Source organism: Arthrobacter sp. 9MFCol3.1 (assembly GCF_000620385.1).
In the GTDB taxonomy this organism is placed as follows: domain Bacteria; phylum Actinomycetota; class Actinomycetes; order Actinomycetales; family Micrococcaceae; genus Arthrobacter.
Genome location: NZ_JIBJ01000009.1, coordinates 113716 through 171098 on the forward strand (window position 1 = coordinate 113716; position 57383 = coordinate 171098).

General features: G+C 68.3%; 53 protein-coding genes and 1 rRNA gene (1 of these 54 running past the window's edge). 40 read left to right on the top strand and 14 right to left on the bottom strand.

The annotated features are described in order from the left end of the window. Nucleotides 1-206, top strand: partial view of a GTPase HflX gene (gene hflX / locus C560_RS0111540; protein ID WP_026538324.1) — the end only. Its footprint begins 1393 nt before the window's first position; the window shows 206 of its 1599 coding nt (coding positions 1394-1599); its start codon lies beyond the left edge, outside the window; the stop codon is at nt 204-206. Next, nucleotides 199-2343 carry an ATP-dependent DNA helicase gene (locus C560_RS0111545; RefSeq protein WP_026538325.1) on the top strand — a complete coding sequence of 715 codons (2145 nt, stop codon included), beginning with the start codon at nt 199-201 and terminating at the stop codon, nt 2341-2343. The genes hflX and C560_RS0111545 overlap by 8 nt, the downstream gene beginning before the upstream one ends. A 107-nt stretch (nt 2344-2450) precedes the next feature. On the opposite strand, the gene lexA is transcribed toward C560_RS0111545, so the two are convergent. Further along, nucleotides 2451-3200 carry a transcriptional repressor LexA gene (lexA, locus tag C560_RS0111550; protein ID WP_026266605.1) on the bottom strand — a complete coding sequence of 250 codons (750 nt, stop codon included), beginning with the start codon at nt 3198-3200 and terminating at the stop codon, nt 2451-2453. 360 nt (nt 3201-3560) lie between these two features. Between lexA and C560_RS24090 the strand changes: the two genes are divergently transcribed. The 8 genes from C560_RS24090 to C560_RS0111590 all read left to right on the top strand — a co-directional run bounded on the left by C560_RS24090 (nt 3561) and on the right by C560_RS0111590 (nt 10107). Next, nucleotides 3561-4166, top strand: a complete 606-nt coding sequence (locus C560_RS24090; RefSeq protein ID WP_442853160.1) for a LysM peptidoglycan-binding domain-containing protein — start codon at nt 3561-3563, stop codon at nt 4164-4166. A 68-nt stretch (nt 4167-4234) separates the two neighbouring features. Continuing rightward, nucleotides 4235-5353 (top strand): histidinol-phosphate transaminase, encoded by a 1119-nt coding sequence (locus tag C560_RS0111560; protein WP_018774447.1) that lies wholly within the window; start codon nt 4235-4237, stop codon nt 5351-5353. 71 nt (nt 5354-5424) lie between these two features. Then, nucleotides 5425-6051 (top strand): imidazoleglycerol-phosphate dehydratase HisB, encoded by a 627-nt coding sequence (hisB, locus tag C560_RS0111565; protein ID WP_026538327.1) that lies wholly within the window; start codon nt 5425-5427, stop codon nt 6049-6051. Then, nucleotides 6048-6815 carry an imidazole glycerol phosphate synthase subunit HisH gene (gene hisH / locus C560_RS0111570; protein WP_026538328.1) on the top strand — a complete coding sequence of 256 codons (768 nt, stop codon included), beginning with the start codon at nt 6048-6050 and terminating at the stop codon, nt 6813-6815. The genes hisB and hisH overlap by 4 nt, the downstream gene beginning before the upstream one ends. Then, on the top strand, nt 6816-6974 hold the full coding sequence (locus tag C560_RS23585) for a hypothetical protein (RefSeq protein ID WP_197026145.1): 159 nt from the start codon (nt 6816-6818) through the stop codon (nt 6972-6974). Nucleotides 6975-7014: 40 nt separating this feature from the next. Continuing rightward, a complete protein-coding gene (priA, locus tag C560_RS0111580; protein ID WP_026538329.1) occupies nt 7015-7761 on the top strand; it encodes a bifunctional 1-(5-phosphoribosyl)-5-((5-phosphoribosylamino)methylideneamino)imidazole-4-carboxamide isomerase/phosphoribosylanthranilate isomerase PriA in 747 nt (248 codons plus the stop codon). Between the two features lie 13 nt (nt 7762-7774). After that, nucleotides 7775-8731 (top strand): SseB family protein, encoded by a 957-nt coding sequence (locus tag C560_RS0111585; protein ID WP_026538330.1) that lies wholly within the window; start codon nt 7775-7777, stop codon nt 8729-8731. A gap of 62 nt (nt 8732-8793) precedes the next feature. Continuing rightward, a complete protein-coding gene (locus C560_RS0111590; RefSeq protein ID WP_026538331.1) occupies nt 8794-10107 on the top strand; it encodes an MFS transporter in 1314 nt (437 codons plus the stop codon). Between the two features lie 139 nt (nt 10108-10246). On the opposite strand, the gene C560_RS0111595 is transcribed toward C560_RS0111590, so the two are convergent. After that, the gene (locus C560_RS0111595; protein ID WP_018774440.1) at nt 10247-10633 is read right to left on the bottom strand and encodes a DUF1844 domain-containing protein; all 387 of its coding nucleotides are present in this window, start codon (nt 10631-10633) and stop codon (nt 10247-10249) included. A 437-nt stretch (nt 10634-11070) separates the two neighbouring features. Between C560_RS0111595 and infC the strand changes: the two genes are divergently transcribed. The 4 genes from infC to C560_RS0111615 all read left to right on the top strand — a co-directional run bounded on the left by infC (nt 11071) and on the right by C560_RS0111615 (nt 14036). Next, a complete protein-coding gene (infC, locus tag C560_RS0111600) occupies nt 11071-12171 on the top strand; it encodes a translation initiation factor IF-3 (RefSeq protein ID WP_026538332.1) in 1101 nt (366 codons plus the stop codon). A 115-nt stretch (nt 12172-12286) separates the two neighbouring features. Then, the gene (gene rpmI, locus C560_RS0111605; RefSeq protein ID WP_003798720.1) at nt 12287-12481 is read left to right on the top strand and encodes a 50S ribosomal protein L35; all 195 of its coding nucleotides are present in this window, start codon (nt 12287-12289) and stop codon (nt 12479-12481) included. A gap of 122 nt (nt 12482-12603) precedes the next feature. After that, complete coding sequence (gene rplT, locus C560_RS0111610) at nt 12604-13074, top strand: 50S ribosomal protein L20 (RefSeq protein ID WP_018774438.1); 471 nt, start codon at nt 12604-12606, stop codon at nt 13072-13074. Between the two features lie 65 nt (nt 13075-13139). Further along, entirely contained in the window at nt 13140-14036 is an 897-nt protein-coding gene (locus tag C560_RS0111615; RefSeq protein ID WP_026538333.1) for a TrmH family RNA methyltransferase, read from the top strand. Between the two features lie 164 nt (nt 14037-14200). Here the strand turns inward: C560_RS0111615 and C560_RS0111620 are convergent, their stop codons facing one another. Continuing rightward, nucleotides 14201-14467 (bottom strand): GlsB/YeaQ/YmgE family stress response membrane protein, encoded by a 267-nt coding sequence (locus tag C560_RS0111620; protein WP_018774436.1) that lies wholly within the window; start codon nt 14465-14467, stop codon nt 14201-14203. Between the two features lie 230 nt (nt 14468-14697). Between C560_RS0111620 and C560_RS0111625 the strand changes: the two genes are divergently transcribed. After that, the gene (locus tag C560_RS0111625; RefSeq protein WP_026538334.1) at nt 14698-15618 is read left to right on the top strand and encodes a cation diffusion facilitator family transporter; all 921 of its coding nucleotides are present in this window, start codon (nt 14698-14700) and stop codon (nt 15616-15618) included. Nucleotides 15619-15855: 237 nt separating this feature from the next. Here C560_RS0111625 and C560_RS0111630 read toward each other — a convergent pair whose 3' ends face one another. Continuing rightward, nucleotides 15856-17064: an MFS transporter gene (locus C560_RS0111630; RefSeq protein WP_018774434.1), complete on the bottom strand. Its 1209-nt coding sequence runs from the start codon at nt 17062-17064 to the stop codon at nt 15856-15858. Between the two features lie 195 nt (nt 17065-17259). Here C560_RS0111630 and C560_RS0111635 point away from each other — a divergent pair, with 195 nt between their 5' ends. The 4 genes from C560_RS0111635 (at nt 17260) to C560_RS0111650 (ending at nt 20708) form a co-directional block, all read left to right on the top strand. Beyond that, entirely contained in the window at nt 17260-17724 is a 465-nt protein-coding gene (locus tag C560_RS0111635) for a (deoxy)nucleoside triphosphate pyrophosphohydrolase (protein ID WP_026538335.1), read from the top strand. Between the two features lie 88 nt (nt 17725-17812). Further along, the gene (locus tag C560_RS0111640; protein WP_026538336.1) at nt 17813-18955 is read left to right on the top strand and encodes an NAD(P) transhydrogenase subunit alpha; all 1143 of its coding nucleotides are present in this window, start codon (nt 17813-17815) and stop codon (nt 18953-18955) included. After that, a complete protein-coding gene (locus C560_RS0111645) occupies nt 18955-19338 on the top strand; it encodes an NAD(P) transhydrogenase subunit alpha (RefSeq protein ID WP_026538337.1) in 384 nt (127 codons plus the stop codon). The genes C560_RS0111640 and C560_RS0111645 overlap by 1 nt, the downstream gene beginning before the upstream one ends. After that, nucleotides 19335-20708 (top strand): NAD(P)(+) transhydrogenase (Re/Si-specific) subunit beta, encoded by a 1374-nt coding sequence (locus C560_RS0111650; RefSeq protein ID WP_026538338.1) that lies wholly within the window; start codon nt 19335-19337, stop codon nt 20706-20708. Before C560_RS0111645 ends, C560_RS0111650 begins: the two co-directional genes overlap by 4 nt. Before the next feature lie 19 nt (nt 20709-20727). Here C560_RS0111650 and C560_RS0111655 read toward each other — a convergent pair whose 3' ends face one another. After that, entirely contained in the window at nt 20728-21897 is a 1170-nt protein-coding gene (locus tag C560_RS0111655) for an Rv2578c family radical SAM protein (protein ID WP_026538339.1), read from the bottom strand. Nucleotides 21898-21994: 97 nt separating this feature from the next. On the opposite strand from C560_RS0111655, the gene pcp reads away from it, so the two are divergent. Then, on the top strand, nt 21995-22636 hold the full coding sequence (pcp, locus tag C560_RS0111660; RefSeq protein WP_026538340.1) for a pyroglutamyl-peptidase I: 642 nt from the start codon (nt 21995-21997) through the stop codon (nt 22634-22636). 82 nt (nt 22637-22718) lie between these two features. Here pcp and C560_RS0111665 read toward each other — a convergent pair whose 3' ends face one another. Then, nucleotides 22719-23357: an SIMPL domain-containing protein gene (locus C560_RS0111665; protein ID WP_026538341.1), complete on the bottom strand. Its 639-nt coding sequence runs from the start codon at nt 23355-23357 to the stop codon at nt 22719-22721. 1 nt (nt 23358) lies between these two features. After that, nucleotides 23359-23820 (bottom strand): hypothetical protein, encoded by a 462-nt coding sequence (locus C560_RS0111670; protein ID WP_026538342.1) that lies wholly within the window; start codon nt 23818-23820, stop codon nt 23359-23361. 260 nt (nt 23821-24080) lie between these two features. Between C560_RS0111670 and pheS the strand changes: the two genes are divergently transcribed. From pheS to C560_RS0111685, 3 genes are read left to right on the top strand one after another with little or no spacing between them, the layout of a single operon-like run. Next, on the top strand, nt 24081-25142 hold the full coding sequence (pheS, locus tag C560_RS0111675; RefSeq protein WP_026538343.1) for a phenylalanine--tRNA ligase subunit alpha: 1062 nt from the start codon (nt 24081-24083) through the stop codon (nt 25140-25142). Nucleotides 25143-25145: 3 nt separating this feature from the next. After that, nucleotides 25146-27689 carry a phenylalanine--tRNA ligase subunit beta gene (gene pheT, locus C560_RS0111680; RefSeq protein WP_026538344.1) on the top strand — a complete coding sequence of 848 codons (2544 nt, stop codon included), beginning with the start codon at nt 25146-25148 and terminating at the stop codon, nt 27687-27689. Between the two features lie 45 nt (nt 27690-27734). Continuing rightward, entirely contained in the window at nt 27735-28475 is a 741-nt protein-coding gene (locus C560_RS0111685; RefSeq protein ID WP_026538345.1) for a 4'-phosphopantetheinyl transferase family protein, read from the top strand. 3 nt (nt 28476-28478) lie between these two features. Here the strand turns inward: C560_RS0111685 and C560_RS0111690 are convergent, their stop codons facing one another. From C560_RS0111690 to C560_RS0111705, 4 genes are all read right to left on the bottom strand, one after another. Beyond that, on the bottom strand, nt 28479-29903 hold the full coding sequence (locus C560_RS0111690) for a M1 family metallopeptidase (RefSeq protein ID WP_018774422.1): 1425 nt from the start codon (nt 29901-29903) through the stop codon (nt 28479-28481). A gap of 49 nt (nt 29904-29952) precedes the next feature. Then, on the bottom strand, nt 29953-33885 hold the full coding sequence (locus C560_RS0111695; RefSeq protein WP_026538346.1) for a Pls/PosA family non-ribosomal peptide synthetase: 3933 nt from the start codon (nt 33883-33885) through the stop codon (nt 29953-29955). 96 nt (nt 33886-33981) lie between these two features. After that, a complete protein-coding gene (locus C560_RS0111700; RefSeq protein WP_026538347.1) occupies nt 33982-34947 on the bottom strand; it encodes a quinone oxidoreductase family protein in 966 nt (321 codons plus the stop codon). Between the two features lie 161 nt (nt 34948-35108). Next, a complete protein-coding gene (locus tag C560_RS0111705; protein ID WP_026538348.1) occupies nt 35109-36212 on the bottom strand; it encodes a fatty acid desaturase family protein in 1104 nt (367 codons plus the stop codon). A 189-nt stretch (nt 36213-36401) separates the two neighbouring features. Here C560_RS0111705 and argC point away from each other — a divergent pair, with 189 nt between their 5' ends. The 11 genes from argC (at nt 36402) to C560_RS0111760 (ending at nt 47968) form a co-directional block, all read left to right on the top strand. Beyond that, nucleotides 36402-37433, top strand: coding sequence for an N-acetyl-gamma-glutamyl-phosphate reductase (gene argC, locus C560_RS0111710; protein WP_026266601.1), 1032 nt, complete (start codon nt 36402-36404; stop codon nt 37431-37433). Beyond that, nucleotides 37430-38596: a bifunctional glutamate N-acetyltransferase/amino-acid acetyltransferase ArgJ gene (gene argJ / locus C560_RS0111715; RefSeq protein ID WP_026538349.1), complete on the top strand. Its 1167-nt coding sequence runs from the start codon at nt 37430-37432 to the stop codon at nt 38594-38596. Before argC ends, argJ begins: the two co-directional genes overlap by 4 nt. Before the next feature lie 45 nt (nt 38597-38641). Then, nucleotides 38642-39574 carry an acetylglutamate kinase gene (gene argB, locus C560_RS0111720; protein ID WP_026538350.1) on the top strand — a complete coding sequence of 311 codons (933 nt, stop codon included), beginning with the start codon at nt 38642-38644 and terminating at the stop codon, nt 39572-39574. A 164-nt stretch (nt 39575-39738) separates the two neighbouring features. Next, nucleotides 39739-40980, top strand: a complete 1242-nt coding sequence (locus C560_RS0111725) for an acetylornithine transaminase (RefSeq protein WP_051533129.1) — start codon at nt 39739-39741, stop codon at nt 40978-40980. After that, on the top strand, nt 40977-41996 hold the full coding sequence (gene argF / locus C560_RS0111730; protein ID WP_197026146.1) for an ornithine carbamoyltransferase: 1020 nt from the start codon (nt 40977-40979) through the stop codon (nt 41994-41996). Before C560_RS0111725 ends, argF begins: the two co-directional genes overlap by 4 nt. Beyond that, nucleotides 41996-42526, top strand: coding sequence for an arginine repressor (locus C560_RS0111735; RefSeq protein WP_026538353.1), 531 nt, complete (start codon nt 41996-41998; stop codon nt 42524-42526). Before argF ends, C560_RS0111735 begins: the two co-directional genes overlap by 1 nt. Before the next feature lie 110 nt (nt 42527-42636). Then, nucleotides 42637-43842, top strand: a complete 1206-nt coding sequence (locus C560_RS0111740) for an argininosuccinate synthase (protein ID WP_026538354.1) — start codon at nt 42637-42639, stop codon at nt 43840-43842. A gap of 5 nt (nt 43843-43847) precedes the next feature. After that, nucleotides 43848-45293, top strand: coding sequence for an argininosuccinate lyase (gene argH / locus C560_RS0111745; RefSeq protein WP_026538355.1), 1446 nt, complete (start codon nt 43848-43850; stop codon nt 45291-45293). Nucleotides 45294-45640: 347 nt separating this feature from the next. Then, the gene (locus tag C560_RS0111750) at nt 45641-46567 is read left to right on the top strand and encodes a hypothetical protein (protein WP_155855773.1); all 927 of its coding nucleotides are present in this window, start codon (nt 45641-45643) and stop codon (nt 46565-46567) included. An 84-nt stretch (nt 46568-46651) separates the two neighbouring features. After that, the gene (locus C560_RS0111755) at nt 46652-47173 is read left to right on the top strand and encodes a pyridoxine/pyridoxamine 5'-phosphate oxidase (RefSeq protein WP_026538357.1); all 522 of its coding nucleotides are present in this window, start codon (nt 46652-46654) and stop codon (nt 47171-47173) included. A 57-nt stretch (nt 47174-47230) separates the two neighbouring features. Beyond that, nucleotides 47231-47968, top strand: coding sequence for a maleylpyruvate isomerase family mycothiol-dependent enzyme (locus C560_RS0111760; protein ID WP_026538358.1), 738 nt, complete (start codon nt 47231-47233; stop codon nt 47966-47968). A 33-nt stretch (nt 47969-48001) separates the two neighbouring features. Here the strand turns inward: C560_RS0111760 and C560_RS0111765 are convergent, their stop codons facing one another. Together C560_RS0111765 and C560_RS0111770 are read right to left on the bottom strand one after the other, a co-directional pair. Next, complete coding sequence (locus C560_RS0111765) at nt 48002-48520, bottom strand: methylated-DNA--[protein]-cysteine S-methyltransferase (RefSeq protein ID WP_026538359.1); 519 nt, start codon at nt 48518-48520, stop codon at nt 48002-48004. Then, nucleotides 48517-50052 carry an AlkA N-terminal domain-containing protein gene (locus C560_RS0111770; RefSeq protein WP_026538360.1) on the bottom strand — a complete coding sequence of 512 codons (1536 nt, stop codon included), beginning with the start codon at nt 50050-50052 and terminating at the stop codon, nt 48517-48519. The genes C560_RS0111765 and C560_RS0111770 overlap by 4 nt, the downstream gene beginning before the upstream one ends. Before the next feature lie 90 nt (nt 50053-50142). Between C560_RS0111770 and C560_RS0111775 the strand changes: the two genes are divergently transcribed. Together C560_RS0111775 and C560_RS0111780 are read left to right on the top strand one after the other, a co-directional pair. Continuing rightward, nucleotides 50143-50868, top strand: coding sequence for a DNA-3-methyladenine glycosylase (locus tag C560_RS0111775; protein ID WP_026538361.1), 726 nt, complete (start codon nt 50143-50145; stop codon nt 50866-50868). A gap of 72 nt (nt 50869-50940) precedes the next feature. Further along, on the top strand, nt 50941-51579 hold the full coding sequence (locus C560_RS0111780; RefSeq protein WP_026538362.1) for a hypothetical protein: 639 nt from the start codon (nt 50941-50943) through the stop codon (nt 51577-51579). Here the strand turns inward: C560_RS0111780 and C560_RS21670 are convergent. Beyond that, nucleotides 51576-52202 carry a GNAT family N-acetyltransferase gene (locus tag C560_RS21670; RefSeq protein ID WP_051533125.1) on the bottom strand — a complete coding sequence of 209 codons (627 nt, stop codon included), beginning with the start codon at nt 52200-52202 and terminating at the stop codon, nt 51576-51578. The genes C560_RS0111780 and C560_RS21670 overlap by 4 nt on opposite strands. 187 nt (nt 52203-52389) lie before the next feature. Between C560_RS21670 and C560_RS0111790 the strand changes: the two genes are divergently transcribed. From C560_RS0111790 to C560_RS0111805, 4 genes are all read left to right on the top strand, one after another. Next, the gene (locus tag C560_RS0111790; protein WP_026538363.1) at nt 52390-52911 is read left to right on the top strand and encodes an adenine phosphoribosyltransferase; all 522 of its coding nucleotides are present in this window, start codon (nt 52390-52392) and stop codon (nt 52909-52911) included. 147 nt (nt 52912-53058) lie between these two features. Continuing rightward, a complete protein-coding gene (locus C560_RS0111795; RefSeq protein ID WP_026538364.1) occupies nt 53059-55287 on the top strand; it encodes a HelD family protein in 2229 nt (742 codons plus the stop codon). A 60-nt stretch (nt 55288-55347) separates the two neighbouring features. Beyond that, nucleotides 55348-56661 (top strand): tyrosine--tRNA ligase, encoded by a 1314-nt coding sequence (gene tyrS / locus C560_RS0111800; protein WP_026538365.1) that lies wholly within the window; start codon nt 55348-55350, stop codon nt 56659-56661. A 533-nt stretch (nt 56662-57194) separates the two neighbouring features. Next, nucleotides 57195-57383 (top strand): 16S ribosomal RNA (locus C560_RS0111805); the annotation flags it as partial.

Here is a 57383-nt window from a genome sequence, read left to right on the forward strand (position 1 = left end):
TCAAGGCCATCAGCGACGCCATTCCGCGGCCCAGCGTGAAGCTTGAACTGCTGATCCCGTACAACCGCGGGGATCTGCTCAGTAAGCTCCACGAGACCGACGCCGAGATCCTCAGCCTCGACCACGAGGAAACCGGGACTCGTGCCGTGGTGATGGTGCGTGAAGGACTCGCCGCCGAACTGGATCCCTTCATCAGCAATGACTGAGGCTGCGGTGACCAGGGCTGACACCGATCCAGCCGACGCTGATCCAGCCGACGCCGAACCGGCGGATGGTGGATCGGCCGAGCCTGATGCCGGTTCGGTTGCCGGCGCGGCCGGCGAGGAATTTGTGGTTAAACTGCTCGACCGTGCCGTGTCCGGCATGGGCGGGCAGAGCCGCGATGGCCAGCACGAAATGGCCCGGCAGGTGGCGCGCGCGATCGACAGCGGCGACCACCTGCTGGTCCAGGCCGGCACCGGCACCGGCAAGTCCCTGGCCTACCTGATTCCGTTGATCGCGCATTCGCTGACCAGCAACAAACCCACCCTGGTCTCCACCGCCACCCTGGCGCTGCAGACCCAGATCGTGGGCCGTGACCTGCCCAGGCTGCTCAAGACCATCACGCCTGCCCTGGAACGGCCCGTCAAGGTCGCCCTGGTCAAGGGCCGGTCCAACTACGTCTGCCGGCACAAACTCGAGGGCGGCTTCCCGTCCGAAGAACCTTCCGAGGGACAGCTGTTTTCCCTTGGCGAGGACACCAGCGTGCCGCATTTCGCCGCCGCACTGGGCGGGCCGTCCTCCCAGCTGGGCAAGGAAGTCGTCCGCCTGCGCGAATGGGCCGAGGAGACCGCGACGGGGGACCGCGACGAGCTCATGCCCGGCGTCACGGACCGGGCCTGGCGCCAGGTCTCGGTCACCTCCATGGAGTGCCTCGGCGCGCAGAAATGCCCGCTCGCGGCCGAATGCTTCAGCGAGCTGGCACGTCAGAACGCCGCCGACGCCGACGTCGTGGTCACCAACCACGCCATGCTCGCCGTCAGCGCCTTCGAAGGCCTGGCGGTGCTGCCCGAATACGACGTCGTGGTGGTGGATGAGGCGCACGAACTCCAGGACCGCGTCACGGGCGCGGTCTCGGGCCAGCTCTCCGTGGCGATGGTGCACGCCGCCGCGTCCGGGGCCCGGAAGCACACGGGCATCACCGTGGATGCGCTGAATAATGCCGCCGCCCACCTGGAGCTGGCCATCGACGGCGTCCCCAGCGGGCTGATGCCCAATGGCCTGAACAGCGAGCAGTTGGACTGCATCGATCAGCTGCGCGACGCGTGCCGCGCCGCCCTGTCCGATTCCAAGGGGGACAGCTCCGCGACGGCCGACGGCGGACGCCAGCTGGCCCGTTCACGCCTCATGGTCATCCTGGAACTCTGTGAACGCCTCCTGGCTGCGCGCGAAAACCGCGAAGTCGTGTGGTTCTCCCGCAACAGCAGCTTCGACCCGGCGCAGGGCTACTCACAGCCGGACGAGAGCGCGCCGGCCTTGATCAATGTTGCCCCGCTGAGCGTCGCAGGACGGTTGCGCGAAGGCCTGTTCGCGGACCACACCGTCATCTTGACCTCGGCCACACTGGCCATCGGCGCTGCCTTCGAACCCGCCGCCGGGGGCCTGGGCCTGGTTGGCAACGGCGCCCCGAGCTGGACCGGCGTCGACGTCGGATCCCCGTTCGACTACCCGAAGCAGGGCATCCTCTACGTCGCCCGGCACCTGCCCAAACCCGGCCGCGGAACGTCCCCGGAGGCTTTGGACGAACTCGAGAAGCTGATCCGCGCGTCCGGCGGCGGTGCGCTGTGCCTGTTCTCCTCGCGGCGTGCGGCCGAGGAAGCAGCCGAGGCCATGCGGCCCCGGCTGGGCCTCAGCATCCTGTGCCAGGGGGAGTCGACCATGACGGCGCTCGTGCGGCAGTTCGCCGACGAGCCCGACACGTGTTTGTTCGGCACCATGTCCCTCTGGCAGGGCGTCGACGTCCCTGGCGTGTCCTGCCGGTTGGTGGTCATCGACCGGATTCCCTTCCCGCGGCCGGACGACCCGCTGATGACGGCACGTTCGCGGGCCGTGGCCCAGGCCGGCGGCAATGGCTTCATGGCCGTCTCTGCCACGCATGCAGCCATCCGCCTCGCGCAGGGCGCCGGACGGCTGATCCGTTCGACCTCGGATAAGGGCGTGGTGGCAGTGCTGGATTCGCGGCTCTCCACGGAGCGCTACGGCGGCTTCCTGCGCGCCGCGCTGCCGCCGTTCTGGCCCACCACCGATTCGTCGATAGCCATGGCGGCCCTGAAGCGCCTGGCGAAAGACTCCGCGAAAGACTAAATCCCAGGCCGGGCCGCCACCCTGCGCCGGAACTCCGCACGGGGTGGCCGCTACTGGCGGCCTGGCCCCGGATGGCTAAGGGGAGCGCAGCTTAGAGGGAACGCGGTTTAGAGGGAGCGCAGTACCGAGACGACCTTGCCCATGATGACGGCGTGGTCGCCGAGGATGGGCTCGTACTGGGTGTTTTGCGGCAGCAGCCAGGTGTGGCCGTCCCGCTGGCGGAATGTCTTGACCGTGGCTTCGTCGTCCAGCAGGGCGGCAACGATGTCGCCGTTCAGGGCATCACCCTGGCGGCGGACAACCACCCAGTCGCCGTCGCAGATGGCGGCGTCGATCATTGAATCGCCAGCGACCTTGAGCATGAAGAGTTCGCCATGGCCCACGAGCTGGCGGGGCAGCGGCATGACGTCCTCCACCACCTGGTCCGCGAGAATCGGCCCGCCGGCGGCGATGCGTCCGACGAACGGCACCATTGCCGTGTCAGTGGCGCTGGCGAGCTCGGTTACCGACAGGCCGCCCACGGCCCGCAAGGGACTGGATTTCTCGATCCCCGATATCGGCGTGGTCCCCTCGTCCAGGGTCAGCGGCATGAGCACTTCCATGGCCCGGGGCCGCTTCGGATCACGCCGCAGGTAGCCAAGCTTCTCAAGCTGGGAGAGCTGGTGGGTCACGCTCGAGAGGCTGGCGAGACCGACGGTGTCGCCGATCTCGCGCATCGACGGCGGGTAGCCCTTGTCCGTGACGGACCGCTGGATGGTCTCCAGGATTTTCTTTTGCCGGACGGTGAGGCTCTTGGGGGCCCGGGCGGGCTGCGGGCTCCGTGGGGTGGCCCTGCCGCCGGTGGCTTGTGCTGCCATGTTCGCCAATGCCTTTCCGTTGCGCCCGGCTGCCGTGGCTGCTGTCACCGGGAACTTCCGGCCTGAAATGTCAGACCCTGCTGATCAACTACGAATGAATTCCCTCAGGGAGTTCAAAGTGGTTGTCCTGTCCCTCAAAAATAGGCCAGCCGCAGACCTTTTTCAAACATTTGTTCTAGCGAGTCTCGACATCGTTCGTTAGTAAGTGCTAAAACAGAACAAGCAAGATTCGAATATGTGTTCGATTTCGCTGATCTGGGTTCGCAAGCGATGTTCGGTTCTATGTTCGAAGGTTCGGCCGGTTGGCGGCGAGTACGTGAGTACGCCGGGCGGCAACTATGGTCCAGGAGGGCTCAGTTCATGTCAGTTTCAAGCGCGTTTCACGGCACTAGCATTCAGGGCATCACGACCGGCCGCCGAGGTGTTGTTCCGGGCGGCGCGGCGGATCGCCGCAGCATCGGACACGGCAGCATCGGACACGGCAGCATCGGACACAGTGGCATCGAACACGGCGACATCAGCCAAAGCGGCATGGGCCAGGACAGTTCCCGTTACGGCAACGTCTACCCGCTCAATGCCAGGCGCCGCACGGCCGCGACGCCGCAGGCGCCCCAAGGGGCCATGGGCGCGGTTTCCGGCGGCCGGCCGAAGCAGCCGCCGCTGCGGCTCACCCGGCGCGGACGCTTCGTCTTTTTCGGTGTCCCCCTGATCCTGCTGGCTGCGTTCATCCTGTCCTTCAGCGGATTCCTCAACGCTCCCGCCAAGGCGGCAGATTCCGCGGACCAGCTCTCGGTGACGCCGACCGTTTCCGTCACAGTGCAGCCGGGGGAGTCCCTTTGGGCCATTGCGGGGTCGGTGGCTCCGGAGCGCGATCCCCGCGACGTCGTGGCCGACATCGTGCAGCTGAACAATCTGGACGCCGCGGGTGTCATGCCGGGCCAGCAGCTGTTCGTCCCGTCCAAGTAACCTCCCCCAGATGCCGTCGCAGGCGTCACAGTTTCAGCGCCCGTCCCGCTACCACTTAAACTGGTCACGTGACTGACCAGCTTGAGCGCCTCAACCGACTGCCCCTCCGAACCAATCTGCGTGGCCTGCGTCCGTATGGCGCGCCGCAGCTGGACGTCCCCATCCTGCTCAACGTCAACGAGAACACCCATGGGGTCCCGGCCGATGTCCGCGCCGCGATCACCGAGGCCGTGAGCGCCGCCGCTGCCGGACTGAACCGCTATCCGGACCGCGAGTTCACCGAATTGCGCGAAGCCCTCGCCGAATACCTTGGCCATGGCCTGGACGCGGAGAACATCTGGGCCGCGAACGGCTCCAACGAAGTCCTGCAGCAAATCCTCCAGGCCTTCGGCGGCCCCGGCCGGACAGCCCTCGGGTTCCCTCCCACGTATTCGATGTATCCGCTGCTGGCCTCCGGCACGGACACGGAATACATCGTCGGGGCCCGCGCCTCGGACTATGGGCTCAGCGCGGAATCGGCGGCACGCCAGGTCCGCGAGCTTCAGCCCAACATCGTCTTCCTCTGCTCCCCGAACAACCCGACCGGCACGGGGCTGGGCCTCGATGTGGTCGAGGCCGTCTATGACGCCGGCGAGGCCAGCCAGACCATCGTGATCGTCGATGAGGCCTACCACGAGTTCGCCCACGACGGCACGCCCAGTGCGCTCACCCTGCTGCCTGGCCGGGAACGGCTCATCGTCTCGCGCACCATGAGCAAGGCCTTCGCCCTCGCCGGCGCGCGCCTTGGCTACATGGCCGCGGCCCCGGAGGTCGCGGACGCCCTGCGGCTGGTCCGTCTCCCGTACCACCTCTCGGCCATCACCCAGGCCGCGGCCCTGGCCGCCCTGCGCCACCGGGAGGCGCTCATGGCGGACGTCGAGGACATCAAGCGCCAGCGCGACCGGATCGTGTCGGAACTGACGCGGCTGGGCCTGACGCCGGCCGCGTCCGATTCGAACTACGTGTTCTTCGGCGGCCTGGAGAACCCCCATGAGGTCTGGCAGGGCATGCTGGACGCCGGTGTCCTCATCCGCGACGTCGGCATTCCGGGGCACCTGCGCGTCACCGCGGGCACTGAGACCGAAACCACAGCCTTCCTGGAGGCCCTTGAACTCATCCTGGCCGGCTCCGCAAAGCCGCAGGCCTAGACTTGGTGGGGAGCCCGATCGTCCCCGCCAGAGTGCCCAACACCCTGCTTTCTTCCAAAGGACACATCTACATGAGCAACACCGGATCCACCACCGCCGAGGGCCGGACCGCACGCATGGAACGGACCACTAGCGAGTCCTCGGTCCTGGTCGAGATCAACCTGGACGGCACCGGCGTGTCAGACATCAGCACGTCGGTCCCGTTCTACGACCACATGCTGACGGCCCTCAGCAAGCACTCCCTGATCGACATGACGGTCAAGGCCACCGGTGATACCCACATCGATGTCCACCACACCGTCGAGGACGTGGCCATCACCTTCGGCGAGGTCCTGCGGACCGCCCTGGGCAACAAAGCCGGGATCCGTCGTTTCGGCGAGGCGACCGTGCCACTGGATGAGGCCCTCGCGCAAGCTGTCGTGGACGTCTCCGGCCGTCCCTACCTGGTCCACGCCGGCGAGCCGGCAGGGCAGGAATACCACTTGATCGGCGGCCACTTTACGGGTTCCCTGACCCGCCACGTCTTCGAGGCAATCACCCTTCACGCCGGGATCTGCCTGCACATGAACGTCACTGCCGGGCGCGACCCCCACCACATCGTCGAGGCCCAGTTCAAGGCCTTTGCCCGTGCCTTGCGCGCCGCCGTCGAACCGGATCCCCGGGTCGAAGGCATCCCGTCGACAAAGGGTGCTTTGTGACCGGCCCGCTGCTCCGCGACGGGGCCATCATCGACCCCGCCGCCGCGGCCAAGCCGGTCTCCCCGCAGGGAAAGCCCACTGTCACGGTGCTGGACTACGGCTCCGGGAACGTCCGGTCCGCCGTCCGCGCCCTCGAGCGGGCCGGCGCCGAAGTCATCCTCAGCGCCAAGCCTGAGGATGTCCTCAACGCCGACGGCCTCGTCGTCCCCGGTGTCGGCGCCTTCGAAACCGTCATGCGCGAACTCAAGGCCGTTGACGCCATCCGCATGATCGGCCGCCGTGTCGCCGGGGGCCGCCCCGTGCTGGCCATCTGCGTCGGGCTCCAAGTGCTGTTCGAGGCTGGCGTCGAGCACGGCACCGAAGCCGAAGGCATGGGGGAGTGGCCCGGCAAGGTGGAACTGCTGCCTGCCGACGTCGTGCCCCACATGGGCTGGAACACCGTCGCCGTCCCCGAAGGGTCCAAGCTCTTCGCCGGGGTTGAGGGCGAGCGCTTCTACTTCGTGCACTCTTACGGTGTCCAGAAGTGGGACTTCGACGTCATCCAGCCGCGGATGGCCGCGCCGCTGGTGACCTGGTCCGACCACGGCGCCCCGTTCATCGCGGCCGTGGAAAACGGCCCGCTGTGTGCCACACAGTTCCACCCGGAGAAGTCCGGCGACGCCGGTGCCCGGTTGCTGCGCAACTGGGTCCAGGGCCTGCGCCCCACATCCCCGGAACAAACCGCATCCCCGGAACGTACCGCGGCCCCGGAAGCGACCGCCTAGATGTGGTCCCTGGTCCTCATGGGCGTCGCCGGCCTGCTGGTCGGCGGCGCGATCTCCTTCCGCCAGCAGAAAAGTCCGCTCTGGGTGCAGATCGTTTTCTACATCCTCGCCGGCATGTCCCTGCTCGCCGCCTACCTCCTGACCCTGCCGGCGTCCTGACCGCCCCTCCCACCACCATCCCCAAGCTGAGGACTCCACGATGACCACCGAAACCCCGCTGCCCGTACTCGAGCTCCTGCCCGCCGTCGACGTCGTCAACGGACAGGCCGTCCGGCTCGTGCAGGGCGAAGCCGGCAGCGAGACGAGCTACGGCACCCCGCTGGAGGCCGCCCTCAACTGGCAGCAGCAGGGGGCTGAGTGGGTGCACCTGGTCGACCTGGACGCCGCGTTCGGGCGCGGCTCCAACGCCGAACTCCTGCGCGAGGTCGTAGGCCGGCTCGATATCAAGGTGGAGCTCTCCGGCGGCCTGCGCGACGACGAATCCCTCGAGAAGGCCCTCGACCTCGGCGTCGCCCGCGTCAACCTGGGCACGGCGGCACTGGAGAACCCGGAGTGGACGGCCCGGATGATCGAGCGCTTCGGCGACAAGATCGCCGTCGGCCTCGACGTCCGCGGCACCACCCTGGCCGGCCGGGGCTGGACCAAGGACGGCGGCGACCTCTGGGACGTGCTCGGCCGCCTGGAAGACGCCGGCTGCGCCCGGTACGTCGTGACCGATGTGACCAAGGACGGCACGCTCCAGGGCCCCAACGTCGAGCTCCTGCGCCAGATGGTCGAGAAGACGGGCAAACCGGTGGTCGCCTCCGGCGGCATTTCCAGCCTCGAGGATCTCAAGGTCCTGCGTTCCCTGGTGCCGCTCGGCGTCGAAGGCGCCATCATCGGCAAGGCCCTCTACAACGGCAACTTCACCCTGCCCGAGGCCCTCGACGCCGCCGGCCGCCGCTAGGCGGTCAGTGCCCATGACACACACCCACGATCCCCGCGACCCCAACAACCCCCAGGATGGCGGGCAGGCAGGGACCGGGGCAGGTCCCGTCCGGCATTTACCCGGGCACATCGCGGCGGCCCTCGCCGGCGCCGGCGGGGCCACCGACTCCGCCGGCCAACCCTGGGCGGGCCGCAGCCTGTCCGGCGATGACGCAAAGATCCACAATTTCGACGACGACGACGGCGCCGCCGACGCCGGCTATCTGGCGGCTTTGTCCGACCTCGCCGCGGGCACGGGTGACGAGGCCGCCGTGGTGGCCTCGCTTGCCACCGCCCGGGTGTTCGTGCCAATCCTCGCCCAGCTCGCCGAAGAGGGCGAGGCCGCGGCCGGGCCCAACGGGGACCAGTTGCACGGTGACAAACTTCGCTCCGACAAACAGGCCGACATGGCCCTGGTGACGCTCAAGGCGCCGGACGGGCGGACGGCCATGCCGGTGTTCACCTCGGCGGCATCACTGACGGCGTGGCACCCGGAGGCCCGGCCGGTCGCTGTGTACGCGGCCCGGGCCGCCCTGTCAGCGGTCGCGGAAGGCGCCGAGCTGCTCGTGATTGATCCCGGCTCGGAAGTGACGTTCGTGGTCCGCAGGCCGGCAGTGTGGGCCCTCGCCCAGCAGCGGGCCTGGACGCCGTCGTACGCCGATCCCGATCTCGCGGGGGCCCTCGGGGAAGACGCGGTTGGCTTTCCGGCAGTCCGCCGTGTTGAAATTCATCCGGGGGGTGGAGTTGCCTCGGCCACGGCCGATGGCAGGCGGCTCCCCGGTGGGGGAGCCGGCCCGGAACTCCGTGTGGTCCTCTACCTTGAAGACGGTCTCGACGCCGCCGGCGTGCAGTCGATCGTCGCCGGCCTCAATGATGCCTGGGCCCGGAATGAAATCTTTGCCGAGCGGGTTGATTCGATCGAGGTCAAGCTGCAGCGCGCAGCACCATAGCTGACGGCCCAACGGGGGGACATCCCGGTGCTGCCGTGGGCAGTACCAGAAGGATGTAGTCCGTGAATTTCGCGCTTTACCGTGAGCTGCTGGCCGTCCGGCCCATCAGGCGCCTCCTGCTGGTCGGCATGATCGCCCGCATACCGCACTCGGCGGCCGGAGTCCTGCTGACCTTGCACATCGTCCTGACCCTCGGCCAGGGCTACGCCGCCGCCGGCGCAGCCGCCGCCGTGATGACGATCGGAATCGCCGTCGGCGCGCCCTGGCGCGGGCGCCGGGTCGACACCGTGGGGCTGCGCAAGGCGCTCATTCCGTCCGTCGTCTCCGAGACCGTGATCTGGTCGATCGTGCCGCATGTGTCCTACGAGGCCCTGCTGCCCCTGGTGTTCGTCGGCGGCCTGCTGACCCTGCCCATTTTCAGCGTAGTGCGGCAGTCGCTGGGCGTGCTGGCTCCCGGGGAACAGCGCCGCACGGCCTTTGCCCTCGACGCCATCGCTACCGAGCTGGTCTTCATGATCGGCCCCGCAGTCGGAGCCGTCGTCGCCACCAGTGGCCAGTCCGTCCTGGGCCTGACGGTCGTGGGCGTGGCGACGTCCGTCTCAGGACTCTTCCTCATGTGGTTCAACCCGCCCACCCGGAGCGCCTCCCCGGACGCCAGCCTTGAAGCGCAGGAGCTGGAATGTGCGGAAGCCGCCGTCGTTGCTGCGGCACCGGCCCACCTGCAGGAGGCCGCAGCCGAACTGGCACCCCTGGCAGCCGCCGCCGAGGAACGGCGACGGCGGGGCTCCGGCCTGCGCCACCGCGTCATCCACAATTTCAGCTGGTTCACAGCCGCCGTGGCCGCCGTCTTCGCTGTCGCGGCCGGCGCCGGCATGGTCCTCAGCGGCACCGACGTCGGGATCGTCGCGGCGCTCCAGACCGGCGGGCACGAGGCCGAAATCGGCATCGTGTTCCTGTTCTGGTGCGCGGCCTCGGTGGTGGGCGGCATCCTCTACGGCGCCATGCACCGGCCCATCTCCCCGGTTCTCCTGTTGCTGGGGATGTCAGCGCTGACCGTCCCGATGGCCTTCGCGACCGACGTCTGGACGCTCAGCCTTCTCGCGTTGCTGCCGGGTCTGCTGTGCGCGCCGGTGCTGTCCGCGGCCTCGGAAAAGGTGGCCGAACTGGTGGACGAAAGCCGGCGCGGGGAGGCGATGGGCTGGTACGGTTCATCACTCACCGGCGGGGTGGCCCTGGGCGCGCCGCTGGCCGGGCTGTTCATCGACCTCATCGGACCGTCGGCCGGCTTCGTTTCGGTGGGTCTGGCGGGCGTGGCCCTCTGCCTGGTGGGACTGGCCCTGCAACAGGTCCGGCGCAGCCGCCTGGCCCGCGTCTGAATGCGGGCCGCGCCCAGCGCGCCAAGCTGGGCACACGCTTGGCCCGTGCGAATGAAAAATCGTGCGAACTGACTTAACGACGCCGGCGGGCGGACCTGTGTGGTCCGCCCGCCGGCGTTTTCCTAGCTGACGAAAGTACTTAGTTGACGGGGCCGGTGTACTTCTCGCCCGGGCCCTTGCCCGGAGCATCCGGAATGATCGATTCCTCGCGGAAGGCCAGCTGGAGCGAGCGGAGTCCATCGCGCAACGGTCCAGCGTGCTGTGAGCCGATTTCCGGCGCCGCCGCGGTCACCAGGCCGGCAAGGGCGGTGATCAGCTTGCGGGCCTCGTCCAGGTCCTTGAGTTCCTGGGCATTTTCCTCGGCGGCAAGGCCGAGCTTCACCGCTGCGGCGCTCATCAGGTGCACGGCGGCCGTGGTGATGACCTCGATCGAGGGGACTTCCGAGATGTCGCGGATCTGCTGCGAGACGTCGGCCTGGGCGGCTGCGGGCTCGAAGACGTGGGAATTACTATCTGAAGTGCTCATGCTGGTAAGCTTGTCACAGACCGACTAAATGTCGTTATTCTCAAGCTTTTATAGGATGCAGTGTTCTGACTATCAGTGCTAGTCACTGAAGTTGGTGCCCGGCGACGCATACGTGCGTTGAACGGGTTTCTTTCTGTAGAGTTGGCTTTAGTTTGCAAGCGGAGTTCTCTCCCACCCGCGTCAGCCGCGAAACTTCCTTCGGGAAGCCCCTCCTATCCAGGAGTCAAGGTTGCCGGGTACCTGGTCGGGCACTACCTCGGACTTCGGTCCGCAGGAAGTGCATGTCGCCCCATTGAGGGCGGCAGCTCCGATCTCGAGGCCTCCGATTGCTCCGGCAATTGGGGGCCTTCTCTTTTTGCCGGTGGAATACCCCTCACGAACACAGGAGCTTTAACATTAGCGAGCCAAGAATCAATGAGCGTATCCGCGTCCCCGAGGTGCGGCTGGTCGGCCCTGCAGGCGAACAAGTAGGAATTGTCCGTATTGAGGATGCCCTGCGTTTGGCTGCCGAGTCCGATCTTGATCTCGTTGAAGTTGCACCGCAGGCGAAGCCTCCGGTGTGCAAGCTGATGGACTTCGGCAAGTACAAGTACGAAGCCGCTGTCAAGGCACGCGAGGCCCGGAAGAACCAGACCAACACGGTCCTGAAGGAAATCCGTTTCCGCCTGAAGATCGACACCCATGACTACGAAACGAAGCGCGGCCACGCGCTCCGCTTCCTCGGTGCCGGCGACAAGGTCAAGGCCATGATCCAGTTCCGCGGCCGTGAGCAGCAGCGCCCCGAGATGGGCATCCGCCTGCTCCAGCGCTTCGCCGACGACGTCGCCGAAGTTGGTGTGGTGGAGTCCAGCCCGCGCATCGATGGCCGCAACATGGTCATGGTGGTTGGCCCGCTGAAGAACAAGGCCGAAGCCAAGGCGGAGGCCCGCCGCGCAACGCAGCGCGCCGAAGCCAAGGCCGAGAACGAGGCCAAGGCTTCGGGACGCGTCGATGTCTCCGGTGGCAACGCCCCGCTGACCCAGACGCTGTCGGACCTCCTGCCGGAAGGCTACGTCGTATCGCCGGAGGCTCCCGCAACGGAGGCCCCGGTCGAAGAGACCAAGGCTGAAGAGACCACGGTTGAAGAGACCAAGGTTGAAGCGGCCCCGGCCGAAGAAGCCAAGGTTGCAGAGACCAAGGCCGACGAGGCTCCTGCCCAGGAAGCGCCGAAGGAAGCTGCTCCGAAGGCGGCCGAGGAGCCGGCAGCAGCGAAGGCTCCCGCGGCTCCGAAGGCGGCTGAGAAGCCGGCAGCAGCCAAGGCTCCCGCGGCTCCGAAGGCGGCCGAGAAGCCGGCAGCAGCCAAGGCCCCTGCGGCTCCGAAGGCCGCTCCGGGCCCGGCGGCAGCGAAGGCTCCCGAGGAAAAGGCAGCCGCTCCGGCAGCAGCACCGAAGCCGGTTGCTGCTCCGAAGCCGGTGCCGAGGCCTGCAGCGCCGAAGCCCGCCGCACGGCCGGCCGCCCCCCGGGCAGCCGCCAAGCCTGGCACCAAGAAGACCAACTAGTTCACGGCTGCCGGACAGCAATGTCCGGCAGCAGGCAACCAGCACGCCGCCCGCAGGGGTGGCTGCACGAAAGAGCTGCAGACTTTTCTGCGGATACGTAAGGAGATCGGTTCCCATGCCGAAGATGAAGACCCACAGCGGTGCTAAGAAGCGCTTCAAGCTGACCGGTACCGGCAAGCTGCGCCGCCAGCAGGCCAACCGCCGCCACTACCTCGAGCACAAGTCCTCCCGGCTGACCCGTCGCCTTGCCGGCGACAAGATCGTCTTCAAGGGCGACGCCAAGGTCATCCGGAAGATGCTCGGCATCTAAGTTCCAAGTTCTCTGACTGTTCGCCACCTGGCAGCAGTCAACTACCAAAAAGGCTTCTCAGGCCAGCCGGACCGTTCCGGCAGTAGACGCTTGGGATCAGAAATTTTCTAAGGAGTACGCACGTGGCACGTGTGAAGAGGGCGGTTAACGCCCACAAGAAGCGCCGGGTTATCCTCGAACGCGCAAAGGGTTACCGCGGACAGCGTTCACGCCTGTACCGCAAGGCAAAAGAGCAGCTGCTGCACTCGTTTGTGTACAGCTATGGTGACCGCAAGAAGAAGAAGGGCGACTTCCGCCGTCTTTGGATCCAGCGCATCAACGCTGCATCGCGCGCCAACGGCCTGACCTACAACCGTCTGATCCAGGGCCTGAAGGCCGCTGAGGTTGAGGTTGACCGCCGCATGCTGGCCGAGCTTGCCGTTTCCGACGCCAACGCCTTCGCCGCGCTGGTCAAGGTCGCCAAGGACTCGCTGCCCGCCGACACGTCCGCTCCGGCCGTCCAGGCTGAAGCCGCTCCGGCTCCCAAGGCAGCCAAGAAGGCTCCCGCGAAGAAGCCTGCTGCCAAGAAGGCTGACGCCGAGGCTGCAAAGTAGTTCCTGCCGCGGTTGAAAAACTGCGTCGTTCAAGAGCCGGCGGCAATAGCCACTAAGGTTCTTATATGAACGAAACCGGGCGCCCGCAAGACTTACCACTTTCCAACCCCCGAGCTGATCGGATGAGGAAGGTGGCACAGCTTGCCGGGCGCCCGGCGCGTTTAAAGCGCCGCGAGTTCCTGGCCGAAGGCCCGCAGGCGGTCCGGGAAGCGCTGGTCTTGCACCGGAAGAGGGTTGCCGCGGGGGAGCCGGGCATCGTCTATGAGGTGTACGCCACCGAGGCCTGCCTGGACCGCCACCCGGAGCTGGAGCAGCTGGCCGAGGGAACCCACGCGCACCTTGCCACCGACGAAGTGATCGCAGCGATGGCGGACACCGTCACCCCACAGGGCATCGTCGCCGTCTGCGGCTTCCTGGACGTCAGCCTTGAGCAGGTGCTCGACGCCGGACCGCGGCTGATTGCCGTCCTGTGCCAGGTCCGTGACCCCGGCAACGCCGGCACCGTGCTGCGGGCGGCCGACGCCGCCGGCGCCGACGCCGTCATCCTGACCGGCTCGAGCGTGGACATCTACAACCCCAAGGCCGTGCGTTCGACGGCGGGTTCCCTCTTCCATCTGCCCGTTGTCCTTGGCGCGGAGGTTGAAGAGGTCGTGGCCCGCTGCAAGGAACGCGGCGTCGGTGTTCTGGCCGCGGACGGCAAGGGACGACTGGACCTGGACCGTCTCCAGGATGAGAACGCCGCCCGCCGCCTGGGGGCCTCCGCCGCCGAACCGGTCTACGCGCTGGAACAGCCCACCGCCTGGCTCTTCGGCAACGAGGCCCAGGGCCTGTCCGAGGACGAGATCGCGCTGGCCGACCACCGGGTGGCCGTGCCGGTCTATGGGTCAGCGGAAAGCCTGAACCTCGGCACCGCAGCCACCGTCTGCCTCTACGCCAGCGCCCGCTCCCAGCAGGCGCGCTAGGGGGCTCTGCAGGAAACAGGTTCTGCAGGAAACTGGAAGGTCTCCGGCAGGAATCCGTGCCGCAACGCAGGCCAAACGAACGGCGGGGCCCACCGAATGGTGGGCCCCGCCGTCGTACTGTCACTGCCGCCCCACACAGAGTGGTCGGTCAGTGCCTTGAAGAATTAGGTGGTCTTGTTGCGCCCTGTGATGGCGCCGTAGATGAGTGCGGCCGCGAGACCGCCGACGATGGCCAGGAGCCAGGAACCGAGATTCCAGAATTCCATCTTGCCGCCGCCAAACAGCAGGTCCCCGATCCAGCCGCCGACAATTGCGCCGACGACGCCGAGCACGAGGCTGGTAACCCAGCCGCCACCGACCCTGCCGGGCAAGACTGCCTTGACGATTGCACCTACTATGAGTCCGAGAATGATCCAGCCAAGAAAGCCCATGTCTCCTCCTACATATTCGTCGGCATCCAAATTGTGAATCCCGAGTATGGCTTCAAGCTAACATAGGGCGGATTGCTTGTCAGCAGGGGACTGCCCAATCGTTACGTGGCAGCGCCGGTCCCTGCCGCGGTTCGGCGGCGGCCCGGAAACGGGTACGGTATTCCTTGTGGGCGCTGGGTTCTTCCGGTGTTCGCGTACACCCCGGACGAACACCTCAAGGAGAAGCTCAAGTGGCTGCAAATGGCGGTACCAAGGCGATTCTCGCGGCACTGGCCGCAAACCTGACCATCGCCGTTTTGAAGTTCGTCGCCTACTTTCTGACGCTGTCCTCGTCCATGCTGGCCGAGGCGATTCACTCCATCGCAGACTCCGGCAACCAGCTCCTGCTCCTGCTCGGCGGCAAGCGCGCGCAGCGGGAAGCCAGCCCCGAGCACCCGTTCGGCTACGGCCGCGAGCGTTACATCTACGCCTTCATCGTCTCGATTGTGCTGTTCAGCGTCGGCGGCCTGTTCGCGCTGTATGAGGCCTGGGGAAAAATCCAGCACCCGCACGCCATCGAAGGGGACTTCTGGTGGGTGCCGCTGGCCGTCCTGATCGGCGCGATCATCGCCGAGTCCTTCTCGTTCCGGACCGCGATCATGGAATCCAACCCCCTCCGCGGGAAGCAGAGCTGGGTTAAGTTCATCCGCAACGCCAAGCAGCCGGAACTCCCGGTGATCCTGCTCGAGGACTTCGGCGCCCTCGTGGGCCTGGTGTTCGCGCTCTTCGGCGTGGGCCTGACGATCCTGACCGGAAACGGCATCTGGGACGCCCTCGGCACCGCGATGATCGGTCTGCTGCTCGTGGCGATCGCAGTGGTGCTGGCCATGGAAACCAAGTCCCTGCTGCTGGGCGAGTCGGCCACCCGCGATGACGTCGCCAAGATCCGCAGCGCGATCGAGGCCGGCGGCACCAGCATCATTCACCTCAAGACCATGCATCTTGGCCCCGAGGAGCTGCTGGTGGCGGCCAAGATCAGCATCGGAAGCTCGGATTCGGGCCAGGACATTGCAAAGGCGATTGACGACGCGGAGGTCCGCGTCCGGGAAGCCGTCCCGATTGCCCGGGTCATCTACCTGGAACCGGACGTGCAGCGGGTCAGCGCCCCCTGAGCCGCCCCGCCCATAGGCGGAACGGAAGCCCAGAGGGACGACGGCAGCCGCCGGACAGTACGGCAGCCCCCCTGACAAAACAGCAGTCCTGCCCGGTGCATCACCGGGCAGGACTGCTGTTCTTTTGGGGCATCTAAAGGCTGTTGCCTCTGCTGTTGCCTTTGCCTTTGCTGTTGTTCCGCGATTGTTGTGCCGCGGTTGTTGTGAGGCGGCCGTTGATCCGCGGCGGCGGGGCGGCTAGGAGGCCAGCGGCCGCCTGCGTTCCACGGCGCCGCTGATGGCGGCGACCCCGAGCCCCAGCACGGCCAGGACGGCGCCCACGAGCGCGGGGGCGACGTAGCCCCAGCCCCAGGCGATCACCAGGCCGCCCAGGAAGGCGCCCAGGGCGTTGGCGACGTTGAGCGCAGCATGGTTCAGCGAGGAGGCCAGCGACGGTGCGTCCGGGGACGCGTCCAGCAGCCTGGTCTGCAGGGCCGGAACCAGCATGGACCCGGCAGCGCCAACGACGAACACCATGACCAGTGCGGACCAGGCCCAGTGGACGCCCACGGCATAAACCACGAGCGCCACGGCCGTGCCGGGCAGCACCCAATAAATCGTGCCCATGACGGACTTGTCGGCGATCCGGCCGCCAACGATGTTGCCAGCCACCATGCCCACGCCGTACAGCGCCACGACCAGCGGCAGCCAGGGCGCCGGGAGGCCGGCGACCGAGGTCATGGTGTGCGCAATGTAGGTGTAGGTCGCGAAGAAGCCACCGAAGCCGACGATGCCGACCAGGATGGCAAGCCACACCTGCAGCCGCTTGAGCGCGCCGAGCTCACGGCGGAAGCTGGCATCTGCGTGCGGTTTCTGGAACGGGACGAATTTCCACAGCATGAAGAGCGTGATGATGCCGATCAGGCCCACCAGCAGGAACAGCAGCCGCCACCCGTAGTTCTGGCCCAGCCAGGTGGCGAAGGGGACGCCGATGACGTTGGACACCGTCAGCCCGGCCATGACCATCGAAATGGCCCAACCCCGCTTGGTCGGTGCCACCAGGGAGGCGGCAATCACGGCCGCGACCCCGAAGAAGGCGCCGTGGGGCAGCCCCGCGGCGAACCGGGACACGAGCATGGAGCCGTAGTCCGGGGCGAGGAAGGAACTGAGGTTGGCGATGCTGAAGAAGAGCATGAGCCCCAGGGCCAGATACTTCCGCGGGAGTTTGGCCCCGACGGCGGCCAGCACCGGCGCACCGATCACGACGCCGAGGGCGTAGGCCGAAATCAGGTGACCTGCCTCGGGCGTGCTGATGTTCAGGCCCTGTTCGATCTCCTTGAGCAGGCCCATCATGGTGAATTCCGTGGTGCCGATGCCAAAGCCGCCCATCGCCAGGGCAATGATGGCCAGGGCAACGTGACGGGTGCCGGTCTTGGACGGTGCCGGGGCGTGTGTGGTGGTTGTCATTCGTCTTTTCGGAGAGATTTTCCGGGAGAAGCCGGAGGGATCGGACAGATAAATATGCTTTTAAGAACGGGGAGGGGGCGCCGAATATTCCGCAGGGTGTCCGGACGGCCGCCTCCACCATTGTCCCCTACCAGGGCCGGCTCCCGGCCCCCGGTCCCCAACGCCGGACCGTGCGCCAGCCTTAGACTTGTGGGCGTGACTGGACTCATTGGCGTCGTTGGCGGCGCAGTAGTGGACTCCCTGGCCCAACCGGGCATGCTCCTTGCGGCCCGGCGCACGGCGCCGCCGCAGTTTGCCGGAATGTGGGAGTTCCCGGGCGGAAAGGTGGAACCCGGCGAGGCAGCCGAGGACGCCCTGCACCGCGAGCTCCGGGAAGAACTGGGCGTGCTGGTGCGGCTCGGAGCCGAGCTGCCAGCGGAAACCGCCACGGGCTGGCCGCTGAACGCCAAGGCGGCGATGAGGGTCTGGTTCGCGGAACTCGCGCAGGGAGAACCCCGGCCGCTGGAGGACCACGACGAACTGCGCTGGCTCGACCTCCGCAACCCGTCAGAGGTCCTGGACCTGCCGTGGATCCCGGCGGACTTCCCCATCGTCGAGGCCCTCCTGGCGGCAGTGCAGGCCACCGGGCCGCGGGGAGTGGGAGCCGGACTGGGCCGCTGACCGGCCTCGCCGGCGGGCTTCGGAAGCCCGCCTCTCGCCAAACCGTCAGCCATGTGCCTACTCTGATCCCAGTCGAGAGGAGTGGCCCGTGCAGGTCGGTGTCGGACGAGAGCAGCGAGCCGGAGAACGCCGCGTCGCAGCCACACCGGAGACGGTCCAGCAGTTGACAGCCCTCGGGCTCCATCTTCTGGTGGAGGGCGGCGCCGGTACCGAAGCAGGCTTCGCCGACGCCGCCTTCAAGGAGGCCGGCGCGACGGTGATCTCCGAGCTCCCGTTGGAGGCCCTGGACGTCCTGCTGCATGTCCGCCCGCTCACCCCGGAGGCCGCGGCCCGGCTGCGGCCCGGCACGGTCACCATCGGGCTGGCGTCGCCGTCCTCGGAACTGCCCACCGTGCGGGCACTCGCTGCCGCCTGCACCACCTCGTTCGCCCTGGAACTGCTTCCGCGGATCTCCCGGGCACAGTCCATGGATGCGCTCAGCTCGCAGTCCCTGGTCACCGGTTACCGCGCCGTGCTGGAAGCGGCCGTCCGCTACCCGCGGTTCTTCCCGCTCTACATGACCGCCGCCGGTACCATCCCGCCGGCGCGGGTGTTGGTCCTTGGAGCGGGTGTCGCCGGGCTGCAGGCGATCGGCACGGCGAAACGGCTCGGCGCCCGGGTCTCGGCAAATGACATCCGGGCCGCCTCCGCCGAGGAAGTCGCTTCGATGGGTGGCACTTTCATCAATCTGGACATCGATGCGGCGGCAGAAGGAACCGGAGGCTACGCCCGTGCCCTTGGCGAGGACCGGGCGCAACGCCAGCGCAGCCTCCTGGCCCCGCACGTCGCGGCGGCGGACGTCCTGATCACGACGGCGGCCATCCCCGGCCGGGCGGCTCCCTTGCTGGTGACCACCGCCATGGTGGCCAGCATGCGGGCCGGTTCCGTCGTCGTCGACCTCGCCGCGGAGTCCGGAGGCAACGTCGAAGGCGTGATCGCCGGCCAGGACGTGCAGGTGCCGGTCGACGGCGGATCGGTCACGCTCGTGGGCCTGCAGGACGCGGCATCCGCCATGCCCTCGGATGCGTCCCGGCTTTTCGCCCGGAACGTCAGCAACTTCCTCGCGCTCATGACCGACTGCGGTGCGGTGGCCCCGGACTTCAACGACGACGTGGTCGCCGGAACGTGCCTGACCCACGGCGGCGTGGTGCGGCATGCCCCCACCGCGGAAGCATTGGAAAGGGAGGCGTGATGGGCCCGATCGCGTTGTTGACCGTGGTGGTGCTTGCGGTGTTCGTTGGCTTCGAAGTGGTCTCCAAGGTCACCAGCAAGCTGCACACACCGCTCATGTCCGGGGCCAACGCCATCCACGGCATCATTTTGGTCGGCGCCATCATCGTGGCCGGACAGGCCAGTGACCCCTGGGTGCTCGGCATCGCGCTCCTGGCCGTCGTCCTGGCCACCGTCAACCTGGTGGGTGGCTTTGTGGTCACGGACCGGATGCTGGAGATGTTTAGCGACCACAAGCGGGCACGCATCCCCGCCTCAACCGGGGCCACCAAAGCTGGCGGAACGGCGGGTGAAGGGCACCCCGGCGAGGGGGGCTCCGCCGGCGCGGCGGGGGAGTCCAGATGAGCCTGCTGAGCCCCGAATGGACAGCCCTGCTCTACCTTGTGGCCGCCGTCTGCTTCATCCTGGCGCTGAAGGGCCTCAGCTCGCCCCGCACCGCCCGCCGCGGCAACGCCATCGGCGCGGCCGGGGCGCTCCTCGCCGTGGTCACCGTGTTCTTCTCGGTACGGCTGGAAAATATTCCGCTCATCCTCGTCGCCATCGCCGTGGGCGCCGCGCTTGCCGTCCCCGTGGCCCGCCGGGTGCAGATGACCCAGATGCCCCAACTCGTGGCGCTCTTCAACGGCGTCGGAGGCGGGGCCGCGGCGCTCGTCGCCGTACTGGAACTTGGCCACCAGGAGGACCCGTGGGTCCGCGTGGCCGTGGTCTTCACCATGCTCGTGGGCGCCGTGTCTTTCGCCGGCTCCGCGGTGACCGTGGGGAAGCTGCAGGAACTCATCAGCACCCGCCCGCTGCTGTTTCCCGGGATGCCCTGGGTCATGGGTGCCGTCCTGCTGGGGGCGGTCGTCTCCGGAGCGCTGGTGGTCCTGACCGGCTCGCTCGGCTTCTCGCTCGCGCTGCTGGGTCTGAGTCTCGCCGCCGGGCTGCTCCTGGTGCTGCCCGTGGGCGGGGCGGACGTGCCGATTGTCATCTCCCTGCTGAACGCGTTCACGGGGCTGGCGGTGGCGGCGTCCGGCGTGGTCCTGGGCAATGTCCTGCTGCTGGTCGCCGGGACGCTCGTGGGCGCGAGCGGCACCATCCTGACCAAGGTCATGGCCTCGGCCATGGGCCGCGGAGTCGGCGGAATCATGTTCGGGGCGTTCAAGGGCGGCTCGACGGCGGGATCCACCGCCCTGAGCGACCGGCCTGTGCGGTCCTCGTCCCCGGAGGACATTGCCGTCCAGCTCGGCTACGCCCAGCGCGTGGTGATCGTTCCCGGCTACGGGCTTGCCGTGGCCCAGGGCCAGCACACCGTGGCGGAGCTCGCCACGGCCCTGGGCGCCCGCGGCGTGGACGTCGTGTTCGCCATCCACCCCGTGGCGGGTCGCATGCCGGGCCACATGAACGTGCTGCTGGCCGAGGCCAACGTGCCGTACGAGTCACTGCGGGAACTGGCGGAAGTCAATCCCGAATTCGCCACCACGGATATCGTTCTGGTGGTCGGCGCCAACGACGTCGTGAACCCGGCGGCCAAGTCGTCCCCGGGTTCGCCGATTTATGGGATGCCGATCCTGGAGGTCGTGCAGGCTCAGCAGGTCGTGTTCCTGAAGCGGTCGATGCGCCCGGGGTTTGCCGGCATCGAGAATGAGCTCCTGCACGACCCCAAGACCACGCTCCTGTTCGGGGATGCCAAGGATTCGCTGGCCAGGGTGCTCGGAGCGGTCAAGGCGCTCTAGGCGTACTCCGCCCGGCGCATCAAAACAGCGTGGGCTGGGCAGTGCTGGAACGGATGGCGTCGGAACGGATGGCCCCGGAGGGGGCTGCGCCGGAGTGGCCTGTGCGTGCATGCCCGGCGGTGTCCGGGATGCTGCCGGCCGGGTACTGGGCTTCTTCCTCCCGGGCGTCGTCATGGCCGCTGCCGCCGTCAAGGTCCCGGTGGCTGAAGCCCTGCGAGCCGGAGAAGCCGTGCAGGTCCTTGAAATAACGGATCCGGCCGGCCAGCCACGCCCGGTATTCCTTGGACGCGTACGATCCGCTGCCGTACAGGCGGCGGTACTTGCCCGCCAGCTGCGGATGTTCGCGGGCGATCCACTGCATGAACCATTCGCGGGTGCCCGGCTTCAGGTACAGCGCACCGGCCGTGACCCCTGTGGCGCCGGCCGCGGCCAGGGCGCCGAAGAGGGAGTTGAGGGCCTCGTCGCTGTCCGAGAGCCACGGCAGGATGGGCATGGCCATGACGCCGCAGGGCAGGCCAGCCTCCCGCAGCCGGGAGATGAGCTTCAGCCGCGCCCGCGGCCCCGGCGTCCCCGGTTCCACGGCTTCGGAGAGGTGCTCGTCGGTCATGGCCAGCGAGATGCCCACCCCGATCGGGACCTGGGCGGCGGCATGCTTCAGCAGCGGGATGTCCCGGGCCAGGAGCGTGCCCTTGGTGAGGATGGACAGGGGAGTGCCGGAATCGGCGAGGGCGCCGATGATGCCGGGCATCAGCTGGTAGCGGCCCTCGGCGCGCTGGTACGGGTCCGTGTTGGTGCCAAGCGCCACGTGCTCGTGCCGCCAGGAGGGCTTGGCCAGTTCCCGGCGCAGGACCTCGGCGGCGTTGATCTTGACCACCACCTGGCTGTCGAAGTCCAGGCCGGCGTCGAATTCCAGATACGTGTGGCTCTTGCGCGCGAAGCAGTAGACGCAGGCGTGGCTGCAGCCGCGGTAGGGGTTGATGGTCCAGTCGAACGGCATCCGCGAACCGGCGACCACCTTGTTGAGCACCGATTTGGCGGTGACCTCATGGAAGGTGATCCCGGCAAACTCCGGCGTGGACACGGACCGGACCAGCCCGGCCAGCGGCAGCAGGGCAGCGGCGGCCGGCGAATCGGCGGAAAGGGCGTCAGGTGAGGCACCGCGCTCAAGTGCTTGTGCGTCCCATCTCATGCCTACATTCGAATGTATGTTCGACTAAATGTCAAGGATGCCGGCCGGCGGCGGCGCAGTCAGCGGCGCAACAAGTGCGCATTGCTAGGCTGGGGCGATGATTCTGCTGACCGGGTTCGAGCCATTTGGCGGCGATGCGGCCAATCCGTCGTGGGCCGCGGCCCGTTCGGCCGCGCGGCTGCTCCAATCCGACGGGCTGGAGGTCCGGGCGGTGGAATTGCCCTGCGTCTTTGGCGAATCGGCCACGGTGCTGGCGGAGGCCCTCGAGCGCTTCCAGCCGGAGCTTGTGCTGTGCACCGGCCAGGCCGGCGGGAGGGCGCGCATCTCGCTGGAACGGGTGGCCATCAATTGTGATGACGCCCGGATTCCGGACAATGCCGGCAACCAGCCCGTGGACGAACCCGTGGTCCCGGGCGGACCCGCAGCCTATTTCACGTCCCTGCCCGTCAAAGCGGCGCTCGCGGCCTTGGCCGCAGAGCAGATCCCGGCTGAGGTGTCCCAGAGCGCAGGGACCTATGTTTGCAACCATGTCTTCTACGCGCTCATGCACGCCCTGCGGCTCCGCCCGGGCACCAGGGGAGGCTTTGTCCACGTCCCCTACGCGGACACCCAGCTTCCGGCCGGGAGCAGCACCCCTGCACTGCCGGGCCCCCAGATGGCGGCGGCGCTCGCCGTCGTCGTGCGCACTGCCCTGGCGACGACGGCGGATCTCAAGCTCCCTGCCGGCGCAACCCACTAGCCCCAGCCGGTCATCCGGCGCCCGAGCCGGGGGCGGCCGCCGTCGGCGACGGGAAACACCTGCTCCCACCATTACAAAACAATCAGTCCAGCAGTTCCCAGACGACGCCGACTGTGGCGGTGACGCCCGACTCGCCGGCCTCGACGGTCAGTGAGGCCACCGCCACTTCCCGCTGCATCTTCGCCACCGGGATCGGCGCCTGGAAGCCGGTGTGCTGGGTGAGGGACAGGACCCTGCCCAGCCTGGTACCGGCGAGGGCGGCGTAATGCTCCGCGGTGGTGCGGGCGTCCTGCCAGGCGGCCTCCCGGGCACGGGCCTCGACGGCCGAGGAGTCGGCGAAGCCCAGGGTCAGACCGTTCAGCCGGACGGTGTCGCCGCCGGCAGCAACCGCCGCGGCGAGGATCTGGGAGGACGCGGACAACTCGCGGATCCTGACGGTGAGCGTGCTGGAGGCCAGATAGCCGGTCACGGTCTGGCCCCGGCCATCCTGCCAGTTCAGCTCGGCCCGGACGTTCAGCCCGGAGGTGGACAGGTCGGCGCTGTCCACGCCGTGTTGCCGGAGCTCCGCCGTGATGGCAGCCGATCGTGTTCCGGCCTCGCGGTAGGCCTCGGCCACGGTCTCGCGGCGGCATTCAACGCCGATCGACACGGTCAGCAGGTCCGGCACCGCCTCGGCGCTGCCGGTTCCTGCAACGGAGATGCTTCGGGGGCTGTCTGTCATGTCAGGCCTCGTAACGTTCGGGGGCGGTCACGCCCGTTCTGCGGTGCGTGTGTGGGCTGGTCCCGGGCAGGGGGTAGCCGCCCGCTTCCAGTCCGGCGTGGCGCTCGAAGACGTTGGCGCTGCCCGGGTTGCCCGTGCGCCAGAGGGACCAGCCGGCGGCTATGAAGTACAGCGGCAGGAACGGCAGCCCGAGGCACCAGGCGTATTGGGTGCTGTGGCGCTCCTCGTGGCCCAGCAGTACTGGATTGGCGCGGGCGGATTCCGGTCCGGCACGGAAGAGGATCACGTTGCCCACCGTGAAGGCCGCAGCAAACGGCACCGGCCAGCGGTAGCGGCCCGCGATCAGCAGTCCGCGCGGACCGGAGTTGACGGTTGTCCGCGCACAGGCTGCCAGCAGCAGGCCCAGCAGGGTGGACCCGTTGAGCAGGTTGGCGATCTGGCGAAGCCGTTGTCCGGGCGTCATGAGGCCATGGTAGCCGGGGGTGTGCCCGGCGGTCAGGGGGGCCGCCGGGATGTCCCGTGCCCCGGGGAATGTCCCCGGCGTCAGCGTCCACAGAGGCCGCCGGGGACGCAGCGTCACGTGAGAGACGGCCGTTGCCATGCCGCCGACGGCCGTCTACTAGACTGGGGACAGTGACCACAAGCCTTGCCGAGAACCCGCGCCGCGCCCTGTGCCCGGCCGCGTGCTGTTGGCATGATCCGACTCGTAGCTAAGAACAGTAGATGACTGAAACTTTGCCGGACGCAGCCGTCCCGAATCCTCTGGATGAAGCCGCCATTACCGCCGCCGTAGACCAGGCCGTTGCCGCCATCGCCGCTGCCGCGACCCTCGATGAACTCAAGGCCGTGCGCCTCGCCCACACGGGCGAAAAGTCCCCCCTGAGCCTCGCCAACCGTGAAATCGGCGCGCTGCCCAAGGACCAGAAGGCCGCCGCCGGCAAGCTCATGGGCGCGTCCCGGGGCCGGGTCAACAAGGCGCTCGCGGACCGCACGGTCGCGCTCGAGGCCGAGAACGACGCGCGGATCCTCGTCGAAGAGACCGTGGATGTCACGGCGGCGCCGCGCCGGCGCACGGCCGGTGCACGCCACCCGCTGTCCACGCTGCAGGACCGTGTGGCGGACATCTTTGTCGGCATGGGCTGGGAAATCGCCGAGGGGCCCGAGGTCGAATCCGAATGGTTCAACTTCGATGCCCTGAACTTCAAGCCGGACCACCCCGCCCGCGACATGCAGGACACGTTCTTCGTCGAGCCGCCCGAGGCCCACCTGCTCATGCGCACGCACACCTCGCCGGTTCAGGTCCGCTCCATGCTGGAACGGGAGCTGCCCATTTATGTGCTGTGCCCGGGCAAGGTGTTCCGCACGGACGAGCTCGACGCGACGCACACCCCGGTGTTCCACCAGTTCGAGGGCCTGGCCATCGACAAGAAGCTGAGCATGGCGGACCTCCGCGGCACCCTGGAGCACTTTGCACGCCAGATGTTCGGCGCGGAAGCCCAGATCCGGCTACGGCCCAACTACTTCCCGTTCACCGAGCCGTCCGCGGAGCTCGATATCTGGCACCCGGGCGCCAAGGGCGGCCCCAGCTGGATCGAGTGGGGCGGCTGCGGCATGGTCAACGCCAATGTCCTGCGCGCCGCCGGCATCGACCCGGACATCTATTCAGGCTTTGCCTTCGGCATGGGCATCGAACGCACCCTCATGTTCCGCAACGAGGTCGGCGACATGCGCGACATGATCGAAGGCGACGTACGTTTCAGCGAGCACTTCGGGATGGAGATCTAAGAAATGCGTATCCCACTTTCCTGGCTGCGTGAATTCGCGCAGGTACCGGCCGGGGCAACGGCCGAGGACGTCATGGCCGAGCTCGTCAAGGTCGGCTTTGAAGAAGAAGCAGTCCACCGCCCCACGGATACCCTCCGGGGTCCGATCGTGGTGGGCCAGGTGCTGAGCATCGTCAAGGAACCCCAGACCAACGGCAAGACCATCAACTGGTGCCAGGTCCGGGTTGTCCCCGAAGGCCAGCAGCAGAGCCTCACCGGCGACGGCATCGACCCCTCCGGCGTCCAGGGCATCATCTGCGGCGCCCACAACTTCGTTGAAGGCGACAAAGTCGTGGTCACCCTGCCGGGGGCCGTGCTGCCGGGCGACTTCCACATTTCCGCGCGGAAGACCTACGGGCACCTCTCCGCCGGCATGATCGCCTCCGTGCGCGAACTGGGCATCGGCGAGGACCACGACGGCATCCTGGTGCTGTCCCGGATCGGGCTGGATCCCGAAATCGGAACCGACGCCATGGAGCTCTTGGGCCTCTACGACCAGGCCGCCGAAATCAACGTGACGCCGGACCGCGGGTATGCGTTCTCCATCCGTGGCGCGGCCCGCGAATACGCGCACGCCACCGGCACCGCGTTCACGGACCCGGTCTCCAAGGTCCAGGTTCCGACGGCGCTGTCCGGCGGCTACGGCGTCAAGCTCAACGACGACGCCCCCATCTACGGCAAGCCCGGCTGCGACCGTTTCGTGGCCCGCACCGTGCGCCGCGTGGATGCCACCCGGCCCACCCCGCCGTGGATGACCTCCCGCCTCCGGCTCGCCGGCATCCGGTCCATCTCGCTGCCGGTGGACATCTCCAACTACGTCATGCTCGAGCTCGGGCAGCCGAACCACTGCTATGACCTGGACAAGCTGGCCGGCGACATCGTCGTCCGGCGTGCCACGGCGGGGGAGAAGATCACCACCCTGGACGACAAGGAGCGCACGCTCGACGTCGAGGATCTGCTGATCACGGACGAATCCGGCCCCATCGGAATCGCCGGCGTCATGGGCGGCGCCCACACCGAAGTCTCGGACACCACCACGAACGTCCTGGTCGAGGCCGCGCACTTCGACGAGGTCTCGATCGCCCGCGCGCGCCGCCGCCACAAGCTGCCGTCGGAGGCGTCCAAGCGCTTCGAACGCGGCGTGGACTGGCAGGTGGCCGACGTGGCCGCCCAGCGTGTGGTGGACCTGCTGGTCGAACTCGCCGGAGGAACGGCCGACGAGGCCGGGACCGACGTCGGGACCGCACCGGACGCCGTCACCATCGAACTGCCGGCAGAGCACGCGGCCGCCCGGATCGGGATCGACCTCACCGAGGAACAGATCCTGACCTCGCTCGAGGACCTCGGCGCCGTCGTTGCCAGGACCGGCAGCGGCTACACGGTGACCGCCCCGAGCTGGCGCCACGACCTCGAAACCAAGGATGACCTCACCGAGGAAATCGCCCGGCTGGTCGGCTACGACAGGATCCCGGCGACCCTGCCCGTGGCGCCCCCGGGCCGTGGCCTGACCCGCGTCCAGCAGCAGCGCCGCCGCCTGATCCAGGCCCTCGCCGACGCCGGACTCACCGAGGTGCTGGCGTACCCGTTCGTCTCGAAGGCCGCCAATGACACCTTCGGCGTCCCCGAAGAGGGTGCGGCGCGCAAGGCCCTCAAGCTGGCCAACCCGATCAGCGAGGAGCACGGCTTCCTGCGGACCTCCGTCCTGCCGGGCCTGATCGAGGTGGCCAAGCGCAACCACTCCCGCGGCTTCCGCGACCTCGCCCTCTTCGAGGCCGGGCTCGTGTTCCTGCCGGGCGAGAAGCTTGGCACCGCCACGATTCCGCCGCTCGGCGTCAAGCCCAGCGACGAGGTGCTCGATGGCCTGTACGACGGCGTCCCGGACCAGCCGCTGCACCTCGCCGCCGTGCTCACGGGGCACGACTCTCCTGCCGCCCCGGGCCACGCCCCGCGGGCCTGGGACTGGGCGGACGCGGTGGACATTGCCCGGATCGCCGGCGACGTGCTCGGCGTCGAGGTCCTGGTCACGCAGGGCCGGCATCAGGCCTTCCACCCGGGCCGGGCAGCACAGCTTGAACTGCGCACCGGCGAAGTGGTGGGCTACGCCGGCGAGCTGCACCCGAAGCTGCTGGCGGCGCACGACATGCCGGCCCGTTCCGTGGCGCTGGAATTGAACGCCGACGCCCTCTTCGAGGCCGCTGCCGACGTGATCGTGGCCCGGCACATCTCGACGTACCCCGTGGCCACCCAGGACGTGGCGCTGGTGGTGGCGCAGGACGTCCCGGCGGGCGAGGTGCTGGCTGCGCTGCGTGAAGGCGCGGGCGAACTGCTCGAAGACGTCGCGCTGTTCGACGTCTACGCAGGCAAGGGCATCGAGGAAGGCAAGAAGTCGCTGGCGTTCAGCCTGCGCTTCCGCGCCAACGACCGCACCCTGACGGCGGACGAAGCCTCGGCGGCCCGTGAAAGTGCCGTGGCCGCTGCCCACGAACGATTCGGAGCGGTGCAGCGCTGAGAACTGCGCTGGCCACAGCGCAGACGTAGCTGGAAGGGGCGGGTCATGGCATCACACCTTGTTGTGCGTGCCTGCCCGCCCTTTCGCGTTCCCGGCGAGCCTGGTGTTCCCGGCGACCCGGGGGTGCCCGGGGCCGCGGCCCTGCACCCTGAACTGCAGCTGGAACGCGACTCGCGTTCCCTGCTGGACGGGGCCGAGCTCGTACGGGCCAGGGCCATGACCCCGCGGACCAGGGAGGACTTCCTGGCCGGACGGCTCGCGCAACGGCGGTTCGCCGCCGGCCTGCTCGGCGTTCCGGCGTCGGACCTCACCGCCTGGTACAGCTGTCCGCGCTGCGGCGCCGGCGCGGACATCTCGCACGGCCGGCCCGGCTACCTGCTCCGGGGCGAGGCGGTGCCGCTGCTGCTGAGCCTGTCCCGCGCGGCCGGCTGGACGCTTCTGGCCGGGGTCGTGGACCCGGATCCGGGCCAGCGCCTGGGCATCGACGCCGAGGATCCGGCCCGGGCGGACTTCGACGGGTTCGACGACGTCGTGTTGACCCCGGCGGAACAACGTCACCTCGCCGGGCTGGACGGCATCGCGCTGCTGCGGGGGAGGGCCCGCCTATGGGCGCGCAAGGAGGCCTGGCTCAAGATGCTGGGCACCGGGCTGCAGACGGCCCCGGACACCCTGGACGTGCTGGCGCCGACGGTGAACGGCCGCGCCGGGCTCCGGGACCTGCCGCCGGCAGAGACGGGCCTGCCCGCGGACCTCGTGGCCGCCGTCGCCCTCGCAGTCATTCCATAGTGCTCAGAGCTTGGGCGGCGTTGCCTGCGGGAGCGGCGGGAGGGCGTCGGCGAACAGCCAGGGGTGCAGCAGGGCCTCTGCGTCCAGACCCGTGGTGTGGGCGGCCGCGACGATGAAATCGGCGGTCGTCACGGTGCCGTGGCGGAAGCGGTCCGTCCAGTCGTGCAGCAGGGCGAAGAACGCCAGGTCGCCGGAGCGTACCCGCAGGGCGTGCAGGGCCAGGGCCCCGCGTTTGTAGACCCGGTCATCAAACATCAGCTCCGGGCCCGGGTCGCCCACCATCAGGTCCTGCGGGGCCGCGGAGAGCTTGCGCCAGGCGGCGCGCGCGCGGGCGGCCGCCGACATGATGCCGGCCTCTTCAGACCAGATCCATTCCGCGTAGCAGGCAAAGCCCTCGTGCAGCCAGATGTCCTTCCAGGTTGCGGTGGTGAGCGAGTTCCCGAACCACTGGTGGGCGAGTTCATGGGCGATCATCCGCTGCGATTCCCAATCCTGCCGCAGATGGTTGGGGCCCAGGATGGACAGTGTCTGCGCCTCCAGCGGGATTTCCAGCACGTCGTCGGTGACCACCACGGTGTACTCCGGGAACGGGTACGGCCCAAAGCAGTTGGTGAAGGTCCGCATCATGTCGGGCTGGCGGGCCAGGGCGGCCCGGGCGCCCGCCTGCAGCGACGCCGGCACGGCCACATACTGCGGAACGTGCCCTGAGGGCCGCTCGGCATTGAGCGTCAGGAGCTCATAACGGCCGATCTGGACCGTCGCCAGGTAGGTGGCCATGGGTTCGGCCTGCTCAAAAACCCAGGTCTCGCGGCTGGCCCTGCTGGTGCGGGAGAGCATCACGCCGTTGCACACGGCCCGGTAGTTCGCGTCGGTGGTCACCGTGATGAGGTAGCTCGCTTTGTCCCGCGGGTGGTCATTGCACGGAAACCAGGAAGCTGCGCCGTTGGGCTGTCCGGCCACCAGCACACCATCGGAGAGCTCTTCCCAGCCCACTTCGCCCCACACGCCGCGGCGCGGCGCGGGGTAGCCCTCGTAGCGGATGTCCAGGGTGAAGGCCTCGGCGGCGAGCAGCGGGTTGTCGGGGTAGACGACGAGCTGCTCTGCCCGCTGGGTGAACCGGCGCACCCTGCGCCCGTTGAGCTGGATCTTGGTGGCCCGCAAACCGGCCAGGTCCAGGACAATCGCCGACGTCGGGAGCTGTGTGATGGCGTGCAGGACGGCGTGCCCGGCAAGGCGGTTGCTGCTGACCCGGTAGTCCAGATCGAGTTCATACCGGGTGACGCGGTAGGCGTTGGTCCCATGGCCCGGCATATAGGGGTCCGGGGCGCCGGCTTCCGGGGAGGTGGCCCGGCTGATTTCGCGGCTGATTTCCCCGCTGATGTCCCCGCGGGCGGCGGCGCCGCTGCTGCTTGGTGCGCTGGTGCTCAATGGACGGACCTTCGGTTGTGGTGCTGGTGGACGTGCGCAGGCGCCGGGCCTAACGGGGCCCGGCGGGCGGTGCCGGGCCGTCCCAGGGGCTGACCGGATTGCCCATCCAGTACGTCCCGGCAGGGACGGTTTCGCCCCGCATGACGAGGGACGCCGGCCCCACCGTGCCGCCGCTGCCGATCCTGGCCTGCGGCAGGATGACGCCGTGCGGGCCCATGGTGGCTCCGTCATCGAGCGTAACAGTGTCGATGCTCATGACACGGTCATGGAACAGATGGGTCTGGACCACGCACCCGCGGTTGACGGTCGAATTCCTGCCGAGGGTGACCAGGTCCGCCTCCGGCAGCCAGTAGCTTTCGCACCAGGTCCCGGTACCGATTTTCGCGCCAAGTGCCCGCAGCCACCACACCAGCGCCGGTGTCCCCGTGGCAGCGCGCGCGAACCACGGGGCGCTGACCATCTCAATGAATGTGTCCACAACCTCGTTCCGCCAAATGAAGGAGCTCCACAGCGGGTGCTCGCCGGGGCGGATGCGGCCCACCAGCAGCCACTTGGCCACGACGGCACTGCCCGCGGCCGTCGCCCCGGCAAGCAGGACCACCACCCCGCTCAGGAGGGCGGCGATTCCGTAGTTGAAGAGGGTCGCCATCGCGTCGAACGCCAGCATCACGCCGACGGCGATTGCGACTGTCAGCATGACCGGGACGAAGCGGCACAGCTCCCACAGGGCGCGCGCAACCTTCAGCTTCCGGGGCGGCTGGTAGGTCCGCGTGTCGTCCGAGGCGATGGCGGTGCGCCGCAGCCGCACAGGCGGGCTGCCGAGCCACGAGGTGCCGGACTTCGCCTTGGCCGGCGTCGCGGACAGCACCGCGACGAGGGAGTTCTTGGGCACGCTGCGCCCGGCCGCCGTCATGCCCGAGTTGCCCAGGAAGGACCGCTTGCCGATCTTGGCCGGGGCTATGTGCATCCAGCCGCCGTCGAGTTCGTAGGACGCCACCATGGTGTCATCGGCCAGGAACGCGCCTTCGCCCACGGTGGTCATCCGCGGGATCAGCAGCACAGTCGAGGCCTCGACGTTGCGGCCGACCTTGGCGCCGAGAAGCCGGAGCCAGACCGGCGTAAAGAGGCTTGCGTAGATCGGGAACAGCAGATCCCGGGCCAGGTCCAGCACTCGCTCGGTCGCCCACACCTGCCATCCGATCCGGCTCCGGACCCGGTAGTAGCCTTCCGCGAGGCCGACGCTGAGGAGCCTCGTCGTGGCCAGGATCAGCAGCAGGTTGGTCAGGAACCATGCCAGCGCGGCCAGCGGGATCGAGAGTGCTATGCCGGGCAACGCCGCGGCCAGGGAGGAACTGCCCCGGATGAACGCGAAGATCACCAAGGCCGCGACGGCGGCGGAGACGTAGGGGATGAGCGCCAGCATGGCAGAGGCGGCGGCGAAGCCGGCGAACCAGAGCCGGCCCATCAGCCGGTGCTCCGGAGGGGAGTCCGGCCACGAATGCCGGGCCTTGCCACGGCGCTCGGCCGGCGACCCGGCCACGAGCTGGCCCGCCTTGACCTTCCCGATCACGGCGGAACCCGGCTCCACCTGAGCTCCGGCACCCACCGTGGCGCCCGGCATCAGCGTGCTGCGGGCCCCGACGCTTGCGCCGGCGCCAATCCGGATGGCGCCGATGTGGACACGGTCGCCGTCGATCCACCAGCCGGACAGATCGACCTCGGGCTCGATATTGGACCCTGCGCCGAGGGTGAGCAGCCCGGTGACGGGCGGGAGCGAGTGGAGCTGGACATTCTCGCCGATCTTCGCCCCGAGAGCTTTCGCATAGTAGGGCACCCAGGGCGCGCTGGCGAGGCTGATGGCGCCGGCCAGGTCCTGGATCTGTTCCGCGAGCCAGAGCCGGAGGTGCACCTGCCCGGACCGGGGATAGGTGCCAGGCACGACGTTGCGGAGCAGGATGCGGGCTGCGGCAACGGAGAGCAGCATCCGCCCGGCGGGACTGACGAAGACCAGCCAGGATGCGCCCACCCACCACCATGAAATCGTTGGCGCGGCGCTGAATCCGGCGAAGGCGGCCAGCAGGTTGTTGGCTGCCATCAGGTAGGTCAGCCAGCGCATGCCGACCAGGATGTGCAAGGGAACGCCCAAGAGCGTCTGGAAGGCCTGGGACTTCCGCGCGGTGGGCCGGACCGTGCGCTCCTGGGCAGCGACGGCGCCGCCCTCAGGCAGCGACTGGCGGGCCTCGTCCACCAGGGCGCCCACCCGTGGTGTCGCGTAGATATCGGCCACCGTGATGGTGGGATAGCGGACTCGGAGGGCGGACACGAGCTGCGCGGCGGCCAGCGAGCCGCCGCCGTAGGCGAAGAAGTCGGCGTCGAGGCTGGTGACCGGGCTCCCCAGGACAGCGCTCCACTGCTCCACGATCCACTGCGCGTCCTCCGGCAGGTTCAGCGGCGCACCTTCGGCCTCGGCCGCTCCGGTTCCGCTGAGTGGCCAGGGCAGGGCATGGCGGTCCACCTTGCCGCTGGTCTTGGTCGGCAGCGAATCGACAAGCGTCAGCAGCGGAATGAGGGGCGCGGGCAGGCGTTGGCCCAGCAGTTCGCGGGCGGCCGCGAGGTCGATGTCCCGGCCCGAGACGGCGGCAAGGTAGCCGACCAGGATCTGGTTGCCGGCCGCGGTGGTCTGCACGGCGGCGGCGGCGCCGGCGATATCCGGCAGGGACTGCAGGGCGGCATCGATTTCGCCGAGCTCGATCCGGCGGCCGCCGAGCTTGACCTGCTCATCGGCGCGGCCATGGAAAATGAGGCCTTCCGCCTCGTACTTGACGAGGTCGCCGGAGCGGTAGGCGCGCGGCCAGCCCAGGGACGGCATGGGGGCATATTTTTCCGCGTCCTTGACCGGGTCAAGGTACCGGGCCAGCCCCACGCCGCCGATGATCAGTTCGCCCACCGCGCCCTCGGCGACGGGCAGCGAATCGGCGTCGACGACGGCGAGGTCCCAGCCGTCCAGCGGCAGGCCGATCCGGACGGGGCCGGGCGCGCCGAGCTGCGCGGCGCACGCGACCACGGTTGCCTCGGTGGGCCCGTAGGTGTTCCAGACTTCGCGTCCTTCGACGGCGAGCCGTTCGGCAAGGTCCGGCGGGCACGCCTCCCCGCCGAAGATCAGCAGCCGGACACTTTCCAGCGACTCCACGGGCCAGAGCGCTGCCAGCGTGGGGACGGTGGAGACCGCGGTGATGCCGTGGCTGATGAGCCACGGGCCGAGGTCCATGCCGGTCCGCACCAACGCCCGGGGTGCCGGAACCAGGCACGCGCCGTGGCGCCAAGCAAGCCACATTTCCTCGCAGGAGGCATCGAAGGCGACGGACAGGCCGGCCAGCACCCGGTCCTGCGGACCCACCGGATCGGCCTGCAGGAAGATGCGCGCCTCGGCGTCCACGAAGGCGGCGGCCGAGCGGTGCTGGACCGCGACCCCCTTGGGGGTGCCGGTGGAGCCGGACGTGAAAATGACCCATGCGTCGTCGTCGGGGCCGGGCGGCCTCGCGTCGGGGAACGGGCGGGGGCGGTTGCTGTCCGTGACGATTTTCCCGCCGGCGCGGAGGATGCCGGCCACCCGTGCCTCCCCGAAGACCAGTTTTGCCCGCTCGTCGGGATCGTCGGCGTCCACGGGGACATAGGCGGCACCGACCAGCAGCACCGCCAGGATCGAGACGTAGAGTTCGTTGGTGCCGGACGGGATCCGGACGCCGATCTTGTCGCCGGCACCGAGCCCGGCGAGGTGCAGTTTCCGTGCCGTGGCCCGGACCTCGTCCATGAGCTGGGCGTAACTGAGCGAACGGTGGCCGTCGTCGAGTGCCGAAGCGTCCGGGTACCGGGCGGCAGTATTGCGGAGGATGTCTATCAGCGTCCGCTCCGGCGGGGCGGAGAGTGCACCCGGCAGCTGGGGCTCGTGGACGGTGAGATGGGGAGCGGGAAGACTCTGCACCGCACCGGCGTCGGGGGCTTCACTGGGGGTCAGTCGTTGCTCGGTCACTGGCGCATTATCCCTGCAGGAGGTGAACGGATGGTATTGCCATACGGCTTAGGGAACCAGGATGACTTTGCCGGTGGTACGGCGCTGTTCAAGGTCCTCGTGGGCACGGGATGCCTCGCCGAGAGGGTAGCGTGCGCCGATCCTGACCTTCAGGCTGCCCTCGGCAGCGGCGGCAAAGACTTCGTCGGAGCGCCAGCGGCGTTCCCGGGCGTCGCGCAGGTAGTGGCCCATGGTGGGCCGCGTGAGGTACAGCGAGCCGCCGGCGTTGAGCCGCTGCGGGTCGAACGGCGGGACCGGGCCGGACGCTGCGCCGAAGAGGACCAGCATGCCCCGGATGCGCAGCGACGCCATGGAGGCGTCGAACGTGTCTTTTCCGACGCCGTCGTACACCACGTCCGCGCCGGTGCCGTTGGTCAGATCCCGGACCTGGTCAGCGAAACCGTCATAGCGCAGCACGTGATCGGCGCCGGCTTCGCGGGCCAGCTGCTCTTTCGCGTCTGTCGAAACGGTGGTGATGACGTTGGCGCCCCTGGCCTTGAGCAGCTGGATCATCAGGAGCCCCACGCCGCCGGCGCCGGCGTGGAGCAGGACGGTGTGGCCGGACTCGACCTTGAAGGTGGAATTGATCAGGTAGTGGGCCGTCACGCCTTGCAGCGGCAGCGCCGCGGCGGTGAAATCGTCCAGGCCGTCGGGGACCGGGAGGGCTTTGTCCTCATCGACGAGTGCATAGCCGGCGTAGCAGTCAACGCCCTCGGCCGTGGCCACCCGGTCGCCGGGCGCGAACCCGGTGACGGCGTCGCCGACCTCCTCCACGGTGCCTGCGGCTTCGGTGCCGGGCGTGAAGGGGTAGCTGACCTTGTAGACGCCGCTGCGCTTGTAGGTGTCAATGAAGTTCACGCCCGCGGCGGCGACCTTGACGAGCAGCTGGCCGGGCCCGGGAACGGGACGGGCTGTTTCGTCGAGCTCGAGGACCTCGGGGCCGCCGGCCTGGCGGGCGACGATTGCGTGCATCATGTGGCTCCTTTTCCGGGCGGGGAAATCTGTCCCGGTCCCTGGGTCCATCCTAGGGACACCGGCGGTAACCATGAAGGGGCGTTCCGTAACCAGCCGTCACGTGATGTTGAGCTGAGGTCGGCCGGAGGGCGGGACCGGCGCGGCAGCCGGTGGTCCGTCCTTTAGTAGCGGCGGGTGACCGTCGCCATCGGGCATTCGAAGTGGCGGCCCGCGGCGAGTCCGACGTCGTTGAGGTAGCGGACAATGATGGCGTATGACTGCATCAGCGTGGTTTCCGTGTACGGGACCTGGTGCTTGGCGCAGTACTCGCGGACGATCTTGGCAGCCTGGTGCAGCTGCGGGCGGGCCATGTCCGGGAAGAGGTGGTGCTCGGCCTGGCGGTTGAGGCCGCCGAGCAGGATGTCCATGAAGCGTCCGCCCGAGATGTTCCGGGACGTCAGGACCTGGCGGCTGAAGAAATCCACCCGGCTGTCCGCCGGGAGCACCGGCATGCCCTTGTGGTTCGGCGCGAAGGACGCGCCCATGTAGAAACCGAACACGGCCAGCTGGACGCCGATGAAGGCGAACGCCATGCCCAGCGGCAGGAAGGTGAACGCGAGGACCGGCAGGAGGCTGAGCCGGACCGCGAGAATCGGGATTTCGACCCAGCGGTGCGTGACCTTGGCCCGGCGGACGATGAATTTCACGGAATCGATCTGCAGTCCCAGGCCAACCAGGAACAGGAGCGGGAAGAAGAACCAGCCCTGCTTGCGGGTCAGGAACGCGAGGCGTCCCTGGCGGTCGGCTACGGCTTCGGGGTGGAAGGCGATGGGGCCGGGTGCGATGTCCGGGTCCTTGGAGATGACATTCGGGTGGTTGTGGTGCGCGCCGTGCTTCTGCTCCCACCAGGAGTAGCTGATCCCGGCCACGGACGTGGCGAGCAGACGTGCTGCCCAGTCGTTGGCGCGGCGGGACGCGAAGATCTGCCGGTGACCGGCCTCGTGGGCCAGGAAACTCAACTGCGTGCAGAGGATGCCCAGGGCGGCGGCGATCAGGAGCTGGAACCAGCTGTCACCGATCAGCGCGAACCCGAACCAGGTGGCGGCCATCAGGAGCACCAGGCTGGCGAACACCGTGATGTAGAACCCGACGCGACGTTCGAGGAGGCCGGCGGTCTTGACGCTCTTGAGGAGTTCCGAATAGCTCAGGACGACGGCGTTGGGCTGCCTGACGCGCGAGGTCGGTCGCGCCTGCGTTTCGGCGGGAAGGGTGGAAGTGGCGGTCATTAGGGCGCTGGCCTCGTCACGGTTACGGGCAACGCTGCAGCTGACATTCGCAGCTGCACGGTCTGGATCACCCTTTACCAAGCATACGCCCCCGGGTTTCCCCGGCACGCCGATCGGGCGCTTTGGACACACGCCCATCGATGCATAAATATCGGCATCTATGCATACTCTTGCTGTATAGTCGTGCTCATGACTATTACTGTTGCCGTCTCCGGGGCGAGCGGTTATGCCGGCGGCGAGGTCCTGCGGCTCCTCGCCGGTCATCCCGACGTCACCATCGGCGCCATCACGGCCCACAGCAACGCCGGTTCCAGATTAGGGGAATTGCAGCCGCATCTCCATGGCCTCGCTGACCGGATCCTCGAAGACACCACCGTGGACAACCTGGCCGGGCACGACGTCGTCTTCCTGGCGCTTCCGCACGGGGCATCCGCGGAGATCGCGGCGCAGCTGCCCGCCGGGACCCTGGTCATCGACGCCGGCGCGGACCATCGCCTTGAGGACCCGGAGGCCTGGGAGAAGTTCTACGGATCGGCACACGCCGGAACCTGGCCCTACGGCCTCCCTGAACTGCCCGGCCAGCGCGAGGCCCTGCGCGGCGCCGCCCGGATCGCCGTCCCCGGCTGCTACCCGACGTCGGCCCTGCTGGCACTCACGCCGGGCTTCAGCAGCCAGCTGCTGGAGGGTGACGACGTCGTGATCGTCTCCGCCTCCGGCACCTCAGGGGCCGGCAAGGCCGCCAAGGTCAACCTGATCGGCGCCGAAGTCATGGGCTCCATGAGCCCGTACGGGGTCGGCGGGGGACACCGGCACACCCCGGAGATCGAACAGGGACTCTCCAAAGCACTGGGGGCACCGGTCACCGTCTCCTTCACGCCCACGCTGGCGCCAATGAGCCGCGGCATCCTCACCACGGCGACCGCCAGGGTGCGCCCGGGTGTCACCGTCGAAGGGCTGCGCGCCGCCTGGGCCGAGGCCTACGACGACGAACCGTTCGTGCACCTGCTCCCCGAGGGCCAGTGGCCCTCTACCAAATCGGTCCAGGGATCGAACCACACGGCCATGCAGCTTGCCTTCGATGAGCACACCGGCCGCGTGATCGTGTGCTGCGCCATCGACAACCTGACCAAGGGAACCGCCGGCGGGGCCGTGCAGTCCATGAACATAGCCCTCGGCCTGGCGGAAACCGCCGGCCTCAACCTCCAGGGAGTCGCACCGTGAGCATCACCGCACCGCAGGGATTCCGCGCCGCCGGCGTGACGGCCGGGCTCAAGGCGTCCGGCAACCCGGACCTGGCCCTCGTGGTCAACGACGGCCCGTCCAAGTCCGCCGCGGCGGTCTTCACGTCCAACCGCGTCGCCGCGGCCCCAGTGCACTGGTCCCGCGAGGTGGTCAAGGACGGCCGAGTGGACGCCGTCATCCTGAACTCCGGCGGGGCCAATGCCTGCACCGGGCCCCAGGGCTTCCAGAACACCCACACCACCGCGGAGAAGACCGCCGAGGCCCTCGGCGTCTCCGCCACCGACGTCGTGGTCTGCTCCACCGGACTGATCGGCGAGCAGCTCCCCATGGACAAGATACTGGCCGGGATCGGTTCCGCCACGGCGGCCCTGGCCGCGGACGGCGGCGCCGCGGCAGCCACCGCGATCATGACCACGGACTCCGTGTCCAAGCAGGCCGTCTTCACCGGCACGGCCGCCGACGGCACCCGGTTCACCATCGGCGGCATGGCCAAAGGCGCCGGCATGCTGGCGCCGGGCCTGGCCACCATGCTCGTGGTCCTCACCACGGACGCCGACGTCCCGCCGGACATGCTCGACGCCGAACTTCGCAACGCCACGCGGGTCACCTTCGACCGGGCGGACTCTGACGGCTGCATGTCCACCAACGACACCGTGGTGCTGCTGGCCTCCGGGGCCTCCGGCGCCGTGCCCTCCGCCGCCGACTTCGGCACGGGCCTGACCCAGGTCTGCGCCGAGCTGGCCCGCAAGCTGATCGGCGACGCCGAGGGCGCCAGCCACGACATCGCGATCCGGACGTTCAACGCCGCGAGCGAGCGGGACGCCGAAATCGTCAGCCGCGCCGTCGCCCGCTCCAACCTGTTCAAGACCGCGATCTTCGGCAAGGACCCCAACTGGGGCCGCGTGCTGTCCGCCGTCGGCACCACCGACGCGGCGTTTGAGCCGGACCAGCTGAACGTGTCCATGAACGGCGTGCAGATCTGCCGCAACGGCAGCATCGGCGATGACCGGAACCTCGTGGACCTCGAACCGCGCGAGGTCCTCGTCGAAATCGACCTGCGGGCCGGCACGGCCGAGGCCACGATCCTCACGAACGACCTCACCCACGAATACGTCCACGAAAACAGCGCCTACTCCAGCTAGCCCCCTGAAGGGGACTACAGGGGACCAGCAGGAAGGACGAACAGCATGAACACCCAGACCCGCGAGACCACATCCCAGTCCGACGCCCGGGACAAAGCCGCCACGTTGATCGAGGCGTTGCCCTGGATCCAGCGCTTTGCCGGCAGCACCATGGTGATCAAGTACGGCGGCAATGCCATGGTCAACGACGAGCTCCGCCACGCCTTCGCCGAGGACGTCGTGTTCCTGCACCACGTCGGTATCCACCCCGTGGTGGTGCACGGCGGCGGCCCGCAGATCAACGCCATGCTCAGCCGGCTCGGGATCGAGTCCGAATTCAAGGGCGGGCTGCGCGTCACCACGCCCGAGGCTATGGACGTGGTCCGCATGGTCCTCACCGGCCAGGTGGGCCGCGAACTCGTGGGCCTGATTAACTCCCACGGCCCCTACGCCGTCGGGATGTCAGGTGAGGACGGCGGCCTGCTCCGCGCCGTCCGCACCGGCACCGTGGTGGACGGCGAAGAGGTGGACCTGGGCCTCGTCGGCGAGGTGGTCGGCGTGAACCCGGAAGGGATCGTGGACATCCTCGCGGCCGGCCGGATTCCCGTGATCTCCACCGTCGCCCCGGAAATCCACGACGACGGATCCACTACCGGGCAGGTACTGAACGTCAACGCGGACACCGCGGCGGCCGCTGTCGCGTCGGCCCTGGGGGCGTCCAAGCTGGTCATCTTGACCGACGTCGAAGGCCTCTACGCCAACTGGCCGGACAGGTCATCGCTCATTTCGTCGCTGACGGCGTCGGAGCTGCGCGAGATGCTGCCGCGCCTTGAGTCCGGCATGATCCCGAAGATGGCGGCGTGCCTGAAAGCCATTGACGACGGCGTCGAGCGCGCCCATATCGTGGACGGCCGCCTGCCGCACTCGATGCTCCTGGAAACCTTCACGACCGCCGGCATCGGCACGCAGGTCGTCCCCGACGAGGAAGTGAACGCATGAACGAAACTGTAGGCGTGAGTCCGACCGGCGATGGGGCCCCCGCCCGTCCCCAGCCTCACCCCATCCTCGCAAGCTCGGACAGGGACCCCGGAGCCCGGGGGCCCTTCGCGGTGCCCGACCACACCCGGGCCCCCATCGCCGGCTCGGCCCCCACAGCTTCCGTTATGACTGGAAAGAGTAGTGGCGCGCAGTGGCTGTCCCGCTACTCCTCCTCCTTGCTCGGCGTCTTCGGCACCCCGCAGCGGGTCCTGGTCCGCGGCGCCGGCTGCCTCGTGTGGGACGCCGACGGCAAGGAGTACCTGGACCTGCTCGGCGGCATCGCGGTGAACGCCCTCGGGCACGCCCACCCCTTCGTGACCTCGGTGATCTCCAGCCAGCTGGCCACCCTGGGCCACGTCTCGAACTTCTTCACCAGCCCCACCCAGATCGCCCTGGCAGAGAAGCTGCTGGAACTGTCCAAGGCACCGGCCGGCTCCAAGGTGTTCTTCGCCAACTCCGGCACGGAGGCCGTTGAGGCGGCCTTCAAGCTGGCCCGCCGGAACAGCGGCGCCAGCCACGGCTCAGTAGAGAGGCCCCGCACCAAGATCATCGCGCTCGAAGGCGCCTTCCACGGGCGCACCATGGGCGCCCTCGCGCTGACCTCCAAGGAGGCCTACCGGGCGCCGTTCGCGCCGCTGCCCGGCGGCGTCGCGCATGTCCCGTTCGGCGACATCGAAGCCCTCCGCGCCGCCATCGATGAAACCACCGCCGCCGTCTTCCTCGAACCGATCCAGGGCGAGGCCGGCGTCCGGCCGCTGCCTGCCGGCTACCTCAAGGCGGCCCGCGAGGCCACGACCGCGGCCGGCGCCCTGTTGATCCTCGACGAGGTCCAGACCGGCATCGGCCGCACCGGCAAGTGGCTGGCCAGCGAGGATTCCGGAATCGTGCCCGACGCCGTGACCCTCGCCAAGGGCCTGGGCGGCGGCTTCCCGGTCGGCGCGCTCGTGACGTTCGGCCCGGACACGTCCGAGCTGCTGACCGCCGGCCAGCACGGGACGACATTCGGCGGGAACCCGGTGGCCACCGCCGCCGCCCTCGCCACCCTGCACGTCCTGGAAAACCAGGACATCCTGGCCCACGTCCGCAACCTGGGGGAGCACCTGCGCGCCGGCCTCGCCGGAATCGCCGGCGTGACCGAGGTCCGCGGCGAGGGGCTGCTGATCGGCTTCGACCTCGACGCCGACGTCGCCCCGGGCGTCGTCGCCGCCGGCCTCGACGCCGGGTTCATCGTCAACAGCCCGGGCCCGCGAACCATCCGGCTGGCGCCCCCGCTGATCCTGACCACCGAGCAGGCAGACCTTTTCCTGGCCGCCCTGCCCGCACTGCTCGAGACCGCCAAGACCAACGCTGCAAAGGACGCCAAGTGACCGCCGCCGTGACCGCAACTGAACTCTCGACAAGACCCGTCCGCCACTTCCTCAAGGACACGGACCTCAGCCCGGCCGAACAGGCCGAGGTCCTCGAGCTCGCCGTCCGAATGAAGGCCGCCCCCTACAGCGTTCAGCCCTTCGCCGCGGCCGGCAACGGCCGCCGGACGGTGGCCGTCATCTTCGACAAGACCTCCACCCGGACCAGGGTCTCCTTCGCCACGGGCATCGCGGACATGGGCGGCAACGCGCTCATCATCAACCCCGGCGAGGCGCAGATCGGGCACAAAGAATCTGTCGAGGACACCGCCAAGGTGCTCGAACGCATGGTCTCCACCATCGTGTGGCGCACCGGCGCGCATGCCGGGCTCGTCGCCATGGCAGAGAACTCCCGCGTTCCGGTCATCAACGCCCTGTGCGATGACTACCACCCGTGCCAGCTCCTGGCCGATCTGCTGACCGTCAAGGAGCACAAGGGCTCGCTCCAGGGCCTGACCATGGCGTACCTGGGCGACTCGGCCAACAACATGGCCAACTCCTACCTGCTGGCCGGCGTCACGGCGGGCATGAACGTCCGCATCGCGGGCCCGGAGGGCTACCTGCCGTCGCCGGAGATCATCGCCGCCGCCGAGGACCGCGCCGCGGAGACCGGCGGCTCGGTGCTGGTGACGGTCGACGCCGCCGAAGCCCTCCTGGGCGCCGACGTCGTCGCGACCGACACGTGGGTGTCCATGGGCCAGGAGGCGGAGAAGGAAGCGCGGATGAAGCTGTTCCGCGCCTACTCCGTGGATGCCGACGCGATGAAGCTCGCGGCGCCGGACGCCGTCGTGCTGCACTGCCTGCCGGCCTACCGGGGCTACGAAATCGCCGCGGACGTCATTGACGGCCCGCAGTCGGTGGTCTGGGACGAGGCCGAGAACCGGCTGCACGCGCAGAAGGCACTCATGGCCTGGCTCATGCACCGCTCCGGCCTGGCCGTTGTTGATGGGCTGGCACCGGTGGGCGGCCCGGCCTGATGTCCGTCCAGCCAGCCTCTCCGGGGGCCAGCCCGGCCACCAAAACGGCCCGGCAAGCGCGGATCACGGCGATTCTGACGGGCGAGTCGGTCCGATCCCAGGCCGAACTCGCGGCGCTGCTCGCGGACGACGGCGTCCAGGTCACCCAGGCCACGCTTTCACGCGACCTCGTGGAACTCGGCGCCGTCCGGGTCCGCAGCAAGGACGGCGTTCTGGTCTACGCCGTCCCGGGGGAGGGCGGCGAACGGGCGGCCAAGAGCGGCGTCACACAGGAAATCCTCGACGCCCGGCTGACCCGGTTGTGCGGGGAACTGCTCGTCACCGCCGAGGCCTCCGCCAACCTCGTGGTGCTTCGGACCCCGCCGGGCGCCGCGAACTTCCTGGCCCTCGCCATCGACCACTCCGTGATGCCCTCGATCCTGGGCACCATCGCTGGGGACGATACCGTCCTTCTTGTCACCCGGGACCCCCTGGGCGGCGCGGACGTTGCCGCACGCTTCCTGCAGTTCGCCGAGGAAGCCGGCCAATGAGCCACACACCCTGGGCCTTTCAAACGACCGTGTACCCGGGGTGTGTGACAGGCTTGCAACAGAGCTTTTTCCAGACTTAAAGCATCACCAAACAACTAAGGAGCATTTCCGTGACTGAGCGTATTGTTCTGGCCTACTCCGGTGGCCTGGATACTTCCGTAGCCATCGGCTGGATCGGTGAAGCCACCGGCGCCGAGGTCATCGCCGTGGCGGTCGACGTCGGACAGGGCGGCGAATCGCTGGAGACCATCCGCCAGCGCGCGCTGGGCTGCGGCGCCGTCGAGGCCTACGTCGCCGACGCGTCCGACGAGTTCGCCAACGAGTACTGCGTGCCCACGCTGAAGGCCAACGCCCTCTACCAGGGCCACTACCCGCTGGTCTCGGCCATCTCCCGCCCGGTGATCGTCAAGCACCTGGTCAAAGCCGCCCGCGAATTCGGCGCCACCACCGTCGCCCACGGCTGCACCGGCAAGGGCAACGACCAGGTCCGCTTCGAAGTCGGCATCCAGACCCTCGGCCCGGACCTGAAGTGCATCGCCCCGGTCCGCGACCTCGCCCTGACCCGCGACAAGGCCATCGCCTTCGCCGAGGAAAAGGGACTGCCCATCGAGACCACCAAGAAGAACCCGTACTCGATCGACCAGAACGTCTGGGGCCGCGCCGTCGAAACCGGCTACCTCGAGGACATCTGGAACGCCCCCACCAAGGACATCTACGACTACACCGCCACCCCGGAATTCCCGCCGGCCCCGGATGAGGTCACCATCTCCTTCGAAGCCGGCGTGCCGGTCGCGATCGACGGCGTCAAGGTCACCCCGCTGCAGGCCATCAAGGAACTCAACCGCCGCGCCGGCGCCCAGGGCGTGGGCCGGATCGACGTCGTCGAGGACCGCCTCGTCGGCATCAAGTCCCGCGAGATCTACGAGGCACCGGGCGCCATGGCGCTCATCACCGCGCACAAGCACCTCGAAGACATCACGATCGAGCGCGAGCAGGCCCGCTTCAAGGCGACCGTCGGCCAGCGCTGGGCCGAGCTGGTCTACGACGGCCAGTGGTTCTCGCCGCTCAAGCGCTCCCTCGACGCCTTCATCGAGGACACCCAGAAGTACGTCTCCGGCGACATCCGCATGGTGCTGCACGGCGGCCAGGCGATCGTCAACGGACGCCGCTCCGAGACCTCGCTCTACGACTTCGACCTCGCCACGTACGACACCGGCGACACCTTCGACCAGTCGATGGCCCGCGGCTTCATCGAGCTGTGGGGCATGTCCGCCAAGGTTGCCTCCGGCCGCGACATCCGCGTCGAAGGAAAGTAGCCCGCATGGCTGAGTCGGAAACCACCGGGTCCGGGGTGCGCTCCGCGACAAATACAGGAGCGCTGTGGGGCGGCCGGTTCGCCGGCGGCCCCGCGGACGCCCTCGCCGCGCTGAGCAAGTCCACGCACTTCGACTGGCGGCTGGCCCGCTACGACATCGCCGGGTCCAAGGCGCACGCCCGCGTGCTGCACAAGGCGGGGCTGCTGGACGACGCCGAACTGGACGGCATGCTGGCCGCCCTGACGCAGCTGGATGAGGACGTCGCTTCCGGCGCCTACCTGCCGGCCGAGTCCGATGAGGACGTGCACGGTTCGCTGGAGCGCGGCCTGATCGAGCGCGCCGGCACCCAGCTCGGGGGCAAGCTCCGTGCCGGCCGGTCCCGCAACGACCAGGTGGCCACGCTGGGACGGATGTTCCTGCGCGACCACGCCCGGATTATCGCCCGCGGCGTGCTCGCCACGATCGACGCGCTCGTGGACCAGGCCAAGGCGCACCAGGGGGTGGCCATGCCCGGCCGCACCCACCTGCAGCACGCCCAGCCTGTCCTGCTCAGCCACCACCTGCTGGCCCACGCCTGGGCGCTGCTCCGCGACGTGCAGCGGCTCGCCGACTGGGACAAGCGCGCCGGGGTTTCGCCCTACGGCTCGGGTGCCCTTGCCGGCTCCTCGCTCGGACTGGACCCCGAGGCCGTCGCCGCGGACCTGGGCTTCTTCTCCGCGACGCACAACTCGATCGACGGCACCGCCTCCCGCGATGTCTTCGCCGAGTTCGCCTGGATCACGGCCATGATCGGCGTGGACCTGTCCCGGGTCTCGGAGGAAGTGATCCTGTGGGCCACGAAGGAATTCTCCTTCGTCACCCTGCACGATTCCTACTCCACCGGCTCCTCGATCATGCCGCAGAAGAAGAACCCGGACGTGGCGGAACTCGCCCGCGGCAAGGCCGGCCGGCTGATCGGCAACCTGACCGGGCTGCTGGCCACCCTGAAGGGCCTGCCGCTCGCGTACAACCGCGACCTGCAGGAGGACAAGGAACCGGTCTTCGACGCCGCCGACACCCTGGAGGTCCTGCTCCCGGCAGTCTCCGGCATGATCGCGACGCTGAAGTTCAACACCGAACGGATGGAAGCGCTGGCACCTCAGGGTTTCGCGCTGGCGACGGATATCGCCGAATGGCTGGTCCGCCAGGGCGTGCCGTTCCGCGAGGCGCACGAGCTCTCCGGCGCCGCGGTCAAGCAGGCCGAAAGCCGCGGCGTCGAGCTTTGGGACCTCACGGACGAGGAATACGCCGCCATCTCGGGGCACTTTACGCCGGAGGTCCGCACGGTCCTGTCCACTGAAGGTTCGCTCAACAGCCGGAACTCGCAGGGCGGCACCGCACCGGCAGCCGTCGAACGCCAGCTGGTGGCCCTCGAGGGCGAGCTCGCCGGCGTGCGCGAGTACGCGGGGTAGCGCAGGGCGCGGATCCCAGGTCCCGGCAGGCCCGACCACACGTGGTCGGGCCTGCCGGGACTTTCTTCGTTAAGGTGGGCGGACAGGCGGGGGACAGACACTGTCAAGGGGAGACACACATGAACGGTAATTCCGGGGCCGAGGCCGAGGCCGTGGCGGTGGATGAGCGGGGTGTGCTCCGGTCGTTAAGAGACAGCATCGTCGGCTCACTCATACTTCGACTTGAAACTTCAGGTCCTCCGGAAGAGGCGTTCGCATCCTTGAGCGCCGCCTATGCTGCCGCCTCAGCCCTACTTCCGGACCCGGTCTCACCGCCGCCCGTTGCGAGGACGGCCCAAGGCCCTGTCGTGATTCTCGACGAGTTATGGGACCACAAACGGGTGCCGGCCATTCTTCAGGCTATTGCTGACAGCCTAGCCACGTCGGGCATCCGAGGTCACCTGCGATCCTGCGGGACCGCGCGGCTTGGCCCCGGCGGCCTCCAGGACTATGCATGCTGGACAGCAGCGTTTAGCCCTGTCGGAAGCCGATGGCTTAGACCGGCACCGGCCGGACGCGAACGGCGCGTAGGAGACCTTCAATGGCGCATCGAACAGGATGCCCTCGACAAGATCCTCGGACATGCCCTGAAGTGGTGCACGGTGGAAGGAGGGACGGACTATTTTGGCATGGGCATGCACCGCTTCAAATGCCTTCCGGAGGAGCGGCGGGGGCTCTTCTCGGCGGCCTACAGGGCGCGAGGAGAAGCGAGCATCATTAGCTTCGACGGGCTTCAGAAGGTTCGTAAGGTCGACTTCTCGCTGGAAGGCTACGTGATGTATCAGCAACGGGACATCTCGCTCACAAGGGAGAAATCCGTTCGGGACATGACCCAGGTCCTGGTGCATCTGGCTGATGAACTCCAGTATGGGTTGGTCAAAGGGGGCAACTGGATGAGCGGAACTTTCGGACCGCTGCTTGACACCAATTGGCCCGAATTCGAGGGACCGCACGGGTGGATGCGTCAAGCACATCCGGTTCTTGATCGTTACGTACCCGACGCTTACGGGGTGCAGGTCCTGGGACCGCTGCACGACCGGAGCTTGTTTCCGCCCGATTGGATCCTCTCGCCCGCAGGGGTGGACAGAGTTCTCACCGTCCACCCGGACTTTGACGCGTGGTTCGGACGCGATCACCCCGACGCGCAACTCGTCGAGTCCGGCCGGGAATGTCTCAGTGGCATGCTATTTACCCAGGCCCTGGGCATGGAGCTCAATCGTGAGACCTTCCCTTAGTGCTACCCGCTGTGATCAGCCGGGCACCCCGTGAAACCACGCTTGGGCGTCTGGTGCTGAAGGATCTCCGGATAGTGTCTTCGCATGAGCGAATCGTTCCGCCAACTGCTGCGCGCCCTGCCCGACTTCCCGGAAGTTCTCCCGGACTTCGACCCGGACTCGGCGCCCGCGGACCCCGCGGAGCTGTTCCGGCTCTGGCTGGACGAGGCCCTGGCGGCCGGGGTGCCGCAGCCCAACGCGTGCAGCCTGGCCACCGCCGATGAGCACGGCCGGCCGTCGTCGCGGATGCTGATCCTGAAGGACATCGACGCCGACGGCTGGCACTTCGCGACCTCCCGGGAATCCCGCAAGGGCAAGGAGCTCACGGCCAACCCGCGTGCGGCGCTGAACTTCTTCTGGCAGCAGCAGGGCCGCCAGGTGCGGGTGGCCGGGGACGTCGTGGAGCTGTCCGCGGAAGCCTCGGCCGCCGACTGGCGCGCCCGGCCCGGCGCCGACGGCGGTGACAATCCGCTCTGGCAGCTCTACGCCATCCGGCCCCGCGAAATCGAATTCTGGCAGGCCCGGCACGACCGCCGGCACATCCGGCACCGCTACGCGCCCCGCTGACCGGGCAACGCTCAGTTAATCCAACTTAATCGGGTGGCTCGGTTTAGGATGGGCGCCATGACCTCAATCACACCAGAGAACCTTCGGGCAGAACTGCACCGCGCCGCCGGCGTCGTGGCCGGAATCGCCGCGAAACTGACGGAACAGGACATCAAAGCGCCGTCGGAACTGCCCGGCTGGAGCCGCGGGCACGTGCTCGCCCACATCTGCGGGATCGCCAACGCGATGGGCCGCCAGCTCGAATACGCCGCCCGCGGCGAGGCCGTGGAACTCTACGACGGCGGCTTCGAGGGGCGGAACCGCGCCATCGAGATGGCGGCCGGCCACACCCTCGCGGAGCACCGGGCCGACCTCGACGCAGCGTTGGACCGGGCCCTGCGCGCCTTCGACTCCCTCGACGCGGCCGGCTGGCGGGAGCCCATCACCTACCGCGGGGGAGTCGTGTTCGACGGCGGCCTGGCACTGTGGCGTGAACTCGTCATCCATGCCGCCGACCTCGGCACCGGCCACGGACCGGAAACCTGGAGCCGCCCCTTCTGCGGGCATCTTTTCGAGTTCCTCTCCGCCCGGGTACCCGAGGGCCAGCGCTTCGTGCTGCAGCCACTCGGCCTGCCCGCGGTGGCCACCGGGAGCGGCGGAAAATCAACCGTGATCAATGGCATGCTCACGGACATCGCCGCGTGGCTCGCCGGCCGCACGCCCACCCTCGGCAGCCTGCGCGCGACCGCAGCGGCCGACGGCGTCGACCTGCCGGAGCTACTGCCCTGGCCCGCCGGTGTGCCCGTCAACAACTGAGCCCGCGGGGCCCGGCAGGCCTGGGACTATGGCCTAGGGCCGTGCCGTCGCGAGGGCTACTTCGCGTTCCCGGTCCAGCAGGCTGCCCTTGACGGCCAGCCCCCAGCGGAAGCCGCCCAGCGTCCCGTCGGTGCGGATCACGCGGTGGCAGGGAACAAACAGGGCCGCCGCGTTGAAGGCGCAGGCACTGGCCGCCGCCCGCACGGCCTTGGCGTTGCCGGACAGCTCCGCATACTCCGTGTAGGTCACTGGGCGCCCCGGCGCGACCGTGCGCAGCACATCCCAGGCATGGCTGCGGAACGGACCGGACTTCTGCAGCACCGGCACTCCCATGGCAGGCTCCGGATCGCCGGCGTAGAACGCCTCCACGGCCTCGGAGATGTCGCCGAGCCCGGTGACGGTCTCGAAGTCGGCCGGCAGCAGGTCAGCGTGGATCTGGCCCGTCAGCTCGCCGGGAACGGCGGTCCAGCCCGATGACAGGACAGCGCCGTCGCGGGCAATGATGGTGAACGGACCGTCCGGGGTGGACATGATCAACAACTGGGCTTTCATGGTTTCGCTTTCTTCGGAGTCTGTTTGTTGTCCTTAGTTGGAGCCTGCCTCGGCGGCAGGGACGGCTTGCGCGCCGCGGCCTGGGCAGCCGCTGCTGCGCGCCACAGGTGCATGGTGGCGTAGGAGCGCCAGGGGCTGACCTCACGGAAATCGGAGGTCAGGGTTGCGCCGTCGGGAGATTGGGCCAGTGAGCGGATGCCGTTGCGGACCGCGGCGTCGTTGGCCAGGAACACATCCGGCGCGCCGATGACCCGCATCGCGACGTATCCCACGGTCCATGGTCCGACGCCGGCCAGGGGCAGGAGTTTGGCCTCGAGCCCCCGCACGTCATCGCCATAGCCGAAGTCGAGGTCGCCCGAGGCCATCGCCGCCGCGGCGCGCCGGACAGCATCGATCCGCCGCTGAGGGCCGCGGAGCAGTTCGAGGCCGGTCCCGGCAATCTCGGCGGCCGTCGGGAACAGTCGGTGGAGGCCGTCGTCGGGCACCAGGCTCGCGCTCCCGGCCGCGGAAAGCTGGACCAGGGCGGTCCGCGCGGCGGCCACGGTGATCTGCTGGCCGATCATCGCCCGGATCAGCAGTTCCTGCGGATCAACGGCGCCGGGCATCCGCATGCCGGGCGTGCGCGCCACCGCAGCGGCCAGCCGGGGGTCGGCCGCGAGGGCGGCATCGATGGCGACGGGATCGGCGTCCAGGTCCAGCAACCGGCGGACCCTGCTCAGCAGGGCGGCCAGATCCCGGAGGTCGACGGCGCCAATGGTCAGCACGAGCGGACGCCCGGCCGCGCCGGCGTCGTATTCCACCCGGAAGCGGGCATCGCCGTGGGGCAGCCGCAGGGTCCGGGCGTAGGAAGTGGACGTTCCTTCCTCGATCCCGGGGATGGCGCGGACTGCCAGGAAATCGAAGACGCCCGGGTCGAACGGTTCGCGGTACGGAAGGTTGAGCGTGAGCGCTGTGGTCGCCGCGGGGGAGCGGTGATGCCTGGCTGTGGCCCGGAGCGCGGAAGGCGTCATCGCAAAGACCTCGCCGATGGTCTCGTTGAACTGGCGCACGCTGCTGAATCCTGCGGCGAAGGCGATGTCCGAGACTCTCATGCCGGTCGAGACCAGCAGGGTGCGGGCGGTCTGGGCGCGGCTCGCCCGCGCCAGGGACAGCGGGCCAGCGCCGAGCTCGTGGCTGAGGATCCGGTTCAGCTGGCGCGAGGAGTAGCCGAGCCGGGCCGCCAGCCCCTCGACGCCGTCGCGGTTGATCACGCCGTCGTTGATGAGCCGCATGGCCCGGCCGGCGACATCGGAGCGCACGTTCCAGGCCGGCGTGCCGGGCACAGCCTCGGGCAGGCAGCGTTTGCACGCACGGTAGCCGGCATCGTGCGCCGCGGCGGACGTTTCATAGAACGTGACGTTGTCCGCCTTGGGCGTCCGCGCCGGGCACGACGGCCGGCAATAGATGCCGGTGGTCCGGACAGCGGTGTAGAACTGCCCGTCGAATCGGGTGTCCCGGGCATCGATTGCCCGGTAGCGCTGCCAGAAGTCCATCACCCCATCCTGCCAGCTTCGCGGAACAGCTGCTAGCGGAATTCGGACACGGCCGTACGCTCCTTCGGCGGTGTTTGTTAAAGTCTGAGCATGACTTCCAGCCCGCTGCCTGCCGAGTCCGGCGCGGCCGGGTCCGTCCGCGAGCTGCTCTCGGCCGATGCCCGGCACGTGGCACCGCTGATCCTCGGCGCCGTGTTGACGCACGACGGGCCCGGCGGATCCGTCTCGGTTCGGATTACCGAGGTGGAGGCCTACCTGGGCCCGCATGATTCGCACCACCCTGACCCCGGGTCCCACACCTTCCGCGGCCAAACGGCCCGCAACGCCCCGATGTTCGGCCCGGCCGGCCACCTCTACGTGTATTTCACGTATGGGATGCACCATTGCGCCAATATCGTGTGCGGCCCCGAGGGCGTGGCGTCGGCGCTCCTGCTGCGGGCCGGCGAAGTGGTCGCGGGACATGAGCTGGCGAGGGCCAGGCGGCCGACGTCGAAATCGGACAGCGACCTCGCGAGCGGGCCTGCGCGGCTGGCCACCGCGCTGGGGTTGACGACGGCGGACAGCGGGCGGGATGCCCTCGCGCCGCCGTTCCGGCTGGAACCGGCCGCGCACCCGCCGGAGGGGGTCGCTGCGGTCATCAGCTCCGGTCCGCGCGTCGGCGTCTCCGGCGCCGGCGGCAGCCACGAGTACCCCTGGCGGTTCTGGCTCAGCGGCGACCCGACCGTCTCCCGCTACAAGGCGGCAAAGGCGGCAAAGCCGGCAAAAGCGCCTAAGCCGCCAAAGCCGGCAAAGGCGCCAAGCGTCCGCGGCGCGTAGCGTGGCGGCACTCGGTACACACCGTGCCGGCTCCCTGATGCCGGCATGTGCGGTGGGGGATGATGGAGCATTATGGGCGAGGGGAAGCGCGGCAAACCGGGCAGTGAGCTGGAGCGGCTCCAGATCTTCGCGGAGCTGGCCACCGAATACTTCCGCATGGTGGAACTGTTCACCCCTGACGGCGGGCCGGTCGCGGCGGACTCCGTCGAGGCAGAGCGCCGGCACTGGGTCGAGCTCTTCCGCGCTGCCCTGCTGCGCAAATTTATCGTTCCCGAAGAACACGTTTCGCTCAAACTCGTGGTGCGGGCCCTGCGCCTGTGCAACTACTCGGCGGACTCCCGGATAGCCCAGGGCGCAGCGGAAGCGGCCGGGATGTTCACCAACGGGATGATCCGGGACCGCGAGGCGCTGATGGCCGAAATCGCCTCGGCTGACCATGACTTGTTCGAGGACGTCCTCTACGGACGGCTCCTTCACGGCGACGCAGACAGGTTCCGCCGGTCCGGATGGGCCGGGGACTACGACCGGCTGAGCAGCGTGGCGGCCGGGCGGTTCGAGGCCGAGCGCGCGCTCCGGAAAGCGCTGGGCGTCGTCTCCTACGGGCTCGCGAACGAACTCCTGCGCCCGCCGGAACCGGACTCCGTGCCTCCGGAAGCTGTCCCTCCGGAAGCTGTGCCTCCGGAAACTGTGCCTCCAACGGCGCGGGACTAGGGGTTCCAGGTAGCGGCGAAGCTGCCCAGCCCGTAGTCGGCGCCGACGGCGAAGGGGGCGAGGCGGCGCCGCAGGCCTTCGCGCACGTGCGGCCACTCCTGCGCGAGGATCGAGAAGACCGCGGTGTCCGCTCGTCCCCCGCCGGGCGCCGCGCGGTGGCCGCGGAGGACCCCCTCGAATTGGGCGCCAAGCCGTTCGATCGCCGTCGCGCTCCGGGTGTTGCGGGCATCGCAGCGGAAAGCCACCCGGTCCACTTCCAGTACCTCATAGGCGTAGGCGAGGAGCATGTGCTTGCTCGCCGGATTGACGTGGCTGCCCCAGAATTGCCGACCGTAGAATGTTCCGCCGATTTCCAGGCGTTGCTGGGCCGGAACGTAGTCGCGGAGGGACGTCGTGCCCAGCAGGGCTCCGGTGCGCCCGTCCGTCACGGCGAAGGGGATGGTGGCAGGATCCTGCAGCCGTGACTGGAACAGCACTGCAAGTTCGCGGGCCGTCCCAGGCATGGGCGCCGCCATGCCGGCCCACATGCCGGCGTCCACAAAATCAAAGAGGCCCGCAGCATGGTGCGGGGCCAGCGGAACCAGGCGAACCCCATGGCCGGAGAGGACGATTTCGTGTCGCATTCGAGCATTCAATCATCGGCGCGATGGACGGGAGCGGCGAATCCGGCACCGACAGCGTGAACATTGGATGGCCGGTGGGTTGCCGCGGAGTCGCCGGCGCGGGAGGCCGCGGCCCGGCAGCCTTCCTGCTACCAGCCAGTAAGGTGGATGGGTGAATCAAAGCGAGCCGAACCAGACGACGACTGCAATGCCGGTGGATGAGCTGATCAAGAGCCTGTGCGCCACCATCCCGGACTATCCCAAACCAGGAGTCAGCTTCAAGGACCTGACCCCGGTGTTCGCCGACGGCGCCGCCTTCGGGGCCGTGGTCGATGCCCTGGTGGGACCATTCCAGGGCCAGTTCGACGCCGTCGCCGGAGTGGAAGCCCGCGGCTTCCTGCTCGCGGCGGCCGCCGCCTACGCCACCGGGACCGGAGTCATCACGGTCCGCAAGGCCGGCAAACTGCCGCGCGAGGTGTTCTCCGAGGACTACGCCCTGGAGTACGGCACCGCCACCCTTGAGCTGCACACCACGGACCTGGCGCCGGACAGCCGGGTGCTGATCCTCGACGACGTGCTGGCCACGGGCGGTACGCTCGGCGCCGCGGCGCGGCTGTTCGAGCGGTGCGGGATCCACGTGGCCGGCATCGGCGTGGTCATGGAACTCGACGAACTTGGCGGCCGCACAGCCCTGACCGGCCACAACGTCCGGTCCCTGCTGCGCATCTAGCGGCCTGCCGGGCTGGACCATCCGGGACGTGTCGGTAGAATTCCCTGACGAAGACTGCCTTGGCATTGTTTGGCGACATGCAACAGCCGTGCCCGCCGAAATGGCTGTAGAATGGTGGGTCCGTCTTTTTCGATAGGGGAACGTTCGATGCACGACGCTGATTTGGCCCATGAACGCGACTATGTGGCCGGACTTTACGCCCGGCTCGATGAGTTGCGGGCGGAGAAGCGCGCCCAGCTGGCCCAGGTGCGCCGGGCCGGTGCCGTGGGCACCATGCAGAACGTTTCCGAACGCGATGCCTTCGCCGCCCTCTACGAGGACCGCCTCGCCCAGCTCGACGCCGTCGATGACCGGCTCGTGTTCGGCCGCCTGGACCTGGATTCCGGGGAGGCCCAATACATCGGCCGCATCGGTCTGACCACCGAGGACCTGCAGCGGCTCATGGTGGACTGGCGTGCGCCCGAGGCCGGCCATTTCTACCAGGCCACGGCGTTCGACCGGCAGGGCGTCCGCCGCCGCCGTCACCTGATCCTGCAGGGCCGCGAGGTCAAGGCAATCGAGGACGACGTGCTCGACGCCGACATGCTCGCCGACAACGATTCGCTCCAGGGCGAGGGCGCCCTGCTGGCTGCCCTGAACTCCAAGCGGACGGGCCGGATGTCAGACATCGTCGGCACCATCCAGTCCGAGCAGGACCGGATCATCCGTTCCTCAATCTCCGGCGCCCTCGTGGTCCAGGGCGGGCCGGGCACGGGCAAGACCGCCGTCGCCCTGCACCGCGCCGCGTACCTGCTCTACACGCACCGGGACCGGCTTAAGAGCGCCGGCGTCCTGCTGGTGGGACCGACGTCGTCCTTCATGAAGTACATCGAACGCGTGCTGCCCTCGCTCGGCGAGACCGGCGTCGTCATGGCGAGCCTGGGCCGGCTCATGCCCGGTATCACCGCCGTCGCAGAGCCGGACTCCGCCGTCGCCGCCATCAAGGGCCGGCTCGACATGGCCGAGGTGGTCGCCAACGCCGTGGCCAACCGGCAGCGCATTCCGGCCGGAAACCGGACCCTGGAGGTGGACGGCCGCAAGCTGGTCCTCACGCCCAGGCAGGTCCGCCGCGCCAAGGAAAGGGCGCGCGCCACCGGCAAACCGCACAACGAGGCCCGCGTCTCCTTCGTCAAGATCCTGCTCCGCGAATTGACCGAGCAGATGACGGAGCTGGTGGAGGCAGGCAACATCGGCAACAACGCCGACCGCTCCTACCTGGCCGAGGACGTCCGCTCGGCCCGGGATGTCCGGATCGCCCTGAACCTGTGCTGGATGCCGATGACCCCGGAGAAGCTCGTGGGGGAGCTGCTCAGCAAGCCGGCCATCCTCGAGGCATGCACCCCGCATCTCAGCCCGGAGGAACGCGCGTTGCTGCTCCGCCCGGCCGATTCGCCCTGGACCGAGTCCGACGTGCCGCTGCTGGACGAGGCTGCCGAACTGCTGGGCGAGCTTGATGCCGCCGCCGGGCGCGGCCTCGCGCAGCAGGAACAGGACCGTGCCCGCGACCTGGCCAACGCCAAGCAGACCCTGGTCAACATGGAAACCGCCGGCGTGGACGTCCTTGTCACGGCCGAAGACCTGGTGGACCAGAACCAGGAGCGCGAGACGCGGCTGACCGCTGCAGAGCGTGCCACCACGGACCGTTCCTGGGCCTTCGGGCACATTGTGGTGGACGAAGCGCAGGAGCTCTCACCCATGCAGTGGCGGCTGCTGGTCCGCCGCTGCCCGCTGAAGTCCTTTACGATCGTGGGCGACATCGCCCAGACCAGTTCCGTTGCCGGCGCCAACTCCTGGCACAGCGCGCTGGGCCCCATGTTCGGCGACCGCTGGCAGCTCGAGGAGCTGACCGTCAACTACCGCACCCCGTCCCAGATCGCCGAGGCCGCCGCCCGCATGGCGACCGCGGCCGGACTGGTGGTTTCGGCGCCCAAGGCCGTGCGGGAAGGGCGCTGGTCGCCGGTCATCGACAAGGTCGGCGAGGGCGAGATCGTCAAGAAGCTGGTTGAGGTGCTTCCGGAGGAACTGGAGGCCATCGAGGGCGGCCTGCTGGCGGTCATCGCCGACGGCGACCTTCTCCCCGAGGCCGGCGCGGCACTGCAGGCCGTGTACGGCCACCGTGTCGGCACAGGCGCGGGGAGTTATGCGCAGGACATCGTGGTGATCAGTCCCCGCGAGGCAAAGGGACTGGAGTTCGACGGCGTCGTGGTCCTGGAACCGACGGACATGCTCAACCACGAGCACGGCCGGGTGGGCGACCTGTACGTGGCCATGACCCGGCCCACCCAGCGCCTGCGGCTCATCGCCGCCGCCGGGGTCCCGGCAGGCATCGAGGAGTAGGCCCGGGCCGGCGGGCGTCACCTGCGCTGCGGCCCGGTTGATCCTGCTAACTTAGATTCCGTGTCCCAGCTAAATATTCTCGATGCCCAGCAGAACGATCCCAGCTTTGCCAATATCTGGCAGGAGTTGAAATGGCGCGGCCTTGTCCACGTCTCCACGGATGAGGCGGAGCTCGAAAAGCTCCTCGCCGGGGACCCCGTGACGTATTACTGCGGCTTCGATCCGACCGCGCCGAGCCTGCACCTGGGCAACCTGGTCCAGCTGCTGCTCATGCGCCGGATCCAGCTGGCCGGCCACAAGCCGCTCGGACTGGTGGGTGGCTCCACGGGCTTGATCGGCGATCCGCGTCCGACGGCGGAACGCACCCTCAACACCAAGGACACTGTGTCCGAGTGGGTGGGCTACCTTCAGGCCCAGGTCCGCCGCTTCCTGAGCTTCGAGGGCGACAACGCAGCCCGGATGGTCAACAACCTGGATTGGACGGCGCCCCTGAGCGCCATCGACTTCCTGCGTGAGATCGGCAAGCACTACCGTGTCGGCACCATGCTCCGCAAGGACGCCGTTGCCTCCCGCCTCAGCTCCGATGAAGGCATCAGCTACACGGAGTTCAGCTACCAGATCCTGCAGGGCATGGACTACCTGCAGTTGTTCCGCGACTACGGCTGCATGCTGCAGACCGGCGGCTCGGATCAGTGGGGTAACCTCACCAGTGGCACCGAGCTCATCCGCAAGGTCGAGGGCAAGCATGTCCACGCCCTAGGAACGCCGCTCATCACCAACTCTGATGGCACCAAGTTCGGCAAGAGCGAGGGCAACGCGATCTGGCTGGATCCGGCCATGTGCAGCCCGTACGCGTTTTACCAGTTCTGGCTTAACACGGCGGACGCCGACGTCGCGGACCGACTCAAGGTGTTTACCTTCCTGAGCCGCGCCGAGATTGAGGAACTGGAGCTCGCGATTGCCGAACGGCCCTTCGCCCGCGAGGGCCAGCGGAAGCTGGCCTACGAGGTGACCTCGCTCGTCCATGGCGTGGACGCCACGGAGAAGGTCATTGCGGCTTCCGCCGCGGTGTTCGGCAACGGCGATCTTTCCGTACTGGACGAAGCGACATTGAAGGCGGCGACCTCCGAGCTGCCCTCGGCCACCGTCGACGCCGGCGCCCTGGGGATCATCGAGCTGCTGGTCGCCTCCGGTCTGTCTGAGAGCAAATCCGCCGCACGCCGCACCGTGGGGGAGGGCGGCGCCTACGTCAACAATGCGAAGGTATCCGATCCCGACGCCGTCATCGCGGCCAGCGAGTTGCTGCACGGGCGCTACCTGCTTCTGCGCCGGGGCAAGAAGAACCTGGCAACGGTGGAAATCGCCGCGTCCTGACCAGTACCGGATCCTGAGCGGTATCGGCTACTGACCAGTACCGAAAACGCACCTGCACGCTCCTTCCCGGCCGATTTGCACGGCCGGGGAGGAGCGTGTATTGTTTTCTGAGTCGCCGCCGTTGAGCGGTGACAAACCCCCACAAAAGAGAAGCAATTCTTCATGCGCTAGGCGCACATAATGAAAATTGCTTCAATTCTGCTGGGCGGATTCGCTCCACGAAGTGAAATTCCGATGAAAATCGCGAATTTGCAAAGTGGAAATGAATGAAATAAGCTGTAAACATCGCAGCGAAGAAAAACGAAATAAAGAATTCATGGAAATGAATTGTTTCGGCAAGTATTCGAATGTGTCTGTTGTTTGAGAACTCAATAGTGTGCCAAGTTTGTTGATACCAATTTATTGTATTGAATTGGTTGAATTTGCCGGACCCCGCCACCCCGTGGTGTGGTCTGGTGTTTTTAGCTGGTTTCAAATTTTGTGCAGCGTGTGCATCCCGTTTTCCCGGGGGCGCATGTTGTGTCTGTTTTTCTTCAACGGAGAGTTTGATCCTGGCTCAGGATGAACGCTGGCGGCGTGCTTAACACATGCAAGTCGAACGATGATCCGGTGCTTGCACCGGGGATTAGTGGCGAACGGGTGAGTAACACGTGAGTAACCTGCCCTTAACTCTGGGATAAGCCTGGGAAACTGGGTCTAATACCGGATATGACTCCTCATCG

Coding starts and splice junctions, on each gene's coding strand:
- argB (WP_026538350.1), top strand. CDS start 38,642: ATGAACACCCAGACCCGCGAGACCACATCCCAGTCCGACGCCCGGGAC.
- C560_RS0111700 (WP_026538347.1), bottom strand. CDS start 34,947: ATGATGCACGCAATCGTCGCCCGCCAGGCCGGCGGCCCCGAGGTCCTC.
- C560_RS0111585 (WP_026538330.1), top strand. CDS start 7,775: ATGACACACACCCACGATCCCCGCGACCCCAACAACCCCCAGGATGGC.
- C560_RS0111620 (WP_018774436.1), bottom strand. CDS start 14,467: ATGGGCTTTCTTGGCTGGATCATTCTCGGACTCATAGTAGGTGCAATC.
- C560_RS0111705 (WP_026538348.1), bottom strand. CDS start 36,212: ATGACCGCCACTTCCACCCTTCCCGCCGAAACGCAGGCGCGACCGACC.
- rpmI (WP_003798720.1), top strand. CDS start 12,287: ATGCCGAAGATGAAGACCCACAGCGGTGCTAAGAAGCGCTTCAAGCTG.
- lexA (WP_026266605.1), bottom strand. CDS start 3,200: ATGGCAGCACAAGCCACCGGCGGCAGGGCCACCCCACGGAGCCCGCAG.
- C560_RS24090 (WP_442853160.1), top strand. CDS start 3,561: ATGTCAGTTTCAAGCGCGTTTCACGGCACTAGCATTCAGGGCATCACG.
- hisB (WP_026538327.1), top strand. CDS start 5,425: ATGAGCAACACCGGATCCACCACCGCCGAGGGCCGGACCGCACGCATG.
- priA (WP_026538329.1), top strand. CDS start 7,015: ATGACCACCGAAACCCCGCTGCCCGTACTCGAGCTCCTGCCCGCCGTC.
- C560_RS0111615 (WP_026538333.1), top strand. CDS start 13,140: ATGAACGAAACCGGGCGCCCGCAAGACTTACCACTTTCCAACCCCCGA.
- C560_RS21670 (WP_051533125.1), bottom strand. CDS start 52,202: ATGCGACACGAAATCGTCCTCTCCGGCCATGGGGTTCGCCTGGTTCCG.
- C560_RS0111735 (WP_026538353.1), top strand. CDS start 41,996: ATGTCCGTCCAGCCAGCCTCTCCGGGGGCCAGCCCGGCCACCAAAACG.
- argC (WP_026266601.1), top strand. CDS start 36,402: ATGACTATTACTGTTGCCGTCTCCGGGGCGAGCGGTTATGCCGGCGGC.
- C560_RS0111775 (WP_026538361.1), top strand. CDS start 50,143: ATGACTTCCAGCCCGCTGCCTGCCGAGTCCGGCGCGGCCGGGTCCGTC.
- C560_RS0111755 (WP_026538357.1), top strand. CDS start 46,652: ATGAGCGAATCGTTCCGCCAACTGCTGCGCGCCCTGCCCGACTTCCCG.
- C560_RS0111795 (WP_026538364.1), top strand. CDS start 53,059: ATGCACGACGCTGATTTGGCCCATGAACGCGACTATGTGGCCGGACTT.
- C560_RS0111650 (WP_026538338.1), top strand. CDS start 19,335: ATGAGCCTGCTGAGCCCCGAATGGACAGCCCTGCTCTACCTTGTGGCC.
- C560_RS23585 (WP_197026145.1), top strand. CDS start 6,816: ATGTGGTCCCTGGTCCTCATGGGCGTCGCCGGCCTGCTGGTCGGCGGC.
- C560_RS0111545 (WP_026538325.1), top strand. CDS start 199: ATGACTGAGGCTGCGGTGACCAGGGCTGACACCGATCCAGCCGACGCT.
- argH (WP_026538355.1), top strand. CDS start 43,848: ATGGCTGAGTCGGAAACCACCGGGTCCGGGGTGCGCTCCGCGACAAAT.
- C560_RS0111760 (WP_026538358.1), top strand. CDS start 47,231: ATGACCTCAATCACACCAGAGAACCTTCGGGCAGAACTGCACCGCGCC.
- C560_RS0111725 (WP_051533129.1), top strand. CDS start 39,739: ATGACTGGAAAGAGTAGTGGCGCGCAGTGGCTGTCCCGCTACTCCTCC.
- C560_RS0111780 (WP_026538362.1), top strand. CDS start 50,941: ATGGGCGAGGGGAAGCGCGGCAAACCGGGCAGTGAGCTGGAGCGGCTC.
- C560_RS0111670 (WP_026538342.1), bottom strand. CDS start 23,820: ATGACGCCCGGACAACGGCTTCGCCAGATCGCCAACCTGCTCAACGGG.
- C560_RS0111685 (WP_026538345.1), top strand. CDS start 27,735: ATGGCATCACACCTTGTTGTGCGTGCCTGCCCGCCCTTTCGCGTTCCC.
- C560_RS0111790 (WP_026538363.1), top strand. CDS start 52,390: ATGCCGGTGGATGAGCTGATCAAGAGCCTGTGCGCCACCATCCCGGAC.
- pcp (WP_026538340.1), top strand. CDS start 21,995: ATGATTCTGCTGACCGGGTTCGAGCCATTTGGCGGCGATGCGGCCAAT.
- C560_RS0111630 (WP_018774434.1), bottom strand. CDS start 17,064: ATGACAACCACCACACACGCCCCGGCACCGTCCAAGACCGGCACCCGT.
- C560_RS0111595 (WP_018774440.1), bottom strand. CDS start 10,633: ATGAGCACTTCAGATAGTAATTCCCACGTCTTCGAGCCCGCAGCCGCC.
- C560_RS0111765 (WP_026538359.1), bottom strand. CDS start 48,520: ATGAAAGCCCAGTTGTTGATCATGTCCACCCCGGACGGTCCGTTCACC.
- C560_RS0111645 (WP_026538337.1), top strand. CDS start 18,955: ATGGGCCCGATCGCGTTGTTGACCGTGGTGGTGCTTGCGGTGTTCGTT.
- pheT (WP_026538344.1), top strand. CDS start 25,146: ATGCGTATCCCACTTTCCTGGCTGCGTGAATTCGCGCAGGTACCGGCC.
- C560_RS0111770 (WP_026538360.1), bottom strand. CDS start 50,052: ATGGACTTCTGGCAGCGCTACCGGGCAATCGATGCCCGGGACACCCGA.
- pheS (WP_026538343.1), top strand. CDS start 24,081: ATGACTGAAACTTTGCCGGACGCAGCCGTCCCGAATCCTCTGGATGAA.
- C560_RS0111665 (WP_026538341.1), bottom strand. CDS start 23,357: ATGACAGACAGCCCCCGAAGCATCTCCGTTGCAGGAACCGGCAGCGCC.
- C560_RS0111655 (WP_026538339.1), bottom strand. CDS start 21,897: ATGAGATGGGACGCACAAGCACTTGAGCGCGGTGCCTCACCTGACGCC.